Source organism: Streptomyces sp. NPDC002324, assembly GCF_053593335.1.
Window position 1 is genome coordinate 1 of the sequence record NZ_JBSFCF010000054.1, and the last position, 53,023, is coordinate 53,023.

58 protein-coding genes and 16 pseudogenes (1 of these 74 cut by a window edge) are annotated in these 53,023 nt (G+C 69.5%); 28 read left to right on the forward strand and 46 right to left on the reverse strand.

The annotated features are described in order from the left end of the window. The 3 genes and pseudogenes from ACWCRJ_RS40485 to ACWCRJ_RS40495 all read left to right on the forward strand — a co-directional run. A pseudogene (locus ACWCRJ_RS40485) lies at positions 1–582 on the forward strand (hypothetical protein); the annotation flags it as partial. Between the two features lie 306 nt (positions 583–888). Continuing rightward, positions 889–1,059, forward strand: coding sequence for a hypothetical protein (locus tag ACWCRJ_RS40490; protein ID WP_450943986.1), 171 nt, complete (start codon positions 889–891; stop codon positions 1,057–1,059). A gap of 15 nt (positions 1,060–1,074) precedes the next feature. Beyond that, positions 1,075–1,656 (forward strand): annotated as a pseudogene (locus ACWCRJ_RS40495) (class I SAM-dependent methyltransferase); the annotation flags it as partial. 54 nt (positions 1,657–1,710) lie between these two features. On the opposite strand, the gene ACWCRJ_RS40500 reads toward ACWCRJ_RS40495, so the two are convergent. From ACWCRJ_RS40500 to ACWCRJ_RS40510, 3 genes are all read right to left on the reverse strand, one after another. Beyond that, the gene (locus ACWCRJ_RS40500) at positions 1,711–2,052 is read right to left on the reverse strand and encodes a sigma factor-like helix-turn-helix DNA-binding protein (protein WP_450943987.1); all 342 of its coding nucleotides are present in this window, start codon (positions 2,050–2,052) and stop codon (positions 1,711–1,713) included. Between the two features lie 210 nt (positions 2,053–2,262). Beyond that, positions 2,263–2,394: a hypothetical protein gene (locus ACWCRJ_RS40505; protein ID WP_450943988.1), complete on the reverse strand. Its 132-nt coding sequence runs from the start codon at positions 2,392–2,394 to the stop codon at positions 2,263–2,265. Positions 2,395–2,560: 166 nt separating this feature from the next. Next, positions 2,561–3,844 (reverse strand): MFS transporter, encoded by a 1,284-nt coding sequence (locus ACWCRJ_RS40510; RefSeq protein ID WP_450943989.1) that lies wholly within the window; start codon positions 3,842–3,844, stop codon positions 2,561–2,563. Between the two features lie 63 nt (positions 3,845–3,907). Here ACWCRJ_RS40510 and ACWCRJ_RS40515 point away from each other — a divergent pair, with 63 nt between their 5' ends. Beyond that, positions 3,908–4,300: a MerR family transcriptional regulator gene (locus ACWCRJ_RS40515; RefSeq protein WP_450943990.1), complete on the forward strand. Its 393-nt coding sequence runs from the start codon at positions 3,908–3,910 to the stop codon at positions 4,298–4,300. Positions 4,301–5,721: 1,421 nt separating this feature from the next. Next, positions 5,722–5,898, forward strand: a complete 177-nt coding sequence (locus tag ACWCRJ_RS40520; protein WP_450943991.1) for a hypothetical protein — start codon at positions 5,722–5,724, stop codon at positions 5,896–5,898. 207 nt (positions 5,899–6,105) lie between these two features. Here ACWCRJ_RS40520 and ACWCRJ_RS40525 read toward each other — a convergent pair whose 3' ends face one another. From ACWCRJ_RS40525 to ACWCRJ_RS40555, 7 genes are all read right to left on the reverse strand, one after another. Next, positions 6,106–6,504, reverse strand: a complete 399-nt coding sequence (locus tag ACWCRJ_RS40525) for a lamin tail domain-containing protein (protein ID WP_450944039.1) — start codon at positions 6,502–6,504, stop codon at positions 6,106–6,108. After that, positions 6,408–6,908 (reverse strand): glycoside hydrolase family 9 protein, encoded by a 501-nt coding sequence (locus ACWCRJ_RS40530; protein ID WP_450943992.1) that lies wholly within the window; start codon positions 6,906–6,908, stop codon positions 6,408–6,410. Before ACWCRJ_RS40530 ends, ACWCRJ_RS40525 begins: the two co-directional genes overlap by 97 nt. Then, entirely contained in the window at positions 6,794–8,404 is a 1,611-nt protein-coding gene (locus ACWCRJ_RS40535; RefSeq protein WP_450943993.1) for a glycoside hydrolase family 9 protein, read from the reverse strand. The genes ACWCRJ_RS40530 and ACWCRJ_RS40535 overlap by 115 nt, the downstream gene beginning before the upstream one ends. Next, the gene (locus ACWCRJ_RS40540; RefSeq protein WP_450943994.1) at positions 8,401–8,529 is read right to left on the reverse strand and encodes a hypothetical protein; all 129 of its coding nucleotides are present in this window, start codon (positions 8,527–8,529) and stop codon (positions 8,401–8,403) included. Before ACWCRJ_RS40540 ends, ACWCRJ_RS40535 begins: the two co-directional genes overlap by 4 nt. 372 nt (positions 8,530–8,901) lie before the next feature. Continuing rightward, positions 8,902–9,276 (reverse strand): hypothetical protein, encoded by a 375-nt coding sequence (locus ACWCRJ_RS40545; protein ID WP_450943995.1) that lies wholly within the window; start codon positions 9,274–9,276, stop codon positions 8,902–8,904. 164 nt (positions 9,277–9,440) lie between these two features. Beyond that, on the reverse strand, positions 9,441–9,911 hold the full coding sequence (locus tag ACWCRJ_RS40550; RefSeq protein ID WP_450943996.1) for a hypothetical protein: 471 nt from the start codon (positions 9,909–9,911) through the stop codon (positions 9,441–9,443). Between the two features lie 659 nt (positions 9,912–10,570). After that, positions 10,571–11,386 carry an HIT family protein gene (locus tag ACWCRJ_RS40555; protein WP_450944040.1) on the reverse strand — a complete coding sequence of 272 codons (816 nt, stop codon included), beginning with the start codon at positions 11,384–11,386 and terminating at the stop codon, positions 10,571–10,573. Positions 11,387–11,414: 28 nt separating this feature from the next. Here ACWCRJ_RS40555 and ACWCRJ_RS40560 point away from each other — a divergent pair, with 28 nt between their 5' ends. Together ACWCRJ_RS40560 and ACWCRJ_RS40565 are read left to right on the forward strand one after the other, a co-directional pair. Next, entirely contained in the window at positions 11,415–13,055 is a 1,641-nt protein-coding gene (locus ACWCRJ_RS40560) for an NAD-dependent malic enzyme (protein WP_450943997.1), read from the forward strand. Between the two features lie 402 nt (positions 13,056–13,457). Beyond that, on the forward strand, positions 13,458–13,679 hold the full coding sequence (locus tag ACWCRJ_RS40565; protein WP_450943998.1) for a hypothetical protein: 222 nt from the start codon (positions 13,458–13,460) through the stop codon (positions 13,677–13,679). A gap of 22 nt (positions 13,680–13,701) precedes the next feature. Here the strand turns inward: ACWCRJ_RS40565 and ACWCRJ_RS40570 are convergent, their stop codons facing one another. The 6 genes from ACWCRJ_RS40570 to ACWCRJ_RS40595 all read right to left on the reverse strand — a co-directional run bounded on the left by ACWCRJ_RS40570 (position 13,702) and on the right by ACWCRJ_RS40595 (position 19,427). Beyond that, entirely contained in the window at positions 13,702–13,884 is a 183-nt protein-coding gene (locus tag ACWCRJ_RS40570; RefSeq protein WP_450943999.1) for a hypothetical protein, read from the reverse strand. 478 nt (positions 13,885–14,362) lie between these two features. Continuing rightward, entirely contained in the window at positions 14,363–15,088 is a 726-nt protein-coding gene (gene araD / locus ACWCRJ_RS40575; RefSeq protein ID WP_450944000.1) for an L-ribulose-5-phosphate 4-epimerase AraD, read from the reverse strand. Positions 15,089–15,137: 49 nt separating this feature from the next. After that, positions 15,138–16,655 (reverse strand): L-arabinose isomerase, encoded by a 1,518-nt coding sequence (gene araA / locus ACWCRJ_RS40580; RefSeq protein WP_450944001.1) that lies wholly within the window; start codon positions 16,653–16,655, stop codon positions 15,138–15,140. Between the two features lie 64 nt (positions 16,656–16,719). Continuing rightward, positions 16,720–18,402 carry a ribulokinase gene (gene araB, locus ACWCRJ_RS40585; RefSeq protein WP_450944002.1) on the reverse strand — a complete coding sequence of 561 codons (1,683 nt, stop codon included), beginning with the start codon at positions 18,400–18,402 and terminating at the stop codon, positions 16,720–16,722. Continuing rightward, entirely contained in the window at positions 18,389–19,051 is a 663-nt protein-coding gene (locus ACWCRJ_RS40590; protein WP_450944003.1) for a hypothetical protein, read from the reverse strand. The genes araB and ACWCRJ_RS40590 overlap by 14 nt, the downstream gene beginning before the upstream one ends. A gap of 118 nt (positions 19,052–19,169) precedes the next feature. Then, a complete protein-coding gene (locus ACWCRJ_RS40595; RefSeq protein WP_450944004.1) occupies positions 19,170–19,427 on the reverse strand; it encodes a hypothetical protein in 258 nt (85 codons plus the stop codon). A 238-nt stretch (positions 19,428–19,665) separates the two neighbouring features. Between ACWCRJ_RS40595 and ACWCRJ_RS40600 the strand changes: the two genes are divergently transcribed. Further along, positions 19,666–19,923 (forward strand): excalibur calcium-binding domain-containing protein, encoded by a 258-nt coding sequence (locus ACWCRJ_RS40600; protein ID WP_450944005.1) that lies wholly within the window; start codon positions 19,666–19,668, stop codon positions 19,921–19,923. Here ACWCRJ_RS40600 and ACWCRJ_RS40605 read toward each other — a convergent pair. Continuing rightward, a pseudogene (locus tag ACWCRJ_RS40605) lies at positions 19,854–20,021 on the reverse strand (NF041680 family putative transposase); the annotation flags it as partial. The gene ACWCRJ_RS40600 and the pseudogene ACWCRJ_RS40605 overlap by 70 nt on opposite strands. Positions 20,022–20,206: 185 nt before the next feature. Between ACWCRJ_RS40605 and ACWCRJ_RS40610 the strand changes: the two are divergent. The 3 genes and pseudogenes from ACWCRJ_RS40610 to ACWCRJ_RS40620 form a co-directional block, all read left to right on the forward strand. Next, a complete protein-coding gene (locus ACWCRJ_RS40610) occupies positions 20,207–20,647 on the forward strand; it encodes an ALF repeat-containing protein (RefSeq protein WP_450944006.1) in 441 nt (146 codons plus the stop codon). A 227-nt stretch (positions 20,648–20,874) separates the two neighbouring features. Beyond that, entirely contained in the window at positions 20,875–21,651 is a 777-nt protein-coding gene (locus tag ACWCRJ_RS40615; protein WP_450944007.1) for a hypothetical protein, read from the forward strand. Between the two features lie 235 nt (positions 21,652–21,886). Then, a pseudogene (locus tag ACWCRJ_RS40620) lies at positions 21,887–22,707 on the forward strand (IS5 family transposase); the annotation flags it as partial. 23 nt (positions 22,708–22,730) lie between these two features. On the opposite strand, the gene ACWCRJ_RS40625 reads toward ACWCRJ_RS40620, so the two are convergent. The 5 genes and pseudogenes from ACWCRJ_RS40625 to ACWCRJ_RS40645 form a co-directional block, all read right to left on the reverse strand. After that, positions 22,731–23,075 carry a DUF2750 domain-containing protein gene (locus ACWCRJ_RS40625; RefSeq protein WP_450944041.1) on the reverse strand — a complete coding sequence of 115 codons (345 nt, stop codon included), beginning with the start codon at positions 23,073–23,075 and terminating at the stop codon, positions 22,731–22,733. 364 nt (positions 23,076–23,439) lie between these two features. Continuing rightward, entirely contained in the window at positions 23,440–23,850 is a 411-nt protein-coding gene (locus tag ACWCRJ_RS40630; protein WP_450944008.1) for a (R)-mandelonitrile lyase, read from the reverse strand. A gap of 30 nt (positions 23,851–23,880) precedes the next feature. Next, positions 23,881–24,357: an SDR family NAD(P)-dependent oxidoreductase gene (locus tag ACWCRJ_RS40635; protein ID WP_450944009.1), complete on the reverse strand. Its 477-nt coding sequence runs from the start codon at positions 24,355–24,357 to the stop codon at positions 23,881–23,883. Positions 24,358–24,566: 209 nt separating this feature from the next. Continuing rightward, a pseudogene (locus tag ACWCRJ_RS40640) lies at positions 24,567–24,719 on the reverse strand (SDR family NAD(P)-dependent oxidoreductase); the annotation flags it as partial. A gap of 28 nt (positions 24,720–24,747) precedes the next feature. After that, positions 24,748–25,071, reverse strand: a complete 324-nt coding sequence (locus tag ACWCRJ_RS40645) for a carboxymuconolactone decarboxylase family protein (protein WP_450944010.1) — start codon at positions 25,069–25,071, stop codon at positions 24,748–24,750. Between the two features lie 213 nt (positions 25,072–25,284). On the opposite strand from ACWCRJ_RS40645, the gene ACWCRJ_RS40650 reads away from it, so the two are divergent. Continuing rightward, positions 25,285–26,178 carry a helix-turn-helix transcriptional regulator gene (locus ACWCRJ_RS40650; protein ID WP_450944011.1) on the forward strand — a complete coding sequence of 298 codons (894 nt, stop codon included), beginning with the start codon at positions 25,285–25,287 and terminating at the stop codon, positions 26,176–26,178. Positions 26,179–26,410: 232 nt separating this feature from the next. On the opposite strand, the gene ACWCRJ_RS40655 is transcribed toward ACWCRJ_RS40650, so the two are convergent. After that, positions 26,411–27,064 carry a TetR/AcrR family transcriptional regulator gene (locus ACWCRJ_RS40655; RefSeq protein ID WP_356268947.1) on the reverse strand — a complete coding sequence of 218 codons (654 nt, stop codon included), beginning with the start codon at positions 27,062–27,064 and terminating at the stop codon, positions 26,411–26,413. Positions 27,065–27,211: 147 nt separating this feature from the next. On the opposite strand from ACWCRJ_RS40655, the gene ACWCRJ_RS40660 reads away from it, so the two are divergent. Next, positions 27,212–27,637 carry a YybH family protein gene (locus ACWCRJ_RS40660; RefSeq protein WP_450944042.1) on the forward strand — a complete coding sequence of 142 codons (426 nt, stop codon included), beginning with the start codon at positions 27,212–27,214 and terminating at the stop codon, positions 27,635–27,637. On the opposite strand, the pseudogene ACWCRJ_RS40665 reads toward ACWCRJ_RS40660, so the two are convergent. From ACWCRJ_RS40665 to ACWCRJ_RS40675, 3 genes and pseudogenes are all read right to left on the reverse strand, one after another. Beyond that, positions 27,630–27,878, reverse strand: a pseudogene (locus tag ACWCRJ_RS40665) (zinc-binding dehydrogenase); the annotation flags it as partial. The gene ACWCRJ_RS40660 and the pseudogene ACWCRJ_RS40665 overlap by 8 nt on opposite strands. Before the next feature lie 10 nt (positions 27,879–27,888). Next, positions 27,889–28,362: pseudogene (locus tag ACWCRJ_RS40670) on the reverse strand (IS6 family transposase); the annotation flags it as partial. A 51-nt stretch (positions 28,363–28,413) separates the two neighbouring features. Beyond that, positions 28,414–28,680, reverse strand: coding sequence for a hypothetical protein (locus ACWCRJ_RS40675; RefSeq protein WP_450944012.1), 267 nt, complete (start codon positions 28,678–28,680; stop codon positions 28,414–28,416). 232 nt (positions 28,681–28,912) lie between these two features. On the opposite strand from ACWCRJ_RS40675, the gene ACWCRJ_RS40680 reads away from it, so the two are divergent. Further along, on the forward strand, positions 28,913–30,094 hold the full coding sequence (locus ACWCRJ_RS40680; RefSeq protein ID WP_450944013.1) for an FAD-dependent monooxygenase: 1,182 nt from the start codon (positions 28,913–28,915) through the stop codon (positions 30,092–30,094). 487 nt (positions 30,095–30,581) lie between these two features. Here the strand turns inward: ACWCRJ_RS40680 and ACWCRJ_RS40685 are convergent, their stop codons facing one another. Together ACWCRJ_RS40685 and ACWCRJ_RS40690 are read right to left on the reverse strand one after the other, a co-directional pair. Further along, the gene (locus ACWCRJ_RS40685) at positions 30,582–32,108 is read right to left on the reverse strand and encodes a family 43 glycosylhydrolase (protein ID WP_450944043.1); all 1,527 of its coding nucleotides are present in this window, start codon (positions 32,106–32,108) and stop codon (positions 30,582–30,584) included. Between the two features lie 368 nt (positions 32,109–32,476). After that, positions 32,477–32,837, reverse strand: a pseudogene (locus ACWCRJ_RS40690) (transposase); the annotation flags it as partial. Positions 32,838–33,105: 268 nt separating this feature from the next. On the opposite strand from ACWCRJ_RS40690, the gene ACWCRJ_RS40695 reads away from it, so the two are divergent. Beyond that, positions 33,106–33,336 (forward strand): hypothetical protein, encoded by a 231-nt coding sequence (locus ACWCRJ_RS40695; RefSeq protein ID WP_450944014.1) that lies wholly within the window; start codon positions 33,106–33,108, stop codon positions 33,334–33,336. Positions 33,337–33,408: 72 nt separating this feature from the next. Here the strand turns inward: ACWCRJ_RS40695 and ACWCRJ_RS40700 are convergent, their stop codons facing one another. The 6 genes from ACWCRJ_RS40700 to ACWCRJ_RS40725 form a co-directional block, all read right to left on the reverse strand. Continuing rightward, entirely contained in the window at positions 33,409–33,822 is a 414-nt protein-coding gene (locus tag ACWCRJ_RS40700; protein ID WP_450944015.1) for a hypothetical protein, read from the reverse strand. Between the two features lie 173 nt (positions 33,823–33,995). Next, on the reverse strand, positions 33,996–34,958 hold the full coding sequence (locus ACWCRJ_RS40705; RefSeq protein ID WP_450944016.1) for a sugar phosphate isomerase/epimerase family protein: 963 nt from the start codon (positions 34,956–34,958) through the stop codon (positions 33,996–33,998). 73 nt (positions 34,959–35,031) lie between these two features. Then, positions 35,032–36,051 (reverse strand): Gfo/Idh/MocA family protein, encoded by a 1,020-nt coding sequence (locus tag ACWCRJ_RS40710; RefSeq protein WP_450944017.1) that lies wholly within the window; start codon positions 36,049–36,051, stop codon positions 35,032–35,034. 95 nt (positions 36,052–36,146) lie between these two features. After that, positions 36,147–37,166 carry a sugar ABC transporter substrate-binding protein gene (locus ACWCRJ_RS40715; protein WP_450944018.1) on the reverse strand — a complete coding sequence of 340 codons (1,020 nt, stop codon included), beginning with the start codon at positions 37,164–37,166 and terminating at the stop codon, positions 36,147–36,149. Between the two features lie 119 nt (positions 37,167–37,285). Beyond that, on the reverse strand, positions 37,286–37,654 hold the full coding sequence (locus tag ACWCRJ_RS40720; protein ID WP_450944019.1) for a TIM barrel protein: 369 nt from the start codon (positions 37,652–37,654) through the stop codon (positions 37,286–37,288). Then, complete coding sequence (locus tag ACWCRJ_RS40725) at positions 37,549–38,067, reverse strand: sugar phosphate isomerase/epimerase family protein (protein WP_450944020.1); 519 nt, start codon at positions 38,065–38,067, stop codon at positions 37,549–37,551. Before ACWCRJ_RS40725 ends, ACWCRJ_RS40720 begins: the two co-directional genes overlap by 106 nt. 181 nt (positions 38,068–38,248) lie before the next feature. Here ACWCRJ_RS40725 and ACWCRJ_RS40730 point away from each other — a divergent pair, with 181 nt between their 5' ends. From ACWCRJ_RS40730 to ACWCRJ_RS40745, 4 genes are all read left to right on the forward strand, one after another. Beyond that, a complete protein-coding gene (locus tag ACWCRJ_RS40730; RefSeq protein WP_450944021.1) occupies positions 38,249–39,283 on the forward strand; it encodes a LacI family DNA-binding transcriptional regulator in 1,035 nt (344 codons plus the stop codon). 37 nt (positions 39,284–39,320) lie between these two features. Further along, positions 39,321–39,755 (forward strand): hypothetical protein, encoded by a 435-nt coding sequence (locus ACWCRJ_RS40735; protein ID WP_450944022.1) that lies wholly within the window; start codon positions 39,321–39,323, stop codon positions 39,753–39,755. Positions 39,756–39,939: 184 nt separating this feature from the next. Continuing rightward, positions 39,940–40,374, forward strand: a complete 435-nt coding sequence (locus ACWCRJ_RS40740; RefSeq protein WP_450944023.1) for a hypothetical protein — start codon at positions 39,940–39,942, stop codon at positions 40,372–40,374. A 275-nt stretch (positions 40,375–40,649) separates the two neighbouring features. After that, positions 40,650–40,934 carry a DUF7336 domain-containing protein gene (locus ACWCRJ_RS40745; RefSeq protein ID WP_450944024.1) on the forward strand — a complete coding sequence of 95 codons (285 nt, stop codon included), beginning with the start codon at positions 40,650–40,652 and terminating at the stop codon, positions 40,932–40,934. A 90-nt stretch (positions 40,935–41,024) separates the two neighbouring features. Here the strand turns inward: ACWCRJ_RS40745 and ACWCRJ_RS40750 are convergent. Further along, a pseudogene (locus tag ACWCRJ_RS40750) lies at positions 41,025–41,330 on the reverse strand (ISAs1 family transposase); the annotation flags it as partial. A 392-nt stretch (positions 41,331–41,722) separates the two neighbouring features. Continuing rightward, entirely contained in the window at positions 41,723–42,136 is a 414-nt protein-coding gene (locus ACWCRJ_RS40755; RefSeq protein ID WP_450944025.1) for an arsenate reductase ArsC, read from the reverse strand. A 91-nt stretch (positions 42,137–42,227) separates the two neighbouring features. Here ACWCRJ_RS40755 and ACWCRJ_RS40760 point away from each other — a divergent pair, with 91 nt between their 5' ends. Genes ACWCRJ_RS40760 through ACWCRJ_RS40770 form a run of 3 tightly spaced genes read left to right on the forward strand, consistent with a single transcriptional unit; the run spans position 42,228 to position 44,349 of the window. After that, on the forward strand, positions 42,228–42,536 hold the full coding sequence (locus ACWCRJ_RS40760; RefSeq protein ID WP_450944026.1) for an ArsR/SmtB family transcription factor: 309 nt from the start codon (positions 42,228–42,230) through the stop codon (positions 42,534–42,536). Beyond that, positions 42,533–43,297, forward strand: a complete 765-nt coding sequence (locus ACWCRJ_RS40765; RefSeq protein ID WP_450944027.1) for an aquaporin — start codon at positions 42,533–42,535, stop codon at positions 43,295–43,297. The genes ACWCRJ_RS40760 and ACWCRJ_RS40765 overlap by 4 nt, the downstream gene beginning before the upstream one ends. Further along, a complete protein-coding gene (locus tag ACWCRJ_RS40770; RefSeq protein WP_450944028.1) occupies positions 43,294–44,349 on the forward strand; it encodes an ArsO family NAD(P)H-dependent flavin-containing monooxygenase in 1,056 nt (351 codons plus the stop codon). The genes ACWCRJ_RS40765 and ACWCRJ_RS40770 overlap by 4 nt, the downstream gene beginning before the upstream one ends. A 143-nt stretch (positions 44,350–44,492) precedes the next feature. Here ACWCRJ_RS40770 and ACWCRJ_RS40775 read toward each other — a convergent pair. The 5 genes and pseudogenes from ACWCRJ_RS40775 to ACWCRJ_RS40795 all read right to left on the reverse strand — a co-directional run. Further along, positions 44,493–44,744, reverse strand: a pseudogene (locus tag ACWCRJ_RS40775) (TSUP family transporter); the annotation flags it as partial. An 89-nt stretch (positions 44,745–44,833) separates the two neighbouring features. Next, positions 44,834–45,211, reverse strand: coding sequence for an ArsR/SmtB family transcription factor (locus tag ACWCRJ_RS40780; protein WP_450944029.1), 378 nt, complete (start codon positions 45,209–45,211; stop codon positions 44,834–44,836). Positions 45,212–45,287: 76 nt separating this feature from the next. Then, the gene (locus tag ACWCRJ_RS40785) at positions 45,288–45,416 is read right to left on the reverse strand and encodes a hypothetical protein (protein ID WP_450944044.1); all 129 of its coding nucleotides are present in this window, start codon (positions 45,414–45,416) and stop codon (positions 45,288–45,290) included. Then, on the reverse strand, positions 45,407–45,571 hold the full coding sequence (locus ACWCRJ_RS40790; protein ID WP_450944045.1) for a hypothetical protein: 165 nt from the start codon (positions 45,569–45,571) through the stop codon (positions 45,407–45,409). Before ACWCRJ_RS40790 ends, ACWCRJ_RS40785 begins: the two co-directional genes overlap by 10 nt. 212 nt (positions 45,572–45,783) lie before the next feature. Continuing rightward, positions 45,784–46,425, reverse strand: a pseudogene (locus ACWCRJ_RS40795) (NAD(P)-binding domain-containing protein); the annotation flags it as partial. Between the two features lie 48 nt (positions 46,426–46,473). On the opposite strand from ACWCRJ_RS40795, the gene ACWCRJ_RS40800 reads away from it, so the two are divergent. From ACWCRJ_RS40800 to ACWCRJ_RS40810, 3 genes and pseudogenes are all read left to right on the forward strand, one after another. Further along, a complete protein-coding gene (locus ACWCRJ_RS40800; protein ID WP_450944030.1) occupies positions 46,474–47,856 on the forward strand; it encodes an NAD(P)-binding domain-containing protein in 1,383 nt (460 codons plus the stop codon). A gap of 28 nt (positions 47,857–47,884) precedes the next feature. Continuing rightward, on the forward strand, positions 47,885–48,352 hold the full coding sequence (locus ACWCRJ_RS40805) for an ArsI/CadI family heavy metal resistance metalloenzyme (protein WP_450944031.1): 468 nt from the start codon (positions 47,885–47,887) through the stop codon (positions 48,350–48,352). Between the two features lie 7 nt (positions 48,353–48,359). After that, positions 48,360–48,924, forward strand: a pseudogene (locus ACWCRJ_RS40810) (MFS transporter); the annotation flags it as partial. Here the strand turns inward: ACWCRJ_RS40810 and ACWCRJ_RS40815 are convergent. Next, a pseudogene (locus tag ACWCRJ_RS40815) lies at positions 48,919–49,152 on the reverse strand (helix-turn-helix domain-containing protein); the annotation flags it as partial. The pseudogenes ACWCRJ_RS40810 and ACWCRJ_RS40815 overlap by 6 nt on opposite strands. A 158-nt stretch (positions 49,153–49,310) precedes the next feature. Here ACWCRJ_RS40815 and ACWCRJ_RS40820 point away from each other — a divergent pair. Both ACWCRJ_RS40820 and ACWCRJ_RS40825 read left to right on the forward strand, forming a co-directional pair. Continuing rightward, the gene (locus ACWCRJ_RS40820; RefSeq protein ID WP_450944032.1) at positions 49,311–50,327 is read left to right on the forward strand and encodes an arabinan endo-1,5-alpha-L-arabinosidase; all 1,017 of its coding nucleotides are present in this window, start codon (positions 49,311–49,313) and stop codon (positions 50,325–50,327) included. Positions 50,328–50,718: 391 nt separating this feature from the next. Continuing rightward, positions 50,719–50,910 (forward strand): annotated as a pseudogene (locus ACWCRJ_RS40825) (ISL3 family transposase); the annotation flags it as partial. 96 nt (positions 50,911–51,006) lie between these two features. Here the strand turns inward: ACWCRJ_RS40825 and ACWCRJ_RS40830 are convergent. The 4 genes and pseudogenes from ACWCRJ_RS40830 to ACWCRJ_RS40845 all read right to left on the reverse strand — a co-directional run. Next, positions 51,007–51,396, reverse strand: a complete 390-nt coding sequence (locus tag ACWCRJ_RS40830) for a hypothetical protein (protein WP_450944033.1) — start codon at positions 51,394–51,396, stop codon at positions 51,007–51,009. A gap of 212 nt (positions 51,397–51,608) precedes the next feature. Further along, the gene (locus ACWCRJ_RS40835; protein WP_450944034.1) at positions 51,609–52,364 is read right to left on the reverse strand and encodes a hypothetical protein; all 756 of its coding nucleotides are present in this window, start codon (positions 52,362–52,364) and stop codon (positions 51,609–51,611) included. An 81-nt stretch (positions 52,365–52,445) separates the two neighbouring features. Next, positions 52,446–52,726, reverse strand: a pseudogene (locus ACWCRJ_RS40840) (IS630 family transposase); the annotation flags it as partial. A 54-nt stretch (positions 52,727–52,780) separates the two neighbouring features. Next, positions 52,781–52,912, reverse strand: a pseudogene (locus ACWCRJ_RS40845) (winged helix-turn-helix domain-containing protein); the annotation flags it as partial. Positions 52,913–52,970: 58 nt separating this feature from the next. On the opposite strand from ACWCRJ_RS40845, the gene ACWCRJ_RS40850 reads away from it, so the two are divergent. After that, positions 52,971–53,023 carry the 5' portion of a hypothetical protein gene (locus tag ACWCRJ_RS40850; protein ID WP_450944035.1) on the forward strand. Its footprint extends 343 nt past the window's final position, so only the first 53 of its 396 coding nucleotides appear in the window; the start codon lies at positions 52,971–52,973; its stop codon lies off the right edge, out of view.

Genomic DNA, 53,023 nt, shown 5'->3' on the forward strand with positions numbered 1-53,023 from the left:
CGCCCTCCCGGACGCGCTCGATGCCGGCCCGGGCCGCCGGGCGGCCCGGCCGAACGCACCCGTGTGCGGGAGATGCTCACCTATCTGGCAGCGGCGCACCCCCAGTTCACCTCCCCCGCCGCCCACCTCCTCGCCCTGCAGTGCGCCCTGTGCTCCGACACCCACGGCTGCGTACAGCTTTTCGGCGGCCTGCTGCGCGGCATGCGGCTGCCCGGCCGCAGCGAGCTGTGGGAGGAACTGGAACACACGCCGGCTACGCCGCACAGCCGGCACATACCGCGTACGCAGGCGCATCTGCTGGATGCGGCAGTCCTCTCCCAGCAACCGGGCAACCGAACCCGGGCCCGCGCCGCACACTGGACCTTGAACCCCACTCCCCTGGCACCGCCGACCCGACGGCCTGCAGCTTTGCAGCTGGCCGCACTGACCCTTGCCTCGCACACCTCGGGGGGCGTCGGCAATACCGACATCAATGTGCTCGCCCGCCTGTGCGGACACTCACCCCACCAGGCCGCCGGACTCCTCGACCGGCTGACGGAACACGCACTGACCATCTGGCATCACAACCGCGAAACTGACTAGGTCTCCTGGCACCTGCCTCAAGAGCACGCCACAGCACGGGCCAGCGAGCCTCGGCCACTGACTGCAGTGCATAAACGCCTGAAGCGTTTGACCAGGCGCGGAATCCTGGCCGAAACCGAGCAGGGACTGTTCACCAGGCCACGACCGCAATCGCCCGGAGCTCGGCCCTGACCTGCACGCCAATCCCATGACAGAGCCAGATACCAGGCAAGACTTCGCATACCGCCCTCTGAGACATCAGCTCGCGTCCGTGCCCCCAGAAAAAAGTCGAACACCGCAGGGTCCGCTCGTGTCAGGATGCTGGTCATGTCTGGTCGCGCGCTGAGTTTCGGAGTGGTGGCGGAAGCATACGAACGGTTCCGGCCGGGGTATCCCGTGGAACTGTTCGACATGGTGATGGCCTATGCGGGCCACCCGGTTCGGACCGCCCTCGAGATCGGCGCCGGGACAGGCAAGGCAACCCGCCTGTTCGCTTAACGAGGGGTCAAGGTCACCGCGACTGATCCTGACGGGGCCATGCTCGCCGAACTGCGTAAGCACGTGCCGACGAGCGTCAGAACGGTGCCAGCCGCGTTCGAGGACTTGCGACCGGGCGAACGGTATGGACTGGTCTATGCGGCAGCAGCGCTGCATTGGACGAACCCGGAGGGCCGGTGGTCGCGCGTGGCCGCGCTGGTGGAACCGGGTGGCGTATTCGCCTCATGCGGCGGGCCATTTCAACTGGCTGACCCGGCTGTGGAGGAAGCTGTCCGCGCGGCGCGAGCACCATTCTTGGAGAGTGACGAGATTCCGTCGCCTGACGGGACGCCTCCGGATCATGAGATGCAGTGGCCGGGTACGGAGCTGCAACAGTCTGAGTGGTTCACCAGCGTTCAGCAGTCCGTTATCGAACGGCGCGTGACGATGAGCGCTCGCGACTACGTTGGTCATCTCTCCACCATCTCGGCTTATCTCGTCTTGCCGGCCGCGGAGCGAGAGCAGGTATTCAGCCGGATCATGCAGGTACTGCCGGACAGAGTCGAGATGGCCGCCGACATCACCGTCCATCTCGCGCGTCGGCGCCACGAAGATTGATCACGACACCTCACCAGGGCAGCCCGCCGGCCCCAGGCTGGTTCCGAGCCACCTTCACTCGCGTGTGGCGTGTGCTCGGTCGAGCGGGATGACGACGGCTGAGCGTTGGGCGATCTGCTCGCGGAGGGCCCTGTGGAGCTGCACCGCGAACGCCGCTCTGCCACGGCCCATGACGCGGGCCGCGACCGCCGCGTCGAGCCCGTGCCACGACACAAGCAGCAACGCTTCGCGATCGCTGTCCGAGAGGGATTTCAACGCCGCAAGGGCATCCACACGGGCCAGGACGGCTTCCTCGGCGGAGGAGTGCCGGACGGGCGCGGAACGGTCGGCTGCCTCTTCGACCCGCAGAATAAGCTGCTCCGCGCGCCCGTCGGCCCGCCGAGGGTTCGCGGCCACTTTCCGGGCTATCCCGTACGGCCATGGAAGAGCCTCACCGCGGCGGTCGCTCCAGTGGCGGCGACGATGGTGAAGACCTCTGCCGCCGCGTCCTCGGCGGCCTCCGGACGCATCCGGCGCATTAGGAACCGCTGCACGGGTCGTACGACTCGCGACAGTCCTTCTCGAAAGTGTCCCACCCGTCCAAATCCCCACCCGGCTCACTCTCACTCACTTGGCGGCATGGGCGCGGTGCAGCCAGGCGTCCAGACCGCGCCGCAGCGACATGTATGTCGCCGCCGACACCGCGGCGTTCGGCGTCTCGTCGACGAAAGTGCCCTGCCCGGGGCGCCCGGTGACCAACTCCTGCTATTCAAACTGGCGGTAGGAACCCCAGCACCATGGCTTGTCGCGGCAGTTCGCCGCCCGGGGCCGGGTGCCGCGCCGCGCCGACGGGGGCCGGTGCGGCAATCAGATGGAGCGAGGGTGGGTCGCACACGGCCGAGGGTCGGGGCCGGTGGGTCACGATTCACCCGACGTCGACACGCTCGGCCGGGATGTGCGAGGGCTGCTGCCGTCGTCGATGATTTCCGTAGAGCTTCAGGACAACGATGCTGGCGGGGACTGTGAGGATCATCAGCGCGCCGCAGCCGACGAGGACGGCGGGGGCGCTGGTCCGGTCGAGGAGGAAGCCCCCGAGCGCTGCTCCGAGGGGGGAGGCTGTCAGGAGTACGGCGCTGCGTGCAGCCAGAACCGTGGTGAGCAAGTCGGCAGGTGCGCGGTCCTGGATCAAGGTGAAGGAGAGTGCGGAGTAGGGGCCGTAGAGGAGTCCGGCGAAAGCGAAGCCGATCAGGGAAGGGAGGGCGGTGTGCGATATGGCGAAGGGGAGCAGGCCGACGCCGTGACCCGCGATGATGCCGAGCGTGGCTGGCCACAGGGGAAGCCGTCTGGCCACGCCCAGCGTGAGAGCGCCGATGACGGCTCCGATTCCGAAGGCGGCCCAGTAGGCACCGAGCAGCCCCGCGCCGGCATCGAGGTCGGCGGAGACGAACAAGGGAAGGGCGACTTCGACGGGGCCAAAGACGAGGTTGAACACCCAGGTCACGACGAACAGGCCGAGGAGTTCCGGCTGGCGCCGCAGAATACTCAGCCCCTGCCGTGTACCGCCGGCCACCTGCCCTGATTCCGGTGAACAGGGCAGGGTGATGTGGCCGGTCTGGAAGGCGAGCACGGCGAACGTGGCAGCGTCCATGCCGATGATCCATACCGGGGACACCACTCCGACGAGCAGGCCCGCAAGAGCCGGGCCCGCGATCGTCGCGCTCCACAGACTGGTGCTGAGCACACTGTTGGCCGCCAGACGCTGGTCGACGGAGAGCAGAGGAGCGAACAGGGCATGCTTGCCGGCTTTGCCCCAGGCGTGAAGCAGCGAGGAGGCGCCCAGGAGCCCGACGTACACCGCCGGTGTTAGCACTCCCACCACGTGCGCGACCGGAACCGCCCCCAGCAGCACGGCCCGTAGCGCGGAGTCGGTGACCAGGAGCCGCTGCGCGGGAAGCCGCCGCATCCATCGGCCCAGAACCAGTGCGCCCAGGGCGCCGGGCAGGACGTAGGCGGCGACTGCCACGCCAGCCAGCGCACCCTGGCCGCCGTCGGGCCCCAGAGCGAACGCGAGCCACGCGATGGCGACCACGGTCATGCCGTCGCCCAGGTCGGACAACGCGAAGACGGGCATCAGCCGCCGAAAGGTACGGTCGGCGAACAGGGAGCGGTAGGGGCCGGGCGTCAGGCGTCCCGGTGCTGCTGAGAACATGCAGGTCACAGTCGTCCTTCAAGCACGCTTGAAGTCAAGGCCGGAACGGGAAAGGGGGCGGGCATGCGATATCTGCCCATCAGCGAGATCGCGGACAAAGCCCGCGTGCGCGCTTCAGCACTGCGCTACTGGGAGGAGCGCGGTCTGCTGCCCGGCGCGCGTCGCGAAGGCGGACGCCGAGTGTGGCCCGCCACCACTGTCCGCCGGGTCGCCCTGATCAAGATGGCACAGCGAGCCGGGTTCACCCTCGCCGAGATCACGCAACTGCTGGCCGGCGACGCCACGCCATCCGCTACCCGCCAGTGGCGGGACATGGCCACGCGCAAGTTGCCCGAACTCGACCAGCACATTGCACAAACCCAGGCCCTGCGCAAGGCAGTAGCGGACTGCCTGGAGTGCGGCTGCATGAACTTCGATCAGTGCGTACTACTCGGCACCACAGACGCGACACCCTGACCGCAGGCGGTGGTGTCGACCGCCGCCGCCGTACTCACCGGCACCCCACCCGCGAGCCGCACTTCGTCGGATCCCAAGGGCCGCGAGGTAGCTGCGCAGCTGTCCTTGGTCAGTGCGAGCGTGTCATCTGGCTCTGTACGCGAGAAAGGGTCCTGGCTCTCTTTTCACACGCGGTCACGGTTAGTAATCAGCGGGTGCTTCGATTCGACGATGACGGCCGCCTGCAGTGCACCGGGCGCACCACCACCCTCGCCCGGGCGGCGAGCAGCACGGTCGCCGGGCTGCTCGCTCCGTCGCGGCGTGGTCATCCGTGGACGGGCTGGTCGTTCCGCCCGGGTGGGGCAGCCAGGACAGGCTGGTCGTCGCGTTGGTGGAACCGGAGCTGGTTGTGGAAGTCGACGTCGACTTCGCCCGTGATGCCTCCGGCCGGTGGCGACATCCCGCACGACTGGCGCCGTGCTCGGCCCGACCTCTCCCCCGCAGACGCCCCCCCACCTGACGTCACCGCCGCGCTGACGGCGGCCGGGCGCGGGGGCCCCGGCGACGCGCACGGCTGAGCGCGCCCCGATCCCCGGCTGCGTCCGCGCCGCCCGTCCCGCCCTCCCTCTCCTCAACTCCAGCCAGGGGCATGGGCAAAAGCGGCCGCAACGGGGATGTCAGCACCCCAACCACGCTCGTACACCAGGTGGTGACCCGGGCGAATTACAGGACGCTGCAAAGGCCCGCGCAACACCTACCGCAACACCTGGGGCAGCCTCACGGCGCAACACCTAGCGCGACCTGACGCGGTCCCGCACTCCTGGGCACCCCGGGCGCTCCTCACGCAGCCCGCGCTACTCCCCGAACGCGGGCCAGCCGCCGCAACTCGACGCGCGCCGCCGGCACCGAGGGGCGCTCTTGAAGTACGGGTGCCATGTCAGGCGTACGAGCAGGATCAGCGGGCGGCGACGGCCTTCTGCAACACGCTTTATGTGGGGCGGATGCGGTCAGCGACGGCCGCGGAATTTGCCCAGTAGGCTCTTACCCTGGCTCCGGCGACGGGGGTCGGCAGCGGCCCGCCGCGCCTGCTCGACCGTACGACTCGACCGTACGACGCCCTTGGGGGCTCCTTGCGAACTGCTTGATACGTTCCATCATGCGTGGCATGCGGCTCCATCCCCTCGGTACCAGAGAGTGCCTTCCTCTGCTCGACTACCCGTTGTGGGACGACTCAGCCCTCCCAGCCGCTGGAATGTGCGGCTCGTGCACGGACAGCGGGGTGGGCGGCGTAGGTGTTCACCGAGGCCGCAACTCAGTTGGGAGGACAGCCAGCATCCGCGCACGGCCTGGCGCGCGAGGCAGGCACCCTGCACCCGTATCACCCCTCGCCACGTGTCCAATGGGGGCTGGCATCAGTTCGCCGTCACCTGGAGACTTTGCGGGTGTGGCACACGCTATGGCTGACCCGCATCAATGCGAAGATCGCCGCCGCGCAGCAGCGGCAAGCGGAAGCGGAGCGCGGCCGGCTCCACCGTCCCGAGCCCCCGCAGTGGACGGTGGAGCTGGGCATCGGCACCGGTCGCCCACCCGTCCAGATTCACACCGGTGACTGCCCGTGACCAGGCCGAAGCTGATCGCGCCGGACCAGATAGTTCGGGGCACCGCACACCTCCACCATCGTGAGCCCCGAGCACGAGGCGCCCCCAGCACAGAGGAAGCCGCCGAACGTGAAGCGGCGCGCGACCGCACCACCGGGTCGCGCGCCGCCGACATGTCACGCCAGGAGCGATCCCCCCAAGGCATGGCCCTGCTGGAGGGCTTGTGGGTCAGCGGCGGAAGTCGCCGTGGGGGTGACGGTTGCGGCCCCAGGACTCGTCGTCGACGAAACGGCCGTGGTCGTTGCGCAAGGTGGCGGTGTCGCGGTCGTTGTTCCACACGGAGGCGCGGCGGTCCTGGTAGAGGTCGGTGCGGGTGTCATGGCCCTCACCGGTGTGGATGCGGACCGTGGCGCGGCTGGCCAGACGGTAGTGCTCGAACGTGTAGGTGTGGCCGGACTCGTCCTCGAGGGTCCAGTCGTCGAGGTTCACGCTCTGGCGGGTGGTGTTGGTCAGCTCCGCCCACTCCTTGTTCAGCGAGCGGTTGGAGCGGTCGTCACGGCCCGGGGAGTCGTACTGGACGGCGGAAACTCCACTTGTTCGCTGCCGTCCGGTGCGGTCAGCGCGAATGCCAGCAGCGCCGTCGTGGTGAAGTCCAGTGCGGGCTCCACTGTCTGCCAGGCGCCCACGTCGTCGACGTACCGTGCGCCCTTGCCGTCGAAGTCGGTCCACGCTCCGGTCGGCGGGGCGGCGCTGCACTTCTTCATGGTCGGGAAGCCGTTCAACTCCTTGAGTCTCGCCGCGGCGTTGGGGCCGTTGACCACGGCGCCCCGCAGGATGGCACCCTTTCCGTCCCGGCTGCCTCGGAGGTTGGCGAGCTGGTGTTCCGGGCAGTGCGGGTAGACCTCACCGACACCGATCACGAAGCTGGTTCCCCAGGCGTTGGCGCCGAGGGCCCAGCCTCGCTGCCGGCCGGCGAAGGCCGCGTAGCGGGTGTCTCCGGTGGCCTTGGTGTAAAGGCGGGCGGTGGCCACCAGCCCGAAGGTGTGCGGTACGGCTTCGAAGTCGTCGTAGCGGCGCCGGCTCCGAACGGGTCGTGACCGGCGCGGGCGACACCGTCGTCCAACTGGCGGCGCAGGTCCGCGTAGAGCTCCTCGGCCCCGATGCCGTTGGTCCGGGTGCCGTCAAGGACCGTGGCCAGGTCGGCGTGGGCCAGGGCGCTGACGTCCGCGACGTTGAGAGTGCCCTTGACGTCGGAGTCCAGATAGTCCCCGGCCCATCCGGCCGCCGCGTCGGCCCAGTCGCTCTCCCGGTCGTCCCCGAGTTGCCGTGCGGCCAGGGCCAGTTCCGCGCCGCCGAATTCCATGTCGTCCTGCCATGAGTCCTCGGGATAGAAGGCGCCCGGGAACGCGGTCACGAGCTGCTCGTCGGGGTCGTGGCCGGTGTCGGCCAGGTCGTAGACGGCGGCCGCCTTGTCCAGCCAGTCCTGGGCCTCCTCCGGCTGCGTGGCGGCGGCGCGCTGTGCGGCAAGAGCGAAGACCGCGGCCACCCGCCCCGCCAGATTGGGACTGATCGCCTCGCCCGGTGCGGCCGCGCGGAAGACCGGCCGGTGCTTGATGGTGTACTCGGGGTCACCGGGTGACACGTCGAGCCGGTCGTCGGCCTCCGGCAGCCGCCACACGTCGTGATCCGTCAGTACGGCGTCATTGCCCGCGCCGATACCCACCTGTGCGTAGAGGGTCTCGCTGTCCTCGTCCCACATCTTGTCCAGCCAGGCCAGCCCGTGCGAGGCCTCGGCGGACAATTCCGCCATGCCCGGCAAGTCACGCTGGGCCAGCAGAAGTGCGGCGACCGAGTAGGAGGTGGTGCCGGTGAACTTGAGAAAGTCCCCCGCGTCGAACCAGCCGCCTGAGACGTCGACCCGGTCACCGGTCGGGGTCAGCCGCTCGTCTAGCAGCTCGTTGCCCTCCTCGTCGTAGTCCGGGTCGACGTGCACGGCCGCGTCCTGGTCTGCCAGATGCGAAGGGCCGTGCCGCAGGGCGCCGGAAAGCACGTCGGCTCCGTCGCGCTGTGCTTGCAGGAAGCGGACGTTGTCCCGGACGAGCCGGGGCATCAGATCGCGGGCGTCGGCGATCCGGAATGCGGGCGAGCGGCCGACCGCGGTGCCGGTCAGGACGATGCGGTAGGTGCCGGGGGTGTCGAGCATGGAGAGGTCGACGGTGCGCACCGAGGGGTACTTGGCGTTCCAGCGGCCGGTGGAGGCACCGAGCCGCCCCGCCGTGACGACGTCGTTCTCGGCGTCGACGACCTTGAAGCGCGCTCCGGCGAGGGCCGACGAGGGCCCCATGACGTAGGCCTGCTTCGCCTCACCTCGTACATAGCCCGCCTGGTCGACCCGGATAGCCACCTCGCTCGACGCACGCACGGTCTCGCCGCCGCAGGGCAGGCCGTGCAGGATCGCGGCGAGGACCAGAGCGCCGAGCCCCGCGGCGGTGCCGAGTAACAGCCGGGACTTGCGCGAAGTGTTCATGCGCCCCCCTTGAGATCCGCGACGGCCGCGGTCCGCGCGGGGTCCGGGGCGAAGCCCGCGCCACGCAGCTGAGCAGCGACGAGCATCCCCGGCTCGGGTTCGTCCTCCAAGATCAGTACGTGCATGGTCCAGAGCCTAGACGGCGCGGGTGTGGCTTTCCTCTGTGTTAAGACTCGCCCGGCCACCGACGGTCGCGTCGTACCGGAGAAGGCGCCGCCGGTGCATGCGGGCCTGGAGTTCCGCTGACTGGGCGGGCCTGGAGTTCCGCTGGCTGGGCGGCTATCCGTATGCGCGGCGGCGGGGGCGGCGAAGGTGTCCCCCACCGCCATGAAACGGTCTTTACCGAAACGGTCTTTACCGGCGGTGGACGTCCAAGCGGCGGGCAGTTTCGCTTGTAGTACGCCGCGAGCGGGCCGCCGCCGTCGGCGCAGGGAACGGCACGGGACGGCTGATTCGGCGGCCCCGGTCGGGAATGCTTGCCCATGGTCTTGATGGTCTCAAGCCGCAACGGACGTCGGCCGTGCTGCCGCGACATCCGCCGCGCGGGTGGGGACCTCGTCCACCGCAGTAGCGCGGTATGGGCGGACGGCATCCAGCAGGGCGTTGAACCGGGATGCCGCCAGGGTGGAGTCGACCCGGCCGGCATCGTCCAACGCCGGTTGGGCTTCTGCGGCGGCCTGCTCAGACTCGCCCTCGTTGAACAGGGCGGCGGTCAGCCCGGTCAGTCCATGACGCGTACCCGGTCGAACCCCTGGCTTCCTCTGTTCAAGGGCGTCAGTAAAAGTGCGTGCTGGCGGCCTGGTTGCGTCGTGCTCGGCGGCGTCGAGGTAGCTCACCCACTGCGGGATGTCGTCGCCCAGGCTGTCGGCCACCAGCTCGTCGACGGCACCGAGGTGCTCTCGGCCTGGCGCTCACCGCCGAGGGCCGCGTGGACCCGCCCGGTCGGGGAGGCGACCGGCGCCCTGGTCGCGGGCAGGCTGACCATCGCTGCGGCAACGCGGCAAGCCGTGCGAGCGGCGAGCGCTGCGACGCCTGGTCAGGCAGGGGCGAACGCCTCCTCGGGGGCGTCGTCGAGGACGAATCCGTTGTCGAGCCGGACGCGGACCGTGACGCGGAGCCTCCGTCGCTGGTAGGCGGCCCAGTGCTCTTCCAAGGCCCCCACCTGCTCCTTGAGTTGCTTTCTGCTCTCCGGCGGCATCTGGTGGCCGAAGTCGTCGAGGAGCGACTTGAGGCGCAGGTACTCATCGACCTCGTGGCTGTGCCGGCGGTGATGCTCCTCCACATGCTCGACAGCGCCCTCGATGCCTGCCGCAAGGGCCACAGACGCGGCGAAGGCACCCGTCTCCTCCGAAGACTCCTCGACTGCGGTCACCGACCCGGCCAACCGCAGGTCCGCCGCCAGCCGCACCCGTTGACCCACGTTCAGCGTCATCGATCCTTCGTCTTCCTCGTCGGTGCGATCCGATAGATGTGGCGCCGCCAGGCGTACCGGAGAGGAGAGGATCATCCCATCCCACCCTCGCCTCTGGTCCCGACACGATCGAGACTCCTCGCCGACCATCGCCTGCACACCGCGCGACAGGCAGACAGGAGCCGAGACGGTCTGCTGAACCTGTCGGGAGCAGCGTGGGGAGCGTCGAAGGAGGCTGGGCGGTGCAGGTGCCCGTGCGCCGAGCCGCCGAGCGCGACGGGGACACCGTGGGCCGCCCCGGCTCTGCGTCCCCGCGACGCTTCAAGCGTTCCGGCCGCGTAGCAGTGGCACTGATCCGCTACGCACCCCCTTCGCAGCCGACGGCGCGCAGCTGTACGAGTTGCATCAGCACCGATCGTGCCGGACACACGGTGCACGGGCTCGGTGTCGGGCGATGGGCCGCGTGGCAGCTGTCACACGCCCTCGCCCGTTTCAGCGTCGCGTCAGGATCAGGTGTTCCGACCGGTGAAGCCGGCGTCGCCCTGGCTGGTCCCTCGGTCCACCGACCAGACTTCCGGCCCGCCCGTGAATCGATGAATTCGACCCAGCCTCGGGCAACGATCAGCACGCGCACGGTAACGATCTTCGGCAAGTCGAGAAGGCGCAGGCCATACCCACTCGTGAACACCCCTGTGCCGCCAGCAGCTCGCTTCGGTCATCAAGGCAATGGCCGTTCGCTACGGAGCCTTCGAATCTCACCGTGCGTGGTCTCCGGTCGTCGGGCGAGGTCGCTGTTCTCGGCGCGTACCTGCTTGATCCGTGCGAGCGCGCCCTCCAGCCGACGCTGGACGGATGCGACCGACGCGGGCTGAGCGCCGGTCCGCTCGGTGGCGGGCTGGCGATTCCGCAGCTGCCGGATGGCTGTGCCGAGGTCTGGCTGGGTGTAAATCCACGATGAACCGCCCCGCGTTGCCGGCAGACCGGCCGTCAGTGCGGTGAGGGCGGGGCGCGCAGCGCCGCGCGGATCCGTGAGGCGTCCTCGTCGAGCATCGACCGGTCGCGATCCTGCCAGGCAACCTCCAGACGGAAGCCGTCGTGGACCGTGCGGGGAACACGTGGAGGTGCAGGTGAAGACTGTCCGGGAGGCGTCGGCGCCGTCCGCAAGGAAGATGTTGACGCCGTCGCATCGAAGCGCCGAGCGGTGCAGCGCGCGAGCGAGACGACGGGCGCCGGAAAACGTGGGCGCCCAGCGGTTCCCCCACGTCTTCCAGCGAAGCCGCATGGACCTTGGGGATGACCCGCATGTCTCCCGGTCCGAGCGGGTGGATCTCCACGAAGGCCAGCGAGACAGTGTCTTCGTACACCACGCTCGCTTCGGCCTGACCGGACACTATGTCGCAGAAGAGACACTCGCCGGCAGGGGCTTGCGCGCACATGCCTTCATCGTGGCGGCGGTCCCCTTCCGGCGCCACGCCTGGCGGGCAGAGCAGGCCCGCCGACGCGGCGGGGATGTCGTCGGACGTCGGCTGGACGAAGTGATGACCGATACTTGCCGATGGTTTTGCGTCCATGCGCACGCAGCAGGGGAAGACGGCTCACATGACAGTGAACGAATTTCCGCGCGGCGCGGCCCTGCTCGCAGATTCCCTGCGTAACAAAGGCACCGCTTTCAGCCTCCGGGAGCGGGCCGACCATGGTCTGGACGGGCTGCTTCCGGCCGCCGTGGAGACGCTCGACGAACAGGCCGACCGCGCGTACGAGGCGTTCCGCGGCTACGACAAGCCGCTGAACCGGCACGTCTATCTGCGCCAGTTGCAGGACACCAACGAAATCCTCTTCCACCGCCTGGTCACCCGGCACCTGGAGGAGATGCTGCCCGTCGTCTACACGCCGACCGTCGGCGAGGCGTGCCGGCGCTTCAGCGAGATCTACCGCCGCCCGCGCGGGCTGTTCCTGTCCTACGAGGACCGGCACCGCTTCCGGGAGATCCTGCGCAACCGCCCGCACCCGGACGTGGACGTCATCGTCGTCACCGACGGGCAGCGCATCCTGGGTCTGGGCGACCAGGGCGTCGGCGGCATGGGCATCCCGATCGGCAAGCTCAGCCTCTACACCGCCATCGGCGGCATCCACCCGGCCCGTACGCTGCCGATCCTGCTGGACGCCGGTACCGACAACGAGGAGCTGCTGGCCGACCCGCACTACCTGGGCCGCCGGGAGCGTCGTGTCACGGGCCCCGCGTACGACGAGCTGGTGGAGTCGCTGGTGGCGGCGGTGGAGGCAGAACTGCCCGGCACGCTGCTGCAGTGGGAGGACTTCGCGACCGCCCACGCCCGCCCTATCCTCACCCGCTACCAGGACCGGCTGCTGACCTTCAACGACGACATCCAGGGCACGGCAGCCGTCGCCCTCGGGGCGCTGACCACGGCCACCACGGTCGCGGGCACCCGCCTGACCGACCAGCGGATCGTGATCCTCGGAGCCGGTTCCGCGGCGGTCGGGGTGGCCGACATGATCCGAACGGCGATGACGGACGAGGGCCTGTCGTCGGACGAGGCCCGCTCACGCTTCTGGTTCGTGGACGTCGACGGGCTGCTGACCTCCTCACGCGACGGGCTCAGTGAGGAACAGCGCGTCTACGCCCGCGACGACGAGCAGGAGTCGTACGGACTCGCCGAGGTGGTCCGGCGGGCGGAGCCGACCGTGTTGATCGGCCTGTCCACCGCGAAGAACGCCTTCACCGAGGACATCGTCCGGCAGATGGCGTCCGCCTGCGAGCGGCCGGTGATCTTCCCGCTGTCCAACCCGACCTCGCACGCCGAGGCCGACCCGGCCGACCTCGCCCGCTGGACGGACGGCAAGGTCCTGGTCGCCACCGGCTCGCCGTTCCCGCCCCTGAAGACCGCCGGCCGCGAGGTGCCGGTGGCGCAGGCGAACAACGTGTACGTCTTCCCGGCCATCGGCCTTGCCGTGACCGCAGCCCGGGCGACCCGGGTCACCGACCGGATGATGGTCGCCGCCGCCCGCGCCGTGGGCCGGTGTGCCGCACGGTCCGCGACGGACGACGCCGTCCCCGCGCCGCTGCTGCCACCGCTGCGGGAGATGCGTGACGCGGCCCGGGAGATCGCCGTGGCCGCGGGGATGGCCGCCGTCGAAGACGGCGTCGCCCCGCACGCGACCGAGGACGAGCTGCGGGCAGCGGTCGAACGTGCCCAGTGGACCCCGCAGTACGAGCGCTGACCCATGCCGAATCGTCTCCAGATCGGCGGGAGATCCCACGCATCCCCGCCAGTGAAAGACCACGGCCAGCGGGACGATGCGGCACGTGAAGCGGAGCCCCTTGTCCTCGTTGCCACTCCCGGCGTGGGCGGGAGCGGCTCGGAGTCGGGCCGACGTGTGGCGGCCGACTCTCAAGGTAGCGGCTGGACACCAGGCAGGGCGGGAGATCTCCCCACCGCTTCCTGCCGGAACACCCAGGAGATCAAAACGGAGAGCGAGAAACGTCCCCGAGCATCTCGCTTTTCGCTATCGGAATTGGGACGTCGTTCGTCACGCGATTGGGAGTCGCACGCTCGCGCGAGTAGTCGATGTCCCGAGAACGGGAGGCGGTTCAGGCGGCCACGGCCGGAATGTTGGCCGGCGATGCAGCGAATCAGGCAGCGGGCAGCCACCCGCTGCCTGGCCTGGCCTTCTCGCCCGGCCTGTTGCCAGACCTCTCACTCCACGGCGGCGGGCACCGCCTCCGCCGCGGTCGCCACCGGCGCCAAGCTGGACGGGGCCGACCTCATCGAGACCGGCCGCCGTCGGGGTTGGGGCGGCGGTTCCAAGGACACTCGCTGGCCGGGGGAGCACGCTCAGCAGTGACTGCGACTACCGATGGTCACCGTCAGCCCTCGTCCTCGTACTGGGCGGGGCTCACTGTCCAGCCGCCGAGGCCACCCCCAAGGATGCCCGACGAGCCGCTGCTGCCGCCGCCAAGAAGGCCGCCGAGCAGGCCGCCGCCGTTACCGCCGTTACCGCCGCCGAGCAGGCCGCCAAGGGCCGTTGCTGCCGCGGCCGTTGCCGACACCGTCGGAAGGGGCGCCGATGTGGGCACCAGGGTTGGGGGTGCTGCGGCTGTCTATGCACCGTTCTGGGACTCGCTGGTGTTCGACGGGATCGACGACGTGGATGTCGAGATGGTGACGGCCGCTTTCGGCACCGTCGGGGTGTGGCGAGAGGCCGCGCAACCGGGGCTGTGTGTCCGGACTACGGTCGCTTCTCGGACCCGAGCCCACGACCGTTACCAGCGCAGGCTGAAAGACCTTCCGCTTGTTCGCGTACGCGCCGAAGATGCGGATCGTGCCCTCGCGCCACTGCTTGGCTCTGCGGGCCCTCCAGAAGCCCTTCACCTGAGCATCTTCGCCAACCACCACAGGCATAGCTTGGTGCGATCGGATCAGCACGATGCGCTCGACTGGGCCCATCCCCCGCCACACCGACGCCCGCCAGCTCCGAAAACGCGAGGACGGACGACGTTCGCCGGCGTGCGGGGACGGCCTCTGCGCTCATCCGGCCGGTGCGGGAGCGGGGTTGCCGTAGTAGGCGTCGGGGCCGTGTTTGCGGGTGTAGTGGCGGTTGAGGAGGTGCGGGGGTGGCGGGGCGGTCGGAGACAGGGCCAGGGTGTGGAGGGCGATGTCGGCGACGGCCTCGCAGATGATGGCGTGTTCGAGGGACTTGCGGGCGGTGGAGCCCCAGGTGAACGGGCCGTGGCCCGCGACCATGGCCGCCGGTACCTCCGTGGCCTTCTGGTCGTCCTCCTTAAGCATGTCCACGATCACGCGGCCGGTGTTGTACTCGTAGTCCTTCGCGCACTGCTCGGCGGTGAGGTCGGGGGTGCAGGGGATGGGGCCGTTGAAGGTGTCGGCGTGGGTGGTCCCCAGCACCGGTATCTCCAGGCGGGCCTGGGCGAAGGCGACGGCGTGGGTGGAGTGGGTGTGGGTGACGCCGCCGATGGAGGGGAAAGCCAGGTAGAGGCAGCGGTGGGTCTCGGTGTCGGTGGAGGGGCGCAGGTCTCCGTCGACCACCTCGCCGTCGGAGAGGCGGACGGTCACCAGGTGGTCGAGGGCGAGATCCTCGTAGGGCACGCCGGAGGGCTTGATGACGAAGACGCCTGCCTCACGGTCGACGCCGCTCACATTGCCCCAGGTCAGCGTCGCCAGGCCGACCTGGGGGATGGCCAGGTTCGCGTTCAGCACCTCTTGGCGCAGGCCGTCGCGGACTCGTACGGTCATCGGTCGTCGTCTCCTTGGATACGGATCCGGTTCTTGGGCTGCACCGCTGTCACAGGGCTTGGGCGAGGCGGTGGTAGGCGGCGTTCCAGCGGACTTCCTTGGCGAACTGCTCGATGCTGGTGGTCTCGTCGATGGTGAGCAGCTCGACGCCGGTCATGGCGGCGTAGTCGGTGAGTGTCTCGATGTCGACGGCCGAGCTGAGCACGGTGTGGTGCGGGGCGCCGGCGAGAAGCCAGCTCTCGGCGGACTCCGCGAGAGAGGGGCGGGGCTTCCACACGGCGCGGGCCACCGGCAGGCGGTGCAGCGGCTCGCTGGGGCTGATGACATCCACGGCGTTGGCGGTCAGCCGGAACCGGTCGCCGAGGTCGGAGAGGCCGACGACGACCGCGTTTCCGGGCGCCGCGTCGAAGACCAGACGGACGGGGTCCTCGCGGCCGCCGATGGACAGGGGATGGATCTCGCAGCGGGGGCGGGCGGATGCGATGGAGGGGCAGACCTCCAGCATGTGGGCGCCGAGGACGCGTGGGGTGCCGGGGCCGAGGTGGTAGGTGTAGTCCTCCATGAAGGAAGTGCCGCCGGGCAGCCCGGCGCCCATGACCTTCATCGTGCGCAGCAGGGCCGAGGTCTTCCAGTCGCCCTCGCCGCCGAAGCCGTAGCCGTCGGCCATCAGCCGCTGGACTGCGAGGCCGGGCAGTTGGCGCAGGCCGCCGAGATCCTCGAAGTTCGTGGTGAAGGCGGTGAAGCCGCCCTCGGAGAGGAAGGTCCGCAGGCCGACCTCGATACGGGCCGCGTAGAGCAGGGAGTCGTGGCGGATGCCGCCGGGGCGCAGCGCCGCGACCACGTCGTACGACTCGACGTACTCCTCCGCGAGTTCGGCCGCCACCTTGTCCTCGACCTCGTCCACGACGGCGACGAGATCGTTGACGGCGTAGGTGTTCACGGAGAAGCCGAACCGCAGCTGGGCCTCCACCTTGTCGCCCTCGGTGACGGCGACGTCGCGCATGTTGTCGCCGAAGCGGGCGAGGCGCAGGCTGCGCGAGGTGTGGCGGCCGACGGCGGCGCGGGCCCAGGCCGAGACGCGTCGGATGACTCGTGGGTCGGTGGCGTGCCCGGCGACGATCTTGCGGTCGATGCCCACACGGGACTCGATGTGGCCGAACTCGCGGTCGCCGTGGGCGGCCTGGTTGAGGTTCATGAAGTCCATGTCGATGCTCGGCCAGGGCAGCGACAGGTTGTACTGGGTGTGCAGGTGCAGCAGCGGCCGGTCCAGGACGCTGAGTCCGGCGATCCACATCTTGGCGGGTGAGAAGGTGTGCATCCACGCGATCACGCCCACGCAGGTGTCGGAGGCGCTCGCCTCCTGGCAGATCCGCCGGATCGACTCGGCGTTGGTGAGGACCGGCTTCCACACGATCCTGACCGGCAGCTTGCCGGGGCGGCCGAGGGTCTCGGAGATGCTCCGGGACTGGTCGGCCACCTGACGCAGGACGTCGTCGCCGTACAGGCCCTGGCTTCCGGTGAGGAACCAGATCTCGTGCTCGAGGTAGGGGGTGGTGCTGGTGTTCATGAGGGTTTTCCTTTCAGGGTGACGACCACCGATGAGGCGGGGGCCGTCGGGCACAGGGAGTCGCTCAGGCGGACGCCTCGGCGCGGATCCGGCGCAGACGGTGCATGACCTCGTTGGCGCCGCGCCCGAAGTAGTCGTGCAGGAGCTGGTATTCGGCGAACAGCCGGTCGTAGGCCGCGGCCCGCTCCGGGTCGGGCTGGTAGACGCCCGCACGCGCCTTGCCCATGGCCCGGGCGGCGGCCCGGATGTCCGGGTACGCCCCCGCCGCGACCGCCGCGTGCATCGCCGAGCCGAGAGCGGGTCCCTGGGCGGAGTCGATCACGCCGAGGGGCCGGCGGGTGACGTCGGCGTAGATCTGCATGAGCAGCGCGTTCTTCGTCAGGCCGCCCGCGATGATCAGTTCGTGGACCGGCACGCCGGCGGTCTCGAATGTCTCGATGATGGTGCGGGTGCCGAAGGCGGTGGCTTCCAGCAGCGCCCGGTAGACGTCCTCGGGGCGGGTGGACAGGGTCAGGCCCACCAGGACTCCGCTGAGGTCGTGGTCGACCAGGACGCTGCGGTTGCCGCTCTGCCAGTCCAGAGCGATCAGTCCGTGCTGGCCGATCTCCTGTTCGGCCGCGAGTGCCGTCAGGTGTTCGTGTGCGTTCCGTCCGAGCGCGGCGGCCTCCTTGGCGTACGACTCGGGGAAGCCGGTGCGGATGAACCAGCCGAAGATGTCGCCGACGCCGCTCTGCCCGGCCTCGTAGCCCCACAGGCCGGGCAGGATGCCGCCGTCGACGACGCCGCACATCCCCGGGACCTCGGCCCACTGGTCGGAGCTCATGACGTGGCAGGTCGAGGTACCCATGATGGCCACCATCCGGCCCGGTTCGACGGCCGTGGCGGCGGGCGCCGTCACATGGGCGTCGACGTTGCCGACGCAGACCGCGATGCCTTCGGGAAGACCCGTCCACGCGGCGGCCTCGGCCGTCAACGTGCCTGCCAGGTCGCCCAGTTGACCGATGGGGTGGTCCAGCTTGGTGGTCACGAAGTCGGCGAAGCCGGGATTGAGCGCGGCGAGGTACTCGGGGGAAGGGTAGGTGCCGTCCTGGTACTGGCCCTTGTAACCGGCGGTGCAGGCGTTGCGGACGTAGGTGCCGGACAGCCGCCACACGATCCAGTCGGCGGCCTCGATCCAGCGGTCGGTCAGCTCGTAGAGCTCCGGGTCCTCCTCCAGCAGTTGCAGTGCCTTGGCGAACTCCCACTCCGAGGAGATCTTCCCGCCGTACCGCTTCAGCCACGGCTCCTTGCGCTCTGCGGCCAGGTCGGTGATCCGGTCGGCCTGGGCCTGCGCCGCGTGGTGGCGCCACAGCTTGACGTAGGCGTGCGGGCGGCCGGTGAGGTGCGGCAGTTCGCACAGCGGGGTGCCGTCGGTGAGCACCGGCACCATCGTGCAGGCGGTGAAGTCCGTACCGATCCCGATGACCTGCTCCGGCCGCACACCCGCCCGGGCCAGCGCCTGCGGTACGGCGATACGCAGGACGTCGATGTAGTCCGAGGGCACCTGCAGGGCCCAGTCGGGCGGCAGCGGGGTCCCGTCGGGCAGTTCCCGGTCGAGGACGGCGTGGGTGTAGGGGTGGTCGGCGGCAGCGAGTTCGGTGCCGTCGGACACGCGAACCACGACGGCCCGTCCGGACAGCGTCCCGTAGTCGACTCCGATGACGTAGGTGTCGGACTGCGGCTGTTCGGCGTGTTCAGCGTTCACCATCTGCCGTCCCTTCTGTTCGATATTTCGTACGTTGTTCGAGTTGACGGACAAGGCGAAAAGTGAGATCCGGGAAGCCGGGAAGCCGGCCTGGGTCCGTGCCAGACCCAGGCCGTCGGTGAGTCAGCCGTTGAGCGGCGCGACGGTCACCTTGTCGATGTCGGGCGCGAAGGCGGAGGAGTTGCTCAAGGTTGTGGTTGCCGGACCCGGAGACCAGGTTGTTGGCGTAGCGCACGTTCATCACGTAGCGCCCGGCCGCAGAGGCGTGCACCTGGAAGGTGAGGGTGTCGCCCGAGCCGTTGCCGATGCCGCCGACGCACTTGCCGCCGGAGGCCCAGGTGTTGTCGGCGACAGCCGCGGCTCCGGCGCGGGTGGCGGCCTCGGCCTGGTAGGTCGTGGCGCCCGTGGTGTCGACGCCGCTGATGGCGCTCGCGGTGGAGGCGCAGTCGGCGTGCACGATGCAGGAGCCGTCGGCCGGGGCGAACACGTCGATGGCGGCCTTGTCACCGGAGTCCAGGACCAGGGCACCCGCGCCTCGGGTAGCGAGGCTCTGGGATGCGAAGAGCGGGCCGACAACCGTAGATATCGCCGGTCTCCTGCCGGAGGCTTCGCCAGAGCGCGGAACGGTGGACCAGTGGCGGGTGCGGAACACGTGATACCTCCTTCGACGGCCATCGGTCCGATATTTCGAACAACGTGCGGTACTGCGAACTGCGAACTAGATCGAAAGATAGGTTTCAGCCAAGAGCACGTCAATGGAACTGGCCGATTCAGTTCCGATTCGCGGTGATCGAGTTCATGCCGCTCATGATGCTGTCCGGCACCTTGACGCAGGTGCCGGACCCGTTGAACGTGAGTCCCTCACCGTTGCCCGACCAGCCCGCGGTGCCGTTACGATCGACGGTGACACCCTTGAGGTGCGCGGAGGCGTCGAGGTCCTGCCGCAGGACACCGTGGCCCGGGTGCGGCTTCTGGAGATCGACACTCTGGAGCGCAGTGCCTGTTTCGCCGACGACGCCACTGCTCACACGACCACGCTCCTGCCGCCGGGCAGCCGCACCCGCGCCGAACGGGACGTCGACCTCACCGATCGCTATGACCGGTACCTGTTGTACGTGTTGAAGGAGCAGGGCCGCAGGGCACCCTCGTCAACCAGTCCCTTGTCCGCAGCGGTCACGCCGAGGCGGTCCTCTTCCCGCCCAACGACAAGTACTGGCCCAGGATCTCTGACGCCGAGGACGCCGTCCGGCAGGCGGAAGCCGGCCTGTGGACCGCCTGCCCCGAGCGGCCGGAAACCTCCATCGCTCCGACGGGGCGGAGCCGCCTGACTCGCCCGCCCCGGACACCCCGGCAAGCCCAGACCTCCCGGAGGGACCTCCCGCCGGTGTCCCCGATGTGGTCTGCTCGGACCTGTCCGGGCCCGTCTGGGTCGGCCCCGATGTCCCGCACCGCCTTGACCGGGACGGAGACGGCATCGGCTGCGAGGCCGTCTCGGGGCGTTTGACGGTCCTGCCGACGTCGTAGCGGGGTGCCCGGTGTTTGTTCTTGGCGCCGGGTGGCCGTCCAGGGCCGACGCCTGTGGGTTCGGGAACACGGCTCGGGCAGGCGAGGCGAGCGCGGATGGGCACGGCCTGGCCCTGCTCTTCATGCCGCCACGCATGAAACACCGGCCACGTCCGCGGCGGCAGTGCCCTGCGACCGCAGCGGGGCAACCGCCACTGTCAGACCCAGGTGGCAGCATCACCGAAGTGAACGTTCCAAGGCGTCCTCAACTCACCTCCATAGCAAACGAAGAGGAGCATTCCCCTTGCGACTGCATCGCGTAGCGCCCGGCATTGCCGCGGGCGTCCTCGCCCCGGCCCTCCTGCTCGCCACCCCGTCCTTCGCCGCCACGGCGGCACCGACCGCGGTGACGGTGCCCACGGTGTCCTCGGCCGCGGACGAGCCGGACGCCGACGACCTGAGGGTGGCCATAGTCCGGATCCTCGCCGACCCGGACAGCGGCCGGCGTGTGACACGAGAAGCCGACGCCCTCCTGGACGCCAACGACCCCGAGGCGATGCGCGCCTGGCTGGAGACCGGCTACCGCATCGCCCAGGCCGAGGACGACCGCGTCGCCATCGCCCGCATCCTCGCCGACCCGTCCATCAGCCCGGCCCTGCGCGCGGCAGCCAACGCCGCCCTCGACGACAACACACCCGAAGCACTGCGCCACTTCCTGGAAGTCGGCAGGTACCAGGTCACCTGACCGGCACGGCGCCGCACCACAGCGCGTCGCCCGGGAGGCACCCCCTGCCGCACGCCCGGTCGCCGGAACGCCGAGAATTCGGGCGGGGCCGCCTGTACCTCTGTGTGCCGGCGGCCCCGCCCGGCAGACCCTGTGCCGGCTCGGCGCCCTCCGCAGAGCTCTGTGGTCTCGCCGCCCGGTGCGGCGTGGGCCACTGACACCTCCAACAGCAGAAAGCATATTCTTCGATGACCACACAACGCCTACGCACCGAGCGCAGCGGTCCGCAGACCGCTGCCGTCGTGACCGACCTGCCGTTCAAGCCTCAACTCGTCAAAGCGGTGTTCAGGGACGTGACCTCGTTGCACGTCTCCCGGCCGGCCGCGTGGGCCGCCGCGTCGGTGACGCGGACCGTGCTGACGGAGATCATCGACGGCGCAAGAAGGGCGGCGGCCGAGGAGGCCAGGACGAAACTATTTCCCAGGGACCTCATCTCGGCGATCGACCGGAACGTCGAGGTGGAGGTGGGATCGGCGTGGTACCTGCACAGCCCGACCTTCCACGGCCTGATGGGCGAGGTGCGCAACGCCGATGGTGCGCTCGTGTCTCTTCGTGAGCGCCGCGGGGCGCGTACACCGAGTGGTGTGGCTGGCGCCCACCGGTTCGAGGCCGGGGTGAGAAGGCTGCTGGGGAGCCGGGGGATGAGGGCTGTCCCGGCGATGGTCCGCGACCTGGACGGAATCGCGAGCGTGTTCCTGACGGCCCTGGCCCGGGACGCGGCCAAGGTCGTCCGCGAGGGCGGGGTCAAGCGGTTCGGGACGGTCAGTCTGGTGGTGCCGGGCGAGCCAGCCCCGGCCCAGCTGCTCAAGGACCCCCTCCTCGCCCTGTCCACCCGCCGCGGGGACGGGCGGACTGTTGGCGGGGACGACGTCCTGGCCGCCGTCACGATGCAGCTGTTCGGCGATCTCAGACAACGCGCCATCACCGAGGCGGCCGAGATGACACGGAACACGTCGGCCAACTGATCGGGCCCGCCCCTGCGCTCTGCCCACTGCCCACTGCCCACTGCCCACGGTTCACACGTGTGCGCGGCTCCCGGAGTCTGCCGCCCGCATTCGGCTCCGGTCGGCTCGCGAGAACGGGCTCGTCGCATGGGCGCGGACCGCCGGCCGCAGGCACCCCACGGGGAAGACCTCCCTTAGAACCCCTTAGAACTCCTAAGTAAATGATCTTCGAGGTGGTTGGATCAGTCCGGGACTGATGATCCGGGGGTGTGGGGTGGCTCGACCGAAGCCGTGGGAGATCGACGACGAGTTGTGGGCGGTGGTCGCGCCGCTGTTGCCCAAGGTCGAGCGTCGGACCCGGCACCCGGGGCGCAAGCGGCATCCGGAACGGCTGGTGTTCCAGGGAACACTGTTCGTGCTGCACACCGGGATCGCCTGGGAACATCTGCCGCAGGAACTCGGCTTCGGCTCGGGCATGACCTGCTGGCGCCGACTGGCCGAGTGGACCGAGGCCGGTATTTGGCCCCGGCTGCACGAGGTTCTCCTCGCCAGGCTCCGCAGCGCGAACGCCCTGGACTTCTCCCGGGCGGCCGTCGACGGCTCCCGCATCCGGGCGTTAAAGGGGGGCCCAAGACGGAACGAAGTCCTGTCGACCGGGGCAGGACGGGCAGCAAGCATCACCTGATCACCGATGCCACCGGCATTCCGCTCGCCGCCACCTTGACCGGGGGCAACCGCAACGACGTCACCCAGCTGATCCCACTCCTGCAGGCCGTGCCGCCGGTGCGGGGCAAGCGGGGCCGGCCCCGGCGCCGCCCCGAAGTGGTGCTGTGTGACCGCGGCTACGACCACGACAAGTACCGCCGGCTTGTCCGGGGCCTCGGCGTGAAGCCGCTGATCGCCCGCCGCGGAGCCGAGCACGGTTCCGGCCTGGGCACCCAGCGCTGGGGCGTGGAACGCGCGTTCGCCCACCTGCACTGGTTCCGCCGCCTGCGGATCCGCTGGGAGATACGCGACGACATCCACGAAGCCTTCTTCACCCTCGGATGCGCACTCATCTGCTGGCGGCGACTGCGCGCTCTGACGAGCGATGCCCTGGGCTACTCAGCCGCCGCCAGTCGGTTGAGGACTTCCATGGGGGTGAAGTCCCAACCGACCAGGCGCGGCCCGCTCCAGTTGATGCCGATCTTGTATCCCTCTCGGTCGGCATCGGGCAGATCGCGATCGCGCCAGGTGTCCAAGGGCATGGATTCAACGCGTAGCCCATGCCCCCAGATCTTCGCTGCCCTCTGGGCGCGGGCCGAGGTCGACCAGAAGGGAAGACTTCGCGTGCCGTCCGCAGAGAGGGGAGCAGGGCTTCCGTCGTCATCCCGGACAAGCCAGACCAGTCTGCTTTGGCGGACGTCTCGGAAAAATGCTGCCGCTTGCGAACCGCTCTGACTCATGGCCACCGAGCCTAGCGTTGTTCTCCGCCACTCTTTTCGTTAGGAGTTCTTGGTCCGCTACTGGCGTCGATTCCGTGTGAGGGCTCGGGACCGCGACGGTTCCCGAGCCACCGCGCACGGGGTCTCCGCCCCCGCGCTGTCCATGCCCGATCGGTCACAGCGACACGGGAACGGCCCGTCCGAACGACCTGTGCATGGGCGCGCAGCAGCGCGCCGCCGGCGGGGGCGCAGTAGCCGCGACCGCGGCGTGACGTTCGGGCCGGGGCCTGGCAGAAGACGTGGTGGCCGGGATGCTCAGGCGCCCCGGCCACCAAGGGCGCAGTCTTCGCCCGGTAGCGTCGGCGGCACTGCGGAGCGGTGGGGTTCAGGCGCTGACGGCCAGGGCCTTGGCGTACTGCTCATCGGTGACCGGCTCCAGCCAGGTGGTGCCGTCGCTGTTTCCGTCGCCGACGACGATGGCGAGGTGGGCCATGAGGTTCGTGTCCGTGGCGCCGTGCCAGTGCTCTTCGCCTGCCGGGCACTTGAGGGTCTCACCGGCGGTCATGCGGACCACCTGGCCGTCGCGGGTGCCGACCAGGCCGACGCCGTCGGTGACGTAGAGGGTCTGGCCGTTGGCGTGGGAGTGCCAGTTGGTGCGGGCTCCGGGGGTGAAGCGCACCAGGCCGACGGCCAGGCATGCGGGCTCGGCGGGGGCCTCGATGAGGTTGAGGTAGACATCGCCGGTGAAGCGCTCGGCCGGGGCCTTCATCGTGGGGGTGTCGGTGACGTGTTCCATGAGTGTTCCTCTGTAGTCGTGGGCGGGTGGTCAGGCGTCGTCGTGGGCCAGGCCGGAGCCCAGTGCGCGGGAGGCGTCGACCTGTGCGAGAAGTTCCCTGGCCTTGGCCTCGACGGCCTGCAGACAGTCGTCGCCGGCGACGAACCGCTGCGGGGGCGCTTGCAGGTCGGCGACCTTGGGCGTGGCGTCGGCGAGCTTGGCGGGGTCGCCGCTCTGTGTGCCGTTCATGGATGCCCAGACCTTCTTGGTCTCGGCGGTGCGCTCGGCGTAGTCGTCGATGGAGCCTTCGGCGTAGGTGGTGGAGGCGTCCACGAGGAGTTCGGTGCGGAAGAATCCCGGCTCGACGATGGTGGTGTGGATGTTGAACGGAGCCATGTCGTGGTGCGGGCATTCCATGCAGCCCTCGACGCCCAACTTGGCGGCCGAGTAGGCGACGCAGAAGTCGATGCCGACCGCCCCGGCGAGGGAGGAGAGGGTGAGGACGTGTCCGGGGCGCTCGGCCCGCATGACGGGCAGCACGGCGCGGGTGGACGTTCATCGGGCCGAACAGGTTCGTCTCGATCTGGGCGCGGATCTGCGTGTCGGAGAGCTCCTCGAAGAACCCGGCGTAGAAGCTGGCGGCGTTGTTGACCGCGACGTCGATCCGGCCGAAGGTCGACGGCAGCCTGGGCGGCAGTGGTGGCGGCGGCCGGGTCGGTGATGTCCAGGGCGAGGGTCAGGAGGCCCGCCTGCTCGCCGCCGAGGGCGTCAAGGACGCGCTCGGGGCGGCGGCCGGTGGCCACGACCCGGTGCCCGGCGGCCAGGGCCTGGCGGGCGATTTCGGTGCCGAGTCCGCGCCCGGCGCCGGTGATGAACAAGACCTTGCTCATGAGGCGGAGCTCCGTACGCGGTGGGGGGTCAGGCGGCGTTGCGGTCGTCGGCGATCTTCTTGAGCTGGGTGATCGCGGTCATGGCGTTGGGCCAGCCCGCGTAGAACGCCAGGTGGGTGATCGCCTCGGACAGCTCCTCCAACGTGAGCCCGTTGTCCAGGGCCGCACCGAGGTGGTAGCCGAGCTGCTCGCTGCGGTAGAGGGCGGACAGTACGCTCACCGTGACCAGGCTGCGGTCACGCGGAGAGAGGCCAGGACGCTCCCAGACGTCGCCGAACAGGACGTTGTTGGTGACCTCGACGAGCTTGGGCGCGATCTCGGCGAGCTCCGGGGGCGCGGACTGCTTCGGCATACGAACATCTCCTTGATCGAAACGGACGGGCCGGTCACCTGAGGTACGGGCGACCCTCTGCCGGCGCCACGGCCTGCTTCCCGGCCTGTTCCGGGAGCCGCAACCACTGACGACATCCAAGAAACCGCAGATCAAAGAGGCGTGGAAGGGACTGTTGTTACGGGTACTGACAGGCCCCCCCACAACTGCACTGTCCGGCTTAGCGTGGAAGGCATGAGCACCGAGAGCGACATCCGCGAGTTCTTGGCCTCCCGGCGGGCCAAGATCACCCCTCAGCAGGCCGGGCTGCCCGCCTACGGCAGCAACCGCCGAGTGAAGGGCCTGCGCCGCGAGGAAGTCGCCATGCTCGCCGGCGTCAGCGTCGACTACTACGTTCGCCTGGAGCGCGGTCACATCGCCGGCGCCTCGGAAGAAGTCCTCGACGCTGTCGCGAACGCCCTCCAGCTTGACGAGGCCGAACGCGCCCACCTCTACGACCTGGCCCGCGCCGCCGCCAAACGCCCCGTCCGCCGCAAGCGCGCCCGCGGCCCGCTCCCCGACAGCGTCCTGCGCGTGCTGCACTCCATGACCGACTCTCCGGCCTTCATCCGCAACGGCCGCCTCGACATCCTCGCCACGAACCCCCTCGGCCGCGCCCTGTACTCACCCCTGTTCCCCGACCTGGCCACCGGACAGGTGAACATCGCCCGCTTCCAGTTCTTCGACCCGGCCGCCCGCGACTTCTTCCCCGACTGGGAGCAGGCTTTGAACACCACCGTGTCCCTGCTGCGCACCGAGGCCGGGCGCGCCCCGCACGACAGCGAGCTGACCCAACTGATCGGCGAGCTCGTCACCCGCAGCGAGGAGTTCCGCACCGCCTGGGCCAAGCACAACGTGCGCCTGCACCACACCGGACGCAAGCCCTTCCGTCACCCCGCCGTCGGTGTGATCACCCTCGACTTCGACGCCATGGAACTGCCCGCCCAGCCCGGTCTCACCCTCACCGCCTACAGCGCCGTTCCCGGCACCCCCGACTACGACGCCCTGCAACTTCTTGCTGCTTGGGCCGCCACCGAGAACGCCTCCCCTACCAGCAGCTCCGCTCCCACCGACCAGCAGAAGCAGTGAACACCGCTCCGCGGCCCGGAAACACCTGACTGTTCTCACAGACGACGACCCTGCCCCGGAGCAAGATCAAGAATGGTCGGCGGAAGCGGCCCGGACTGCGGATTCAGATGTCGTTCGCTCATTGGTTGTGGCAGTACCCGGACCACGCCTGCACCTGCGGACAGCTGCTGGCGGAGGACCTCACAGCCGCAACCGGATCTCATCCCCCGCCTGTTGACACCCTTTCAGTCGTCTACTGTCGCACCAGAGGCAGGCCGGCTGCAGTGGCCGCCACCATGCGTTTCAGTGTGGGGCGGAACGGCGGGAACGCCCCCGCGATTTCCGGCTCGCGCGCGTACAGTTCACGCAGCGCCTCAGGCGGACGGGTGATGGGAAACAGCTTCGCGACGAAAGCGCTGGCTGTCATCACGAGTGCGGCGCCGTCGGCGGGGGTCAGTTCCGGGCAGGCGGCGGAGATGCGCCGGCCGATCGCCCAGTAGGTGTCGATGGCCCACCTCTTGAAGACCTTCAGCACCTCCACGGACACATTGTGCTCGAGCATCGTCTCCGCGTGCGTGGTCAAATCACAGTAGAGCGGCCGGTCCACGAAGGCATCCGCGAGAACGCCGGCTGTTGCCTCGGTCCCACTCACTTCCTGCAACCGGGCACTGACCACGCTCGCCCACTCAGAACCCGCGCTCATCAGCAGATGCAGGTAGATCTCCTCACGCGTGCCGAAGTAGCGCAGCACGTTGGACTTGGCGAGTCCGACCGCGGTGGCGATGTCCTGCAGGCTGACCCTGGCCACGCCGGAGCGCTCGGCGAGCTCCCGAGCAGCGGTGAGGATGGCCTCGCGGCGCTGGTCCTTCTGATCAGGGCGTCGAGCCCGCTGGAATGGCGCTGACATGACCGTTCATCCTAGTCCAGATCTAACAGAACACCAGTCTCTTGTTAAAGGACTGGTGTTCTGTTAATGTCCGGGCATCCGACAACCCCATCGCGCTCACGGGAGTGAAAGACCATCTCCGCCACCTCGACCAACCTCAGTCAGACCATTGACGACTTCGTTGCCGCCTTCAACGAGCCGAACCCCGATCTCGACAAGGTCATGTCCTTCTTCGCCGACGACGCCGTGTACCTGCCCGGCCACCTTCCGGAGCGACATGGCATCGCGGCGATCCGCAAAGAGTTCGAGCCGCACTTCGCCGGACGCTATGGCGCCATGCACTTCGCCGTGTACGACAAGATCGTCGACGAGCCGAACCGGCGCGCCACGATCCGCTGGGCCTGCCGGCTCGACATGAGCGGAGAGTCCGGCCGTCATGTGCCGTTGCCACTGCGCCTGTTCGCCCGTGCGCGCTACGGCGGCCGCATGCAGTGGCACGGTGTGGACGTGTTCCACTTCGACACCGCAGGACGTATCAGCGGCAAGTTCACCTACGCCATGTTCCGGTTGCCGCTGTGGGAGCGAGGCCGGTGAGGTCTACCAGATCGGGCAGCGAACCGGATCCGGCGCAGTCCAGGACGACGTCGACTCCTTGCGGTGCCAGGGCGGTGACCCGCTTGCCCAACCCGGGGCCGTAGGTGGTCGGTGTCGTCCCCAGCCCCGCGACGAACTCGTGGTTGCGTGCGCCGGCCGTGCCGATGGCGGTCACACGGCGGGCCGCCGCGAGCTGGATGGCGACTGTGCCGACTCCGCTGGCCGCGCCCTCGATCAGCAGGGCCTGTTGCTCATGCCTCGGGTCGGCCGGTTACCTGGTCCCAGATCGCGAAGCGGATGGTCATCTCGGCTCGGTAGCCGGGAGTGGTCATCAGGTGGCGGCGGGGCCGGAAGTGGGGTGGGATGCTGCTGAACGCGGACAGGAACCGCTGGGCAGCGATGGTACTGCGGAGGCCTTTCATAGCGCGTTCGCGTTGCCTGGTGGGCTGGTGGCTGTTCTCGGCCCGGTTGTTCACGCCCCTGTGGGAGCGGTGCTCAACAGAGGACATGACCTCACGGTGGGCGGCGTCGTAGGAGCGGAGTTTGTCCGTGACGACTACCCGCGGCACCGCGCCCGCCGTCTTGAGGAGCCGGCGGAAGAAGCGCCTGGCCGCGACCTCGTCCCGGCGGTTCTGCACGAGGATGTCCAGCACCATGCCGTCCTGATCGACGGCCCGTCACAGGTACTTCTGCTCGCCGTTGATCTTGATGAAGACCTCGTCCGCAACCGTGCTTGAGTAGGTTTCAGAACCGGCGCGTGGTCGAGGAGACAGGCTCTAGCAGGGGCCTTTGTCCTGGCCCGTGCCGCACACAGGTCCGGGGTCGTCAGCGATGTGGATGAGGAAGAAGAACCAGGCAATGAGGGCGACCGCGATGCCGATGCGCCAGAGCGTTTCCGTACGACGCTTGGAGTGTTCGTCGTGGTCGTCCCGCTTGTCGCTGTCGCTGCTCATGACTTCCCCCGGATCGTAAGCCTGTTCAACACGGTAGCGGCGGTCACTGCTCTGCGCGACGTCGTCGAGGAGAGCGCGCGTCTGCGTCATGTCCGGTTCGCCCAGAAGGATCGCGCGACGGTCCCCGTCGCACCTGCGGTTCGTCCACGCCGCGCTCGACCTGGCGCCGAGCGGTGTTGCCCCGTCATGGTCGCCTCCGGGTGGGGCTACCGTGATCCCGGCGTGTAACGCGCGGCCCGTGCTGACATGCCCTGACTCTACGATTACAGAGGCAGGGCTCTGCGGCTGTAGAGGGTGCTCGAACCGAACGGAAGTGGTGTCCATGCCGAAACGTCACGCGGTGGTGGCCGGGGCCGGAATCGGCGGCCTCACCGCCGCCGTAGCACTGCACCGCCGCGGCTGGCACGTCACCGTCTGCGAACGCGTCCCCGAGCCCCCGGCCACCGGCGCCGGCATCGGCCTCGCCCCCAACGCCCTGCGCGCACTCGACACCATCGGCGTCGACGCCGCCCGCGCCGCCGGCAGCGCCGTACCCACGACGATGGGCGTACGCCGCTCCGACGGCCAGTGGCTCACCCGGACCGACACCGCCGACATCGCAGCCCGCTACGGCATGCCCCCGATCGCCGTCCCGCGCCCGGCCTTCACCGCCGCCCTGGCCGCCGCCCTGCCGCCGGAGGCCCTCCGCTACGGCACCGCCGTGACCGCCGTCGACGACGCCGCGGGCCGCCCGACCGTCCGTACGGCAGTCGGCCCGAACCTTCCCGCCGATCTGGTCGTCGCCGCCGACGGCATCCACAGCCCGCTGCGCCGCGCGTACTTCCCCGCCCACCCCGGCCTGCACTACATCGGCGAGACCGCATGGCGGACCATCGTGGACGCCCCGGACCTCCGGATACCGGCCATGAGCGAGACCTGGGGGCGGGGCGAGCGGTTCGGCGTGACCCCGCTCTCCGACGGCCGGTTTTACCTCTACGCCACCGCGGTCCTCCCCGCCGGCACCTGGTCGGCCGACCCCCGCGCCGAACTCCGGCGCCGCTTCGGCTCGTGGCACGACCCGATTCCGGCCCTGCTGGACCGCATCCGCCGCCTCGACCCTGGCGACGTCCTCCAGAACGACCTCTACGACCTGGCCGCCCCGCTCCCCGCCCTGCACCACGGCCGGATCGCCTGGCTGGGCGACGCCGCCCACGCCATGGCCCCCAACCTCGGCCAGGGCGGCTGCCAGGCCATCGAGGACGCGGTGCTCCTCGCGCACCTGCTTCCCGCCGGAGACGGCGGAGACAGCACAGACTCCGTCCCGGCCTCCCTCGCCGCGTACACCGCCGCCCGCCGCGGGCGTACCGACGCCGTCCGCGTCCGCGCCCGCCGGGTCGGCCGCCTGGGCGCCCTGCGTAACCCGCTCGTAGTGGCGGCCCGCGACCTCGCTGTCCGTGCCACCCCTGCCCGCCTGGCCCTGCGCGCCATGGACGACCTCTTCAACGGCTTCCGCCTCCCCGGGTAGCAGGGGCCGCGAGTCTCTGTCGTCAGAGTCCCGCTGGGCCGCGCGGCCCAGCACCGCTGCTCGCTTCGTTGTCGGACCGCCCAACCGCGTTCAGTACCCGAGCGGACCTCCGCCTTGCGATGCACGCACCGGACAACACGTGCCCTATCGGGAGACTTTGACGACAGGGCCTCTGGCTACTTGCCCCTGAAAAAGGGTTGGGCCGTGGTGGCAGGGCTGCTGTTGCGGGCTCGCCCCTGTGCCGGGGCGGGGGTACTTGCGTCTTCACCGGCCGCTGACGGCCATCCGGTGGAAGTTGTAGGCAAAGATCCAAACCGCACGAGGCGCACGGCATCGTCATCCCACCCGCGGCGTCGCCCCCCGTCGTCCTTGCGGCCCTCCAGGCCCGGGTCCTCACCCAAACCGACGAGCCCCACAACAAGATCAAGACGACGTGTCCGCAAGCCCTTGGGCCGACGGCCCCGGTACCCCCGGGGCCGTCGGACGGTCAGGCGGTCGTGGGCACGAGCCGCCACTGCTGGCAGTTGTTGTTCAGCCAGGACCACTGCCGTACGTCGACGCCGTTGCCGGTACCGCAGTTGGCGACGTCCGCCACCTTGCCGGTGGCGGCGTTGACGATCCGGACGTAGTCGCCGCCGGTGTAGATCAGGCGGAACTTCTGGCAGTTGTTGTTCAGCCAGGACCACTGCCGGATGTCGGTGCCGTCGGCGGCGGAGCACCCGGCGACGTCCGCGACCTTGCCGGTGGCCACGTTCACCAGGCGGCTGGAGTCGTCTGCCATGTCCTCGATGCGCCACTTCTGGTTGGTGCCGCCGGTGCAGCTCCACTGGAAGATGTTGGTGCCGTCGGTGGTGTTGCCGCCGTCGACGTCGAGGCATTTGCCGCTGTTGCGGTTGACGATGGTGTACGCGGTCGGGGTGGCCGCGGTCTCACCCGAGGGGCCGGCCAGCGTCACCCCCGTGGCGACCGGGGTGCCGAAGTCGGGGGTCCCGTCGGCGTTCCACGTGAACTTCTGCGCGCGGGTGGTGCGGGCGTTGCCGCAGCCGCCGTTGGCCGCGCTGTTGGCGTGGTAGACGATCCAGTTCTCGGTGCCGTCGGGTGAGGTGAAGAACCCGTTGTGGCCGGGCGCGTACACACCGTTGGCGTCGTTGCGCTGGAAGACCGGGGTCTGCTTCTTCGTCCAGGAGGAGGCGAGCAACGGGTCGCTGCCGGTGAGCTCCAGCTGGCCCAGCTTGTAGTCGGCGGTCGAGCAGCTGCTGGCGGAGAAGGTGAGGAAGGTGCGGCCGTTGCGGTACAGCGGCTCTGGCCCCTCGTTGACCGGGCCACCGGAGGTCTCCCAGCTCAGGGTGGGGCTGGAGATGATCGTGAAGGGACCGCTGAGCGTGTACGGGTTGCTCATCGGGGCGATGACCAGGCTCTGCGTGCTGCCGTTGATCTTACCGCTGCCCAGCAGGTACAGCTTGTTGTCGTGCTTGAGGACACTGGCGTCGATCAGCCAGCCCTGGGCGGCGGCCGGGCCGGGGGTGAGGCTGTCGTCGGTGAGGATGTTCTTGTACGTGTACGTGCCCATCGGGTCGCTGCCGGAGCTCTCCAGCACGTGCGTGCGCTGGGTGTCACAGCAGGTGGCGCCGGCCTGTGCGGCCGAGTAGTACAGGTACCACTTGCCGTCGAGGAAGTGGATTTCCGGCGCCCAGATGTTGGCGTTGCGGCCCGCGGTGGTGTCCGACCATATCTCCACGCTCGGGGCGGTGCTCAGTCCGGCGAGGGTGGGGGACTTCCGCATGAGCAGCTTGTTGGTGAACGTGGTCGTCACCAGGTAGTAGTTGCCGTTGTAGTACTCCAGCCAGGGGTCGGCGCCCTTCTGCGTCTTGACCGGGTTCGTGAACGGCTTGCCATCGGCGGCGGCGGTGGGCTGCGTGACGACGAGGGACAGGGACGTGATCAGGGACAGCAGGACTGCCCCGAGGATCGTCCAGCGACGACTCGGCCGTCGACGGTGCAGGGTGCGGAGCACGGGTGGTCCTTCCAGCGGCGGCTCGTCGAAACGACTCACCTCGGCCAGCGTTCGAAATTACGAATGTTGTGCGGAACTGCGGACGAAAGGTAGAGGTGGGCCAGGAGCACCGTCAATGGGTCGGACGAGACCGATATACCGAACACCGCCGACCACCCGACGAACCACCTTGATCAGCCGTGCCGGGCATCGTCGGTGCGCACCACGGCATCGGGTGCGTGGCATCGGGTGCACTCAGTGGCCGGTCTCCCGGCCGCGGTGCGGTCCGGGCTCCTGCGGGCGGTGCGCCCGCTGGTGATCCTGGCGCACCGGCTGCACTCCATCGGCATCGTCCTGTTCGGCATAGACCCCCGCCGACGAGCCCGTCGAACGTGGCAGAACACAGCCGCTCCGCTGAGCACGGCGCGTCCGAACGAGGCCACGGCGACACATCGACCGCCAGGACCAGGCGCCCGCCGTCGAAGCGACAACCCGGCCAGCACCGTCCGCAGCCGATTGACGTCGATCCGGACGTGGTTCAAGCCGCCGTACATCGCTCCGTCCCACGACGATGCTCGGGCAGTACGGTAGGTCCACCAGGGACTTCACTGCACCGTCCGCACACAACACCGCGTCCACCAGCTCGAACAACTCGTCGCGTCGAGCAGTCAGGCACTCATAGAACTCACCCCGGAAGGCTGACGCTTCGGCGAACGCTTCCCCCCGGACAGCAACAGGCAGCAGACTCACCCTCACGGCCTTCGTCTTGGTCACGTGCACCTTGGTCGGAGCACATGATTGGACGAAGGCCGTTCCTGCGTCCGGTGGTTGTCGGGCTTACGATCCAGTTCGACGGCCCTTCGAGGCCCACATGAGGGGCGCGATGTCAGAGATCGCTCAGTGGCTCAAGGACTGGCATGCCGCACATGAACACGAGCTTCGCTCTCGTGGGATCAGCTCTGCCGTGAAGCGGCCCGTCCCAGGAGCCCCGTCCCGAGGGCGGCCGAAGGCCACGGCAGTGAGCCTCACACTGGAATCGGACGAGCGCACGGGGATGGCGTTCCTCTGGGAATCGGGTGCCACTTCACTGCTCTTCATCGACTCCGGAACCGAGCACACCTGGCAGGACCAACCGGTGATCACCTCCGAGAACGACCTGCCACAGATCCTGGCGCCCCTCGTGGAGTCAGTCGAAGCAGCGATCACGCGTTGCATCTTCGGTCCGGGCGACGGCCTGCCGCAGGCGTAGGGCAGATGTCTGGCTCATAGGCCCATCGCACACGGCCGGACCCTGCCGAACTGGACGTATGCCCGCATGAGGTCAGCGACGGGTTCCGGAAGCGGGGACGGCGGGTCTCCCAGCCGGACAGTGAGAGATGGCCCCGTCGTCGATGACGTCGTCGACGGTGAGTTGGACGATGCGGGTGACGGGTTGCGCGTAGAGGAGAACGAGCGCGGCCGCGCCCCGGGCCCGCAGGGGCAAGGAGTCGTCGTTGAGGGTCGGCCGGAGAATGGCGAGTCGGCGGTGCTGGTGCAGCGGCGCTTGGTCCTGGTTGATGACTCGGGTTGGCAGGGTGAGGCGAGGCATCCGGCTCGTCCTCATGCACCAGCGCAGGAACGTCTGGGCCGGGCGCCGGGTGGCCAGCTTCTCCGTGTGCCAGGCGTCGACGTCGGCCTGCTGGCAGTGTTCGAAGGTGCGGCCTCGGTCGGCGAGCCAGGAGAGGAAGCTGAACACGCTCGCCGCTTTGAGTATCTGGTTCGCTCGCCCGAACTCGGCGTTCGCCTTGCGGAGTTGCTTCAGTTCTTCGTGTTCGGCGGTCGACAGCCGGTCGTCCCGCTCGTCGCGGTCGACCTCCGCCTGGCGGACCGAGGCCGCGCGGAACTCGTGTCCGTGCGGCTCAGGACGGCTCAGACCTCCTGGGGCTTGTAGGAGCTGGGGTCGCGCAGGATGACGCGGCGCAGCAGGTCGACGGTTTTGGTGACGCCCTCGACGGGGGCCACGAGAACGTCCTCGTGCTCGATGCTCAGGACGTCGTCGTAGCCGGCTCGGCGCAGGGCGAGGCAGAAAGCGCGCCAGAACGCGTCGTCGTGGCCGTAGCCGAGGGTGACGTAGTTCCAGGAGCGTTCCTTGGCGGCCATGACCGGGAGGGTCTCCAGCCTGCTGGTCAGGGCCTGGCGGGAGGGTTCCAGCCGGGTGTCCTTGGCGTGTACGTGGTAGATCGCCTCGCCCAGGGCCTCGATGGCGGCGAGCGGGTCGGCGCCCATCCACATCAGGTGGCTGGGGTCGAAGTTGGCTCCGACCACGGGCCCGACCTCCTCGCGCAGGCGCAGGAGGGTGGGGACGTTGTAGACCGCCTGGTGGGCGTGCATCTCCAGAGCGAGCTTGGGTACGCCCCGGTCGCGGGAGTGGGCGACGAGGTCTCGCCAGTACGGGAGTACGACCTCGGTCCATTGCCAGTCGAGGATCTGTGTGGTCTCCGGCGGCCAGGAGACCGTGATCCAGTTGGGGTTGGCGTCGCCCGGCCCGCCCGGCAGCCCGGACATCATCACCACGCGGTCGACGCCGAGGAGCGGGGCGAGAGCGATCGTCCTGCGCGCGACCTGGTCGTGCTCGCTGCCGCTGGGCCCGGGGTGCAGGGGGTTGCCCGAGCAGGTGAGGGCGCTGATCGTGAGCCCTCGGTCGGCGATCTTGGCCAGCAGTTCACGGCGCGCGCCGTCGCTGTCGAGAAGCCGGTCGATGTCGATGTGCGGGGAGGTGGACCAGGCGCCGGTGGCGAACTCGACGTGGTCCAGGCCGAGTTCGGCGGCCAGGTCCAGGGTCTCGTCGAGCGTGAGGTGCCCGACGCTGTCGGTGTTCAGACCGATCTTCATGAGGCGTCCCGTCTGCGGTGTGGTCGGGCGGGGAGCGGTCGTCCCCGCTGGTTCGGTGTGTCGGCGATGGGGGTCAGATGTAGAGGGCCGGGCGGTCGGCGAGTTCCACCTCGACGCGGCGGCCCTCGGTCTGGGCGCGGATGCCCGCCTCGCAGACCGCGGCCACGGCGTAGCCGTCCCAGGCGCTGGGGCCGGTGACCTCGCCGCGCCGGGTGGCGTCGATCCATGCCTGGACCTCGCGGTCGTAGGCTTCCTCGAACCGCTCGACGAAGCCGGGGGTGACCGTGCCGCCCCAGCGTCCGCCGGTGCTGACGAGCATGTCGTGCCGGTCGCCGATGCGGGCGGTGCCGTGCTCGCACACCGCCTCGGCCTGCACCTGGTAGCCGTAGCGGGCGTTGACGTAGATCTCGACGTCGACCAGGGCGCCGCCGTCGGTTTCGAAGACGACGAGCTGGGGGTCGGCCAGCCCTTCGGGCGCGTTCCCGGAGGGCCTCGGCCGCAGCACCGTGACGGACGTGATCTCCTGGCCGAGCAGCCAGCGGGTGATGTCCATCTCGTGGGTCACGGAGTCGTTGATGAGCATGGCGCTGGTGAAGTCCGGCGGACAGGACGGGTTGCGGTGCCGATTGTGCAGCATCAGCGGCCGGCCCAGCTCCCCGCTGTCCAGCAGCGCTTTGAGCTTGATGTACTCGTGGTCGTAACGGCGCATGAAGCCCACCTGCACCCGGCGGTGCCCGAGCCGCTGCTCGGCCTCCAGCACGCGCAGTGCGGAGGCGGCGTCGGGGGTGAGGGGCTTCTCGCACAGGACGGGCAGGTCGTGCTCGAACGCGGTGAGCAGTGCCGCCTCGTGGGCAACGCCCGGGGAAGCGAGCAGCACCGCGTCGACGTCGGATGAGGCCATCGCTTCGGCGACGTCGCCGTAGGCCGCGCATCCGTCGACGTCGGCGGCGACCGTCTTGGCGCGATCGATGTCGACGTCGACGACGGCGGCCACATGGGCGCCGCTGGTCACCTCGCTGATCCGGCGTACGTGGTCGGCTCCCATGCGGCCGGCGCCGATCACGGCGACTCCGAGGGAGGTGCGGTAGGTCATGTGATTCCTTGACTTGAGGGTGGGCGATGGCGGTGACGGTCAGCAGAGGGCCGGCCGAACCCACAAGGGTCCGGCCGTACCCCGGGTCGTACGCGTCACCGTGTTCCCTTGGCGGCGAACGTGGCGACGGTGGCGACGTTGGACTTGTCGACGAAGGCCGGGCCGGTCAGCACGGGCGCCACGCCACCGCCGCTGTAGTTGCCGTTGTTCTTGTAGAGCCAGAGGGAGTCGACCGCCAGGTAGCCCTGCAGATAAGGCTGCTGGTCGACGGCGAACTCGATGCTGCCGCCCTGGATCGCCTTCACGAGTTCCTTGTTGAGGTCGAAGGTGGCGACCTTGGCCTTGCCGTTACTGTCGGACACCGCCTGCGTGGCGGTCAGCGCGACCGGAGCGGCGAGGGTGACGACGTAGTCGATGGAGGGGTCCTGCTTGAGCTTGGCGGTGATGGTCGACTTCACGGACGGCATGTCGGCGCCATTGACGAACAGGTTTTCCGTCGTGCCCGAGAAGCCCTTCTTCACGCCCGCGCAGCGTGCCTCGAGGGCGACCTGGCCCTGTTCCTGAATGACACAGGCGACCTTCTTGACACCGAGGGAACTCAGCTTCTTCCCGACCGCCTCGCCCGCGACGGTCTCGTCCTGGCCGAAGTACTCGAGCAGGCCCTGCTTCTGCCAGTCGTCCACACCGGAGTTGAAGCCGACCACGGGTATACCGGCCCGCACTGCCTTGGCCACCGTTTCCTTCATGGCATCGGGCTTGGCGAGGGTGACGGCGATGCCGTCGACCTTCTGGTCGATCGCGTTCTGCACCAGGTTGGCCTGGTTGCCCCCGTTCGGGTCGGAGGAGTAGACCAGCTTGATGTTGTCTTTGGCGGCCGCGGCCTGGGCGCCCTTGCGGATGGTGTCCCAGAACGTGTCACCGGGGACGGCGTGGGTGATCATCGCGATGGTCATGCGGGGTGTGGTGGCCTTGCCGGCAGAGACGCCGCCGGCGCTCTCCTCCGACTTCTTGCCGCCCGAGTTGCTGGAACAGCCGGCGAGTGCCAGGACTGTACTGGCGGCCATGGCCACCAAGACGGTGAATCTGCGGGAGCGGGAGGAAAGCGAGCGGTTCATTTCGGCACCTCACTGTGCTGACTTGCGGGAAGGGGTGATCCACCGGCGGGACGCAACACATCCCGTTGCGGGTCGGGCGGGGAGCTATCGGGTGGCCTGCTGTGTGACTCGGGGTGGGATCAGAGGGCGAACGCGGAGCGGAACCGCTCCATGGCGGTGTGACTGTCGCCGGAGGGCCACGCCTCCAGGGCGACCGTGCCGTCGTAGCCGAGGTCGGTGAGGGCGCGGGCGACCGCCGGATAGTTGATCTCTCCGGTGCCGGGTTCGCAGCGGCCGGGCACGTCGGCGACCTGGATCTCTCCGATCAGGCCGGCGCCGTGGGCGCGGCGGATCAGTTCGATGAGGTTTCCCTCGCCGATCTGAGCGTGGTACAGGTCCAGATTCATCCGCAGACCGGGCCGGTCGACTGCCGCGACCAGGGCGTAGGTGTCGGCGGCCCGCGCGAACGGGACACCGGGGTGGTCGACGGCGGTGTTGAGGTTCTCCATGTGAAGGTGACGCCCGCGCTCTCACCCAGTTCGGCCAGACGGGTGAGCGTGCGGTGGGCGGTGATCCACATGTCGCCGGTGGCCTCGCCGGTCACCGGCACGACGGGTAGGCCCTCGCTGTCCAGGCCAGTGCCGTGCAGGTTGAGCCGGGGGCAGCCGAGATGCTCGGCGGCCTTGATCGATTCCTCGGCCGTGCGAAGGAGTTCGGCTGCGGCGTCCGGGTCGGTCAGGGTGCCGCGGATGTAGCCGGTCATCGAGGAGAACTCGGCGGGGGTCTGGGCCAGCGCGTTCAGGTCGTGCCGGGTCCAGTCCCAGATCTCCACCTGAAAGCCGGCCTCGTGGATGCGCCGTGCCCGCTCCTCGATCGGCAGGTCGCGGTAGACCATCTCGGCACAGACGGCCAACGTGTACATCGCAGCTCCAGACTTATAACGTTCTAAGAGAACAGGAGCAGTACGCCAGGCGTCGGGCAGCCTGTCAAGAGTTTGTGCGGACATTCGATTTATAACGTTGTAACAACGCCGACCAGTGCGTGCCCTGCTTGGCCCGGTCTACGATCACCTCGGAGAAGACCCTCGATCAGGAAGGCCGACAGTGCCATCGCGCTCTGCCGTCCCGGACGGAAAGCGGCCGACGCTCAGCGACCTCGCGGCGCGGGCAGGTGTCTCCGTGCCGCTTGCCTCCATGGTCATGCGCGGTGCCAAGGGGCCCAGCGCGGCAAGTCGCGAGCGGGTGCTGCGGGCCGCGCAGGAGATCGGCTACCGGCCGGACAGCAGGGCCCGCCTCCTGCGCAGCAGCCGCTCGCACCTGGTGGGAGTGCAGTTCGACCTGCGACAGCCCTTTCACGCCGACATGGTTGAGGCGCTCTACGCCGCGGCGGGGGCGGCCGGCTATCAGATCGCGCTCAGCGCCGTCGCCGCGAGCCGCAGCGAACAGGAGGCGGTGGAGATGCTGCTCGCCGACCGCTGCGAGGCGCTGATCCTGCTCAGCCCCCATGCCCCGGCGGCCCGGCTGGCAGAACTCGCGGCGCAGCTTCCCGTCGTCTCCGTGGCCCGCCGGCTGCGTCCGCTCGCCGACGGCGTCGACGTCGTCCGGGCGGACGACGACGGGGGCGCCCGCCAGGCGGTCGACCACCTCGTGGCACTGGGCCACCGCGACATCGTCCACATCGACGGGGGCAGGGCGCCGGGCGCGGCCGACCGGCGCCGCGGCTACAAGTCGGCCATGAAGCACCACGGCCTCACCGACCACGTCCGCCTCGTGCCGGGCGGGCTGACCGAGGACCACGGCGCGGCAGCCGCACGAACACTCCTCGCCGAGGCTGCCCGCCCCACCGCCGTCCTCGCCTTCAACGACCACTGCGCCATCGGCGTCCTCGACACCTTCCTGCGCGCCCGTATCCCTGTGCCCGACGAGATCTCGGTGGTCGGCTTCGACGACAGCCACCTCGCCCGCCTCGCCCACGTCCAACTCACCACGGTCGGGCAAGAAGCCCGCCGGCTGGCACGCCGGGCCGTCAGCCGGGCCGTCGCCCGGCTGGAGGGTGGGGCGGCGGACGACGAACGAGAAGTCGTCGTCACACCACACCTCGTCATACGAAGCACCACCAGGGCACCTTGCCGCTCCTGACCCGCGCCGCTCCAGTCCCCAACTGTTCTTCGCCGGGATGCACTGCCGCAGGAGACCGACCCCTGCGGCGCGGACGCGCGGAGGTCGGCGGGGAGCCCCGCGCAAACCGCCTCCTGCACCGGCCTGTCGCCCGGATCCCGGCTCGCGGCAGCCACCGCTGTTCGCACAGATCCCCCGTGACTACAGCCGGCTCGCCCCGGCCGACGCCGCCCTGGCCAGCCCGTGGCTGGCCAGGGCAAAGTACCTCGCCCACCGGCTCGCCGAGACCCGCGGCTGGGGACGCAACATCCTCTTCGCCGTCAACCGCGACCTGGCCCTCGTCCTCACCGCCTACGGCGAGAGCGACGTCATCCGCCACACGGAGATCTTCGCCCCGCTGCGGGCCCTGGACCTGCCGGTCGGCCACACCGTCACGGCCCTGGGCGAGATGGGGATCGTCGAGGACGACAGCGAACCCTCCTTCGAACGCTGACTCGCCGAGAGGCTGGAGGGTCTCGCACCCGGCATCCGCTGGGAGGCCGAGCGCTGGACCCACATCCTGCGCAACGGCGGCCCCCGCGGTCTCCCGCGACGGGAAGGCACGAGTCTGGCTCTACCTCAACCGAGTCCGCCCAGCCCTGCTGGAATGTTCGAACCCCTACGACCACCTGCGGGAAGTGACCCGCGACGACGTCCTCACCTACATCAAGACACTGCACGGCCACCAGCGCCACGACCAACTCGTCCCCCTGCGCCCCCTGTTCTCCTGGGCCAAGCGGAACGGACTGATCTTCCGCAACCCCACCAGCCGGATCAAGGTCGGGCAATACGAGGACGCCGTGCTGCAACCGCTCGTCCCCGAACAGGTCGACCGCTCCGTGGCGGCGGCCACCACCCCGGCGACGCGGCTCATCCTCGCACTCGCGGCGATCCACGCCGCCCGAGTCGCCCAGATCGCCAACCTCATGCTCGACGACGCCGACCTCGGCAACCGCCGGCTGTCCATCGCCGGACGCGTCCGCCCACTCGACGACCTCACCATGAAGCTGCTGCTGGCTGGCTGGAGCACCGGCGAAACCGGTGGCCGAACACGGCGAACCTCCACCTGCTGATCAACAACCGGACCGCCAACACGACCGGCCGCGCCAGCAACCACTGGATCAGCGCTCCGATGCGCGGACAGGACGCGACCCCGGAGCGGCTCCGCGTCGACCGCCAACTCGAAGAAGCCATGGTCAAAGGCCCCGGCCCCCTCCACCTCGCGGAGGTCTTCGCAGGGCCTCGGCGTAGTCGCGTGATGCCCGGTTTGTGTTCGTGAGGTCCCGGGAGGTGAGGGGCGCCGAACGTCGCAGGCCCCACGAACTCGCGTGCTGATAGCTTCTCGTCCGTGATCGTGTATCCGCTGTGGCATGTCGGCCACCAGAACGAAGCTGGCGACGACGGCTCGACAGTGCACGTCGAGGAGAGCGGTGTGTTCTGCGACGAGTCGGACGGCGACGACGTAAAGCTGCTCGGTATCTACTCAACCCTTGAACGGGTTGAAGAGCGTGTGCGTCAGGCTCGACTTCTACCGGGCTTCCGTGATGAACCTGAGTGCTTCTACTTCGACGCCTGCGAGCTCGATGAGGACGATTGGACCGAGGGCTTCGTTCGAGTTCCGCCGGGCGAGTAGGCCGGTGGGCAGAGTCCCGGTGGGATGCCGTGCCGTGGTCACGTATGCCCCAGGGGGCTTCGGCGCAGTTGCGTGACGTTCGGTTCGTGATCACCCGAGGCCGAGGAGTGCGAGGGGGCGGCGAGGGTCGCGGGCGTTGCGGCGGAGGCCGGCCGCGATGTTCTTCACTCCGGCCGTGCGTAGGGCTCCGATGGCGAGGTTGCGCCAGGTGGCCATCGCGCGGGGTGCGTTGCCGGTCCGCAGCTGGGAGGCGTCCTCGGCGAAGGTGGTGTCGCGGACGTGGTGCAGGGCCTCGATCTTCCAGTGGTCGCGGACGAGTTGGGCGAGCTGGGACGGGGTGGTCTGCTCGGCGGTCAGGCTGGTGACGGCGTAGACCGTCTTGACGGTGGTTTTGCCGACCTCTCCCGGCCACGCCCAGCAGCCTTCAGTTTTGACGAACTCGCGGGCCTCCTCGGGGGTTGAGGAACAGCGACGTCAAAACGTGCGCTAAGCGTACCGGGGCCCGATGCCGCAGATAACGGGGCCGTTTCGCGCATCCCCCGCCGCCCGACGAGTTCCTGCCGTGGCTACGCGAGCAGCTCGACGACGACGAGCGGCTCGCGCGGGACGTTGCAGAGCATTGATCACGTGTTAGCCACGGCCGCTGAGCGGGAACAGGTGTTCATGCCGTCTCTCACGGTGGGGGACGCACGGGGGTGAGGGTTGATGGATGATTGGTTAGCCTCGCGCTTTCGCGAGGTTAAACGTTCGTCGCACGTTGCGTATGTCCGTGGTGTTCTCGGCCGTGCTCATGCCTGGGATTCCGGCGCGATCTCCTTGATCAGGCCCTCGACCAGCACCTTGATCTCGTCCCGGATCGGACGGACGGCCTCGACCCCCTGGCCCGCCGGGTCCTCCAACTGCCAGTCCAGGTACCGCTTGCCGGGGAAGACCGGGCAGGTGTCGCCACAGCCCATCGTGATGCAGACGTCCGAATCCTCGACCGCGTCCACGGTGAGCATCTTCGGCACCTCGGCGGAGATGTCGATGCCGACCTCGGCCATGGCCTCGACGGCGGCCGGGTTGACGCCCGCGCCCGGGTTGGAACCGGCGGAACGGACCTCTACACGGTCCCCGGCCAGATGGGTCAGCCACGCGGCGGCCATCTGGGAACGGCCGGCGTTGTGGACACAGACGAACAGCACAGAGGGCTTGTCGGACATCAGAGGTCTCTCTCGTCTCACGACCGGATCAAGTGCGAATGGTGTCAGCACCCGATGGTGTCAGTCACCACTGATGTGACAGTATCAGCACATGATGACGTCAGTCGACACTGACCTGATCCGGGTGCTGGCCGACCCGCTCAGGCTCCAAATCGTGACCCTGCTCGCCAAAGAGATGCTGTGCACCACCCACCTCGTGGAGGAGACCGGTGCCCGGCAGACCAACCTCTCCAACCACCTGAGAGTGCTGCGCGAGGCCGGCGTCGTCGAGACGGAGCCGTGCGGCCGGTTCACCTACTACCGGCTCAAGCCCGACGTCATCGCCTCACTCGCCGGCCGGTTCGCCGACCTGGCCGAGTCCGCTCGCACCGCAGCCGAGAACAAGAGGGCCTGCCCATGACCGCCGCCGAAGCCGCCCCGACCGCGGAGACCGCGCCATCCGCTCCCGCACCCGCGCCGGGGGCCACCCCTCCGCGTACTCCCCTGGTCGCCCGGGCCGCCGCCGAACTCATAGGCACCGCCCTGCTGGTGGCGATCGTGGTCGGCTCCGGCATCCAGGCCACCGAACTCACCGCGGACGTCGGCCTGCGACTGCTGGCCAACTCCACGGCCACCGTCTTCGGCCTCGGCATCCTGATCCTCCTGCTCGGCCCCGTCTCCGGCGCCCACTTCAACCCGGTCGTCACCCTCGCCGAGTGGTGGACCGCCCGCCGCGGCGGTCCCGGAGTCACCCCGCGCGAGGTGGCCGTGTATCTGCCCGCGCAGATCGTCGGCGCGATCGCCGGCGCGATCCTCGCGGACGCGATGTTCGCCGAGCCGCTGGTGAAGTGGTCCACCCACGACCGCTCTGCCGGGCACCTGCTCCTCGGTGAGATCGTCGCCACCGCCGGCCTGATCCTGCTGATCTTCGGCCTGGCGCGCGCCGACCGGCTGCAGTACGCGCCCGTGGCCGTCGCCTCCTACATCGGCGCCGCGTACTGGTTCACGTCGTCGACGTCGTTCGCCAACCCGGCGGTGACCATCGGGCGCGCCTTCACCGACACCTTCGCGGGCATCGCACCCGGCTCGGTCCTGGGCTTCATCGGCATGCAGCTCATCGGCGGCGTGGTCGGACTGGCCCTGGTGGCCCTCATCTTCATGCCCGGACGATCGGCCGAATGAGCCACAAGACGCAGGTGGTGGTGATCGGCGGCGGCCAGGCCGGGCTCGCCGCCGGCTACTACCTGCGCCGCCTCGGTCTCGACTTCGTCATCCTCGACGCCCAGACCACACCGGGCGGTGCCTGGCAGCACGCCTGGGACTCGCTGCACCTGTTCTCACCGGCCGCGTACTCCTCGTTGCCCGGCCGCCTCATGCCGCCGCAGACCGGCCGGACCTACCCCGACGCCCGGCACGTGGTGGAGTACCTGACCGAATACGAGAAGCGGTACGAACTCCCCGTCGAGCGGCCCGTCCGCGCGACCGGCGTCCACCAGGACGGCGTGTTCCTGCGCGTGGAGACCGATTCGGGCACATGGCAGGCCCGCTCCGTGATCAGCGCGACGGGTACCTGGTGGCGGCCCTTCCTGCCAGCCGTCCCCGGCCGCGCGGCCTTCGAAGGCCGCCAACTGCACACGGTCGAGTACACGCGGCCGCAAGACTTCTCCGGACGCCGCGTGATCGTCGTCGGGGGCGGCAACTCCGGCGCCCAGATCGCCGCCGACCTCGCGCACGACACCCGGCTGACCTGGGTCACCCACCGCCCGCCGCGCTTCCTGGCCGACGACATCGACGGCCGCGCTCTGTTCGACACGGCCACCGCCCGCCGCCGCGCCCTCGATCAAGGGAGCACGGACACGGGCGGGGTCGCCTCGCTCGGGGACATCGTCGCCGTCCCGCCCGTACGCGAAGCCCGCGACCGCGGCCTGCTCACCGCGCGCCCGATGTTCACCCGGCTCCACTCCGGCGGCGTCGAGTGGGCCGACGGCACCCGTGGCGAGGCCGACACGATCATCTGGTGCACCGGCTTCCGGCCCACCCTGTCTCACCTCGCCCCGCTCCAACTCCGCGGCCCACGCGGCCATATCGCCACGACCGGCACCCGCGCGCACGGCGAGCCACGCCTGCACCTGCTCGGCTACGGCGACTGGACCGGCCCCGCCTCCGCCACCCTCATCGGCGTCGGACGCCCCGCCCGGGAGGCTGCCCGCGAGATCGCCGGCCTGCTCGCGTGAGGACCCAGGCCGCAGACCTGCGACGACGGGCATCCGCAGCTCGCACTTGCAGTGCGCCAGTCTGCACGTGTGCCGGACACAGTGCAGGAACCCGTGCCGAGTTCGTGTGTCAGGTGTCCCGTCTGTGTTCCTGGGACCGGGGTTCAGCTCAGGGTCTGGACGGCATACAGGGCGCCGAGGGCTGTGGCGAGGGTGCCGAGCAGAAAACGTAGGGCTCATTCGGGCAGGCGGGGTTGGAGGCGGGCGCCGAGGTGGCCGCCGATCAGTCCGCCGGTGCCGCAGACGAGGCCGAGCCTCCAGTCGGGGGCGACGTCTCCGGAGCTGACGAGTGACGGCAGTGCGTAGGCGGCGGCGCCGACGAGGGAGGTGACGAACGTGGCGGCGAGCGCGGCCGTCCGCAACGCAGTATCCGGGACTACCCGGGGTGCGCGACAACGGACCGGTCCCCGTACAGCCGGTGTGGCGGCCTTCACCGTCGTGGTGGTCAGGCTGCGGCCGGGGCTATGGTCAGCAGCTTGCCCATCGCAGCCAGCACGGACGGCTCGACGCGGTAGTAGACCCAGGTGCCGCGCCGTTCGGAGGTGAGCAGGCCGGCCTCCTTGAGCTTCTTCAGGTGGTGGGAGACGGTCGGCTGGGAGACGCCGACGTCGGAGATGTCGCACACGCACGCCTCGCCGCCCTCGTGCGAGGCCACGGCGGAGAACAGCCGCAGCCGTACCGGGTCTCCGAGCGCCTTGAACATCCGCGCGGCCGTCTCGGCCTCCTCCACCGTGAAGGGGCGTTCCGTCAACGGCGGGCAGCACGGCGCCGCCTCATCGCCCATGGCGGCATCCAACAGCGGCAGCACCTTCGTGTTCGACATGCATCTATGTTGACACATGTCGAAGCAGCCGGGCGAGGGCCGGACCGCCTCAGGTGCGGGCGAGGGCCGGACCGCCTCAGGTGCGGGCGAGGTGGGCGGCAACGTGCCGGGCGGCGTCCCGCCCGACTCCGCGCAGGGAGTTCGACGACAGGCCGCGCTGCCACTCCAGCCCGACGTAGGCCAGCCCAGGGTTCGTCAGCGACATCCATGGTGGCGAGGGTGTCCAGTGGCGTCGAGGGCACCGAGCGGGGTGAGGTAGTCCAGGTCGGGGCGGTAGCCGGTGGCCGGCACGATCGCGTCCACGTCCTCCATGCTTGTGTCGGCCCAGGTGACCTCGGTGCCGCTGGCGCCCGTGAACACTGGTCGCCGGTCCGGCCGCCCGGAGGTGACGGCGGCCCGGTAGCGGCCGTCGCGATGACCGGCTGGGCGGGCGGCGAGGAAAGGAAGCGGCCGACGGGCAGCGTGTCGAGCGCGGTGCGGGCCAGCCACCCATGCATGTCCCGGCCCAGGGTGCGCTGCTGGGCGAAGCGCACCGGATGCCGCGCCGCGAGCGTCACCCGCGCCCGCCCGGCGAGCTCGGCGGCGATCTGTACCGCGGAGTTCCCGGCGCCCACGACCACGACCCGCTGCCAGGCGAACGGCTCGGGCGTCCGATAGTCGGCGGCGTGCAGCAGGGCTCCGGTGTAGGCCCCAAGCCCCGGAAGGCCCGGCCAGTGAGGGCGGCCGAAGGTGCCGGTGGCCGCGATCACGGCGCGCGCCACGAGCCGCCCGCCACCCTCCAGGCCCAGCGCGAACGCGCCGTCTTCGGGGCGGACGTCACGTACCCGGGTCCGGGTACGGATCTCGGCCTCCGGCCGGTCGGCGCAGCGCAGCGCAGCGCAGCGCAGCGCAGCGCAGCGCAGCGCAGCAGATAGGCGACGACCTCGTCGCGGTGCGGGTAGCGGTCCGGGTCGCCTCCGAACGGCAGGCCGGGCAGGGAGCTGTACCGGGCCGGCGAGAAGAGGGTGAGGCTGTCGTAGTAGCGCGGCCACGCCCCTGCCGCCTGTGTCGGATGCCTCCAGCACCACCGGCTTAAGCCCCTGCTCGCGAAGAGCGTGCGCTGCGGCCGGCCCGGACTGGCCGCCACCGATCACCGCGACATCGACCTGTTCCACGATCCCTGTCTCCTTAATTTGATGAATGTCTATGTTGACGCTCATCGATACAGGTGTCATGCTGGATCGCGCAAGCCATCGACAAATGTCGAAGCAAAGGGGAATCTCGTGGCCGAGTCCATTAACAGCGTGCCCACCACCGACCAGCTGCCCGTCGTGGTCGTCGGAGCCGGCCCGATCGGCCTGGCCGCCGCGGCCCACCTCATCGAGCGCGGCATGGAACCGCTCGTCCTGGAGTCCGGGCCGTCTGCCGGCACCGCCGTACGGGCTTGGTCGCACGTACGGCTGTTCTCCCCCTGGGCCGAGGTCACCGACCCGGCGGCCGAGAAGCTCCTCGCCCCGACCGGCTGGGTGCGCCCGGACGGCGCCGCCTACCCCACTGGCGGCGACTGGGCCGGGAAGTACCTGCAGCCGCTCGCCGACGTCCTCGGCGACAAGGTCCGCTACGGCGCCACGGTCACCGGCGTCGCCCGCGCGGGCCGGGACCGCATCGTCGACTCCGGCCGCGACGAGCAGCCCTTCACCGTGCACATCCAGCTCGCCGACGGCCGCGAGGAGCGGATCACCGCCCGCGCCGTCATCGACGCCTCCGGCACCTGGTCCACCCCCAGCCCGATGGGCGCCGACGGCCTGCCCGCCCTCGGCGAGAAGACCGCCGCCGAGCGCATCTCCTACCAGGTCCCCGACCTGGGCGACCCGGCCGTACGCGCCCGGTACGCGGGCACGCGCACCGCTGTGATCGGCTCGGGTGCCTCCGCCTTCACCGCCCTCGCCTACCTCGCCGATCTCGCCAAGGAGGAGCGCGGGACCCACGCCGTGTGGATCCTGCGCCGTGGCATCGGCGCGAGCACGTACGGCGGTGGCGAGGCGGACGAGCTGCCCGCGCGCGGAGCGCTGGGCCTGCGTGCCAAGGCGGCTGTCGAGGCCGGCCACGCGAGCGCGGTCACCGGATTCCGCACCCAGGCCGTGGAGCGCGAGGGCGGTCGGTTGGTCCTCGTCGCCGAGGACGGCCGTCGTCTGGACCCGGTCGACGAGGTCATCGTCCTGACCGGCTTCCGTCCCGACCTGTCCTTCCTCACCGAACTCCGCCTCGGCCTCGACGAACGCCTCCAGGCCCCGAGCGCCCTGGCGCCGCTGATCGACCCGAATGTGCACTCGTGCGGCACCGTGTATCCGCACGGCGTGAACGAGCTGTCCCACCCCGAGCAGGGCGTCTACCTGGTGGGCATGAAGTCCTACGGCCGCGCCCCCACCTTCCTCGCCATGACCGGCTACGAGCAGGTCCGCTCCATCACCGCGGCGATCGCCGGGGACCGCGAGGCCGCCGAGCGCGTCGAACTCACCCTCCCGGAGACCGGCGTGTGCGGCGGCGCGGGCCTGTTCGACGACCCCGACGCCGCCCAGAGCAGCGAGGGCGGTGGATGCTGCGCCGCGCCCTCCACCCTCCAGATCGGCATCGGCGCCCCGGCCACCACCTCCGGCGGCTGCTGAACACTTCACCCACCTCAGGAGGTTCGCCATGACATCCCGCGTACAGCTCGCCCTCCGAGTCCCCGACCTCGACGCGTCCATCGCCTTCTACACGAAGCTCTTCGGCACCGAGCCCGCCAAACTCCGCGACGGCTACGCCAACTTCGCCATCACCGAGCCCCCGCTCAAGCTCGTCCTCATCGAAGGCACCGCGGGCGAGGCGACCCGCATGGACCACCTCGGCGTGGAGGTCGAGACGACCGAGGCCGTCCATGCCGCCACGGCCCGCCTGGGCGAGGCCGGCCTGCCCACCGCCGTGGAGAACGACACCACCTGCTGCTACGCCCTCCAGGACAAGGTCTGGGTCCACGGCCCCGGCCAGGAACCCTGGGAGGTGTACGTCGTCAAGGCCGACGCCGACTCCCTCGCCAAACAGCAGGGCAGCACCTGCTGCACCGGCACAGCCGAGGCCGACACCGGCGCGAAGGAACCGGTCGCCGCGGGCGGCTGCTGCTGATCCGCCGATGACCGACCTCCGTGCCAGCGGGGCCGTGACCGGGACGGGGGTCCTGTCACGGCCCCGCGCCGCGCTGCCCGCCCTGTGCGCCACCCAGATCACCAGCTGGGGGATCGTCTACTACGCCTTCCCCGTCCTCAACCCGCAGATCACCGCCTCCACCGGCTGGTCGTCCACGGCCACCACCACCGCCTTATCGGGCGCGCTCCTGATCTCCGCCGTCACCGGCATAGCCGTCGGCCGCATCCTCGACCGCCGGGGCCCGCGCGCCGTGATGACCACCGGCTTCGTCCTGGGCGTCATCGCCGTGCTGGCCATCGCCTCCGCGCCCAACCTGATCGCCTTCACCGCCGCCTGGCTCCTGGCTCCTGGCTCCTGGCTCCTGGCTCCTGGCTCCTGGCTCCTGGCTCCTGGCTCCTGGCCGGCGTCGCCATGGCCGCCACCTTCTACCAGCCCGCCTTCGCCGCCCTCACCCGCTGGTGGGGCGAGGACCGCATCCGCGCCCTCACCATCGTCACCCTCGCCGGCGCCTGGCCTCCACCGCCTTCGCACCCCTGACCGCCACAAGCTCCGAGGTGGACTTCGCTGCGACGCCGGGCCGTCGGCGATCGGCCCGTGAACTCGCGCCCGTCCCGAACGAGATGGGCCTGATCGGTATAGCCAGAGGCGGTTGGCACATCGCCTCACGGGAGCGGGTCCTGCGCCGCCGCCAGTTCGTGCGCGTGCTCGAAGCGCAAGACTCGGGCGAAGGTCTTCGGCGACAGGCCCACCTCACCGAGAAACCGCTCGGTGAGGGACCGCGGAGGCGGATGCCGGCACCGTCGCCCAGGACGAGGTTCGACTTCGAATGTCTGCGGCGCGGGTTATTGACGCACAGGGTGTTCGATTCTACGGTTCCGGCCGATGACGCGACAGCTGTTCGACCTGACGAACGGCACCCCCACCTAGGAGCGTCCGCATGAGCCACTACCCCCCTACCTCTCAGACCCCCCGCACATCCCGCTCGTTCCGACCCTCCCGCAGAGTCGGGCTCCTGGCCATTTCGGCCGCGGTACTGCTCGCCCTGGCACCCACCGCCGCCTCCGCCTTCCCCGACCCCGGCTCGGTCACGGGGGCCACCGTCGTCCATGACCCGACGATGATCCGCACCTCCGCCGGGCGTTACCTCCTCTACGCCACCGGAGGCGGTCTGTCCTACCGCACCTCCACCGATCGGATCGCCTTCGGCGCGGGCGGCGACGCCTTCTCCACCAGGCCGGGTTGGTGGTCGTCGTACGGGGCGACCGAGGCCTGGGCACCGGATATCTCGTACCAGGGAGGCAAGTACCTGCTGTACTACTCCGTCTCGACCTTCGGGTCGAACAAGTCGGCCATCGGGCTGGCGGGTTCGGCGACCGGCCTCCCCGGCTCCTGGACCGACTACGGCATCGTCTACTCCTCCACCGCCTCCGACGACTACAACGCCATCGACCCCAATCTCTTCGTCGACGACAACGGCACCTGGTGGCTGTCCTTCGGGAGCTGGTGGACGGGGCTGAAGATGATCCAGATCAATCCCGCCACCGGCAAGCAGCTCACCGGCAACACCACCCGGTACTCGCTCGCCTCCCGCCCCACCGGCACCAAGGCCGTTGAGGCGCCCTTCGTCGTCAAACGGGGTGGTTTCTACTACCTCTTCGCGTCCTTCGACACCTGCTGCGCCGGCACCGGCTCCACCTACAAGGTGAAGGTCGGACGTGCCACCAGCGTGACCGGGCCGTACCACGACAAGAACGGCGTCGCGCTCATGAACAACGGCGGGACACCGGTGCTGGAGTCCCACGGCCGGTACATCGGCCCCGGCGGCCAGTCGATCATGAAGGACGCCGACGGCGATCTGATCGTCTACCACTACTACGACGGCAACGACAACGGCAGGCCCAAACTCGGCATCAACCTCTTGAACTGGAGCGGCGGATGGCCCGTCGCCCGCTGACCCGAGGATTGCCACCGCCGGGAGCACCTACGCACGCGCAGAGCACTGGCCTCGTCCGCCCCGTCCGACTTCGGTGCCGGGGGCGTGGCCAACGGTGTGTCGCTGCTCCTGCCACCTCGTCGCACGGCACTCCTGATGTGCCGCCTTCACAATGGTTGCAGCGTTCCGGAGGTGTTCTCCGAGGCAGTTCCCGACGCCGTTGGAAAGGACGACGCTTACGGGGGGGGAGGTCCCACCTGCTTCAACCGGCCTCCGCGATGAGCCGTTCAGCATCCAGGCGCCCAGCCGGTCGCGGTCACGGCTCAGCAGTCGAACCGGGACTGTAAGACGTTCGGCCCTGACTCATATTCGGTGGCGACGAAGAGTTGTGAGGATCGTTGACCTTCATGTGATGGATGGCAACAAGCTTGTCCAGACGGTGTTCTCGGGGCTGTTCCCGCTGGTCATGGAGAATGTTGCCGACGAGGGCGAGCGGATCGTGGCGCGGGCGCGGACTCCGCAAGGCACCGCGATCTGTCCCGTGCGTGGGGCCGCATCGGGGCGGGTGCACGGCCACCACTGGCAGACGGTGGCCGATGTGCCACCAACGCCGTAACGAACTGCCACATCGTCGGAGTGTGTAACCCGGCCGGGTGGGCGGCGGGCTGCCGGCCCTGGTTGCCGATGTGGCAGCGGGCGGTCAGGCGTCAGGGTCGACCTCGGGGTGTGTGAACCGCACGGGCTTGCCCAGCGACCGGGCGTAGGCGATTTCGGCTCGGGTGCTGTCTCCGATGTAGGCGCCGACCACAAGCACCTCATCAGCGAGCCGGATCTTCGCCCGGTGCAGATCGTCGAGCCGAACCTTCAGCGCCTCGGCCTCGATGGGATCGGACCGAAGTTCGTGCGGCGACTTCATGTCACAGCCCGGTTTGACGACAATCCTTCCGGCTTTGGTCTCCCGCAGATCGGCCTCGTTCATCTCGGTCATGAAGCGGGTGGAGCCGCAGATCACGACGATACGCGGGAGGCTCAGCAGCTTCTTCGCGTCGGCGAGCTTCTCCTCGGGGGTGAGCCGTTGCGGGTATGACACTGGTTCCTCCTGGTGGTGTGGCCCCAAGGGGTGCCTGCGGAGATGAGAACGCGGGTGTCCAGGATCGTTTTGAGCGGGCGACGTGGACACCCTCGCGACAACACTCTCTGCGACGACCGACATGTCATGTCGGCCGCAGAAAAAGGCTGCCCTGAACCTGCATCGGTGATGTCGGCTCGGCTGACGTGCGACAACCCGGTCGTCCTGCCTTGTCAGCGGCGAGCCGGTTGCAGGCGCTCGATTCGGTCAAGGTCGCCGGCGAGAAGGCTCCGGTGGCTGATGGTGAAGTCTCCGTTGAGCAGGGTCTGCCCTTCGCCGTAGTACCGGCCCACAACCGCGGTGGGAAGGAAGGCGCGCAGGCTGTGGCGCATGTTGCCGGGGTAGTCGACGGGTTCACCCCAGTCGGCCGGGGCTTGGTCGGTGGAGAGCAGGACCCAGTGGTCCACGGTCACGGCGGCGTCGAGGTCCGGTGCCGCTCCGGTGTGGCTGTCCAGGGCCGGCACGGTCAACTGGTCGGGGTCGAGAGGCGGGTACCACAGCAGCAGGGGCTTGGCGCGTTGCGCGTCGGCGTTGTCGAAGCAGCACACGGCGATGGTGTGGTCAGGAAAGTGGTCGGCGTAGAAGCGCAGGAGGTCCGGGTCGAGGTCAGGCCGACGGTGCGCCGGCACTTGTCGCAGTGCGGTGGGAACCGCGGTGGGGTCGGTGGCCAGGAGCACCGTGTAGACGTCATGGTCGAAGATTTGGACGGGCTGCGGTTCCGCGCTCATCCACGCGATGTCGTGGGCTCCGGCGGCAACGGGTTCGACAGCGGCGACCATACGGCGCAGGACATCGCTGGTGCGCCCAGCGGAGAGGAAGTGCCTGGGGGTGAGCTGCGTGGTGGGCAGGTGCAGCAGCATGGCGTTCGGGCCGTCCGCCAGATTCATGGCGGTGTTCTGGTAGCCCAGGACGTGGATCAGGCCGTGCACCGGGTGGTGCTGCCTTCCGCAATACACGATCGTGCCGGAGAACGCGGCCTCACCCGTCGAGATACGGTGGCAAAATACCGCTCAACTGTCCGGGATGAGTTCGGTGACGGCGAGGCAGGCGTCGATCAGATCAGGGCGGTACTGGATCTGCTTGAGCCTGCGCTTCACGGCCCAGGTGATCTGCCCGGGGTCGGCGGCGGCGAGATTGCCGATCTCCGCTAGCCAAGCGCTCAGACACCCGCCTGTGGATTCAGGTCGGGCGCGTGGGAGGGCAGTTGGAAGACGGTGAGCCACTGGGCGTTCCCGGGGATGAAGTCACGCATTCCGGCGGCCAGGTGCAGGCGCATGTTGTTCCGGACCAGCGCGTCGAGCTTGTTCCGTAGGCGCTCCACGGGCTTCTCGATGGCGCGCCCGGCCCGGATGTCGCCCCAGACGTGCCGGCTGATCTGTTCCTTCGACAGCACCCGCCCCGCGCTCGCCAGCAGATGCCGCAGCAGCCGGTACTCGGGCGGGGGTGAGATCGAGCGGCCTGAGACCACGGGTGGCACGGCAGGTCGTGTCGTCCAGGACCAGCTCGCCGTCGCGGGGCATGGTCACGTCGCGCTCATGGTCACGGTCGCGCAGCAGGCTCTGGACCCGGGCGAGAACCTCGGTGATAG

Excerpts from the sequence above, each read along its gene's own strand:
- ACWCRJ_RS40490 (WP_450943986.1), top strand. The coding sequence starts at position 889 with ATGTCTGGTCGCGCGCTGAGTTTCGGAGTGGTGGCGGAAGCATACGAA.
- ACWCRJ_RS40510 (WP_450943989.1), bottom strand. The coding sequence starts at position 3,844 with ATGTTCTCAGCAGCACCGGGACGCCTGACGCCCGGCCCCTACCGCTCC.
- ACWCRJ_RS40515 (WP_450943990.1), top strand. The coding sequence starts at position 3,908 with ATGCGATATCTGCCCATCAGCGAGATCGCGGACAAAGCCCGCGTGCGC.
- ACWCRJ_RS40535 (WP_450943993.1), bottom strand. The coding sequence starts at position 8,404 with ATGAACACTTCGCGCAAGTCCCGGCTGTTACTCGGCACCGCCGCGGGG.
- ACWCRJ_RS40540 (WP_450943994.1), bottom strand. The coding sequence starts at position 8,529 with ATGCACGTACTGATCTTGGAGGACGAACCCGAGCCGGGGATGCTCGTC.
- ACWCRJ_RS40550 (WP_450943996.1), bottom strand. The coding sequence starts at position 9,911 with ATGATCCTCTCCTCTCCGGTACGCCTGGCGGCGCCACATCTATCGGAT.
- ACWCRJ_RS40555 (WP_450944040.1), bottom strand. The coding sequence starts at position 11,386 with ATGGACGCAAAACCATCGGCAAGTATCGGTCATCACTTCGTCCAGCCG.
- ACWCRJ_RS40560 (WP_450943997.1), top strand. The coding sequence starts at position 11,415 with ATGACAGTGAACGAATTTCCGCGCGGCGCGGCCCTGCTCGCAGATTCC.
- ACWCRJ_RS40565 (WP_450943998.1), top strand. The coding sequence starts at position 13,458 with ATGCAGCGAATCAGGCAGCGGGCAGCCACCCGCTGCCTGGCCTGGCCT.
- araD (WP_450944000.1), bottom strand. The coding sequence starts at position 15,088 with ATGACCGTACGAGTCCGCGACGGCCTGCGCCAAGAGGTGCTGAACGCG.
- araA (WP_450944001.1), bottom strand. The coding sequence starts at position 16,655 with ATGAACACCAGCACCACCCCCTACCTCGAGCACGAGATCTGGTTCCTC.
- araB (WP_450944002.1), bottom strand. The coding sequence starts at position 18,402 with ATGGTGAACGCTGAACACGCCGAACAGCCGCAGTCCGACACCTACGTC.
- ACWCRJ_RS40615 (WP_450944007.1), top strand. The coding sequence starts at position 20,875 with ATGACCACACAACGCCTACGCACCGAGCGCAGCGGTCCGCAGACCGCT.
- ACWCRJ_RS40625 (WP_450944041.1), bottom strand. The coding sequence starts at position 23,075 with ATGAGTCAGAGCGGTTCGCAAGCGGCAGCATTTTTCCGAGACGTCCGC.
- ACWCRJ_RS40630 (WP_450944008.1), bottom strand. The coding sequence starts at position 23,850 with ATGGAACACGTCACCGACACCCCCACGATGAAGGCCCCGGCCGAGCGC.
- ACWCRJ_RS40635 (WP_450944009.1), bottom strand. The coding sequence starts at position 24,357 with ATGCGGGCCGAGCGCCCCGGACACGTCCTCACCCTCTCCTCCCTCGCC.
- ACWCRJ_RS40645 (WP_450944010.1), bottom strand. The coding sequence starts at position 25,071 with ATGCCGAAGCAGTCCGCGCCCCCGGAGCTCGCCGAGATCGCGCCCAAG.
- ACWCRJ_RS40650 (WP_450944011.1), top strand. The coding sequence starts at position 25,285 with ATGAGCACCGAGAGCGACATCCGCGAGTTCTTGGCCTCCCGGCGGGCC.
- ACWCRJ_RS40655 (WP_356268947.1), bottom strand. The coding sequence starts at position 27,064 with ATGTCAGCGCCATTCCAGCGGGCTCGACGCCCTGATCAGAAGGACCAG.
- ACWCRJ_RS40675 (WP_450944012.1), bottom strand. The coding sequence starts at position 28,680 with ATGACGCAGACGCGCGCTCTCCTCGACGACGTCGCGCAGAGCAGTGAC.
- ACWCRJ_RS40680 (WP_450944013.1), top strand. The coding sequence starts at position 28,913 with ATGCCGAAACGTCACGCGGTGGTGGCCGGGGCCGGAATCGGCGGCCTC.
- ACWCRJ_RS40705 (WP_450944016.1), bottom strand. The coding sequence starts at position 34,958 with ATGAAGATCGGTCTGAACACCGACAGCGTCGGGCACCTCACGCTCGAC.
- ACWCRJ_RS40710 (WP_450944017.1), bottom strand. The coding sequence starts at position 36,051 with ATGACCTACCGCACCTCCCTCGGAGTCGCCGTGATCGGCGCCGGCCGC.
- ACWCRJ_RS40715 (WP_450944018.1), bottom strand. The coding sequence starts at position 37,166 with ATGAACCGCTCGCTTTCCTCCCGCTCCCGCAGATTCACCGTCTTGGTG.
- ACWCRJ_RS40720 (WP_450944019.1), bottom strand. The coding sequence starts at position 37,654 with ATGGAGAACCTCAACACCGCCGTCGACCACCCCGGTGTCCCGTTCGCG.
- ACWCRJ_RS40725 (WP_450944020.1), bottom strand. The coding sequence starts at position 38,067 with ATGTACACGTTGGCCGTCTGTGCCGAGATGGTCTACCGCGACCTGCCG.
- ACWCRJ_RS40735 (WP_450944022.1), top strand. The coding sequence starts at position 39,321 with ATGCACTGCCGCAGGAGACCGACCCCTGCGGCGCGGACGCGCGGAGGT.
- ACWCRJ_RS40755 (WP_450944025.1), bottom strand. The coding sequence starts at position 42,136 with ATGTCCGACAAGCCCTCTGTGCTGTTCGTCTGTGTCCACAACGCCGGC.
- ACWCRJ_RS40760 (WP_450944026.1), top strand. The coding sequence starts at position 42,228 with ATGATGACGTCAGTCGACACTGACCTGATCCGGGTGCTGGCCGACCCG.
- ACWCRJ_RS40765 (WP_450944027.1), top strand. The coding sequence starts at position 42,533 with ATGACCGCCGCCGAAGCCGCCCCGACCGCGGAGACCGCGCCATCCGCT.
- ACWCRJ_RS40770 (WP_450944028.1), top strand. The coding sequence starts at position 43,294 with ATGAGCCACAAGACGCAGGTGGTGGTGATCGGCGGCGGCCAGGCCGGG.
- ACWCRJ_RS40780 (WP_450944029.1), bottom strand. The coding sequence starts at position 45,211 with ATGTCGAACACGAAGGTGCTGCCGCTGTTGGATGCCGCCATGGGCGAT.
- ACWCRJ_RS40785 (WP_450944044.1), bottom strand. The coding sequence starts at position 45,416 with ATGTCGCTGACGAACCCTGGGCTGGCCTACGTCGGGCTGGAGTGGCAG.
- ACWCRJ_RS40805 (WP_450944031.1), top strand. The coding sequence starts at position 47,885 with ATGACATCCCGCGTACAGCTCGCCCTCCGAGTCCCCGACCTCGACGCG.
- ACWCRJ_RS40820 (WP_450944032.1), top strand. The coding sequence starts at position 49,311 with ATGAGCCACTACCCCCCTACCTCTCAGACCCCCCGCACATCCCGCTCG.